At 44.3% G+C, this 57,671-nt stretch carries 53 protein-coding genes and 1 pseudogene (2 of these 54 running past the window's edge); 29 read left to right on the forward strand and 25 right to left on the reverse strand.

What is annotated here, in order from left to right:
• A protein-coding gene (locus QH73_RS03300) for a GtrA family protein (protein WP_039715219.1) crosses the window boundary here: on the reverse strand, window positions 1–309 show its start. It extends 1,572 nt beyond the left edge of the window; only the first 309 of its 1,881 coding nucleotides appear in the window; the start codon lies at window positions 307–309; the stop codon falls past the left edge of the window.
• Between the two features lie 182 nt (window positions 310–491).
• Between QH73_RS03300 and QH73_RS03305 the strand changes: the two genes are divergently transcribed.
• The gene (locus tag QH73_RS03305; protein WP_165587611.1) at window positions 492–632 is read left to right on the forward strand and encodes a hypothetical protein; all 141 of its coding nucleotides are present in this window, start codon (window positions 492–494) and stop codon (window positions 630–632) included.
• Here QH73_RS03305 and QH73_RS03310 read toward each other — a convergent pair.
• The 7 genes from QH73_RS03310 to QH73_RS03340 all read right to left on the reverse strand — a co-directional run bounded on the left by QH73_RS03310 (window position 629) and on the right by QH73_RS03340 (window position 9,656).
• Window positions 629–1,621, reverse strand: a complete 993-nt coding sequence (locus tag QH73_RS03310) for a methyltransferase domain-containing protein (protein ID WP_039715220.1) — start codon at window positions 1,619–1,621, stop codon at window positions 629–631. The two genes, QH73_RS03305 and QH73_RS03310, sit on opposite strands and share 4 nt — an antisense overlap.
• 173 nt (window positions 1,622–1,794) lie before the next feature.
• Window positions 1,795–2,952 carry a methyltransferase domain-containing protein gene (locus QH73_RS03315; protein ID WP_039715221.1) on the reverse strand — a complete coding sequence of 386 codons (1,158 nt, stop codon included), beginning with the start codon at window positions 2,950–2,952 and terminating at the stop codon, window positions 1,795–1,797.
• On the reverse strand, window positions 2,909–5,275 hold the full coding sequence (locus tag QH73_RS03320) for a glycosyltransferase family 4 protein (RefSeq protein WP_039715222.1): 2,367 nt from the start codon (window positions 5,273–5,275) through the stop codon (window positions 2,909–2,911). Before QH73_RS03320 ends, QH73_RS03315 begins: the two co-directional genes overlap by 44 nt.
• Entirely contained in the window at window positions 5,272–6,813 is a 1,542-nt protein-coding gene (locus QH73_RS03325) for a class I SAM-dependent methyltransferase (RefSeq protein WP_039715223.1), read from the reverse strand. The genes QH73_RS03320 and QH73_RS03325 overlap by 4 nt, the downstream gene beginning before the upstream one ends.
• Before the next feature lie 59 nt (window positions 6,814–6,872).
• Window positions 6,873–7,391 (reverse strand): acyltransferase, encoded by a 519-nt coding sequence (locus QH73_RS03330; RefSeq protein ID WP_236146876.1) that lies wholly within the window; start codon window positions 7,389–7,391, stop codon window positions 6,873–6,875.
• 47 nt (window positions 7,392–7,438) lie between these two features.
• Window positions 7,439–8,818: an ABC transporter ATP-binding protein gene (locus QH73_RS03335; RefSeq protein WP_039715224.1), complete on the reverse strand. Its 1,380-nt coding sequence runs from the start codon at window positions 8,816–8,818 to the stop codon at window positions 7,439–7,441.
• A gap of 19 nt (window positions 8,819–8,837) precedes the next feature.
• Complete coding sequence (locus tag QH73_RS03340) at window positions 8,838–9,656, reverse strand: ABC transporter permease (RefSeq protein WP_236146919.1); 819 nt, start codon at window positions 9,654–9,656, stop codon at window positions 8,838–8,840.
• Between the two features lie 480 nt (window positions 9,657–10,136).
• Between QH73_RS03340 and QH73_RS28595 the strand changes: the two genes are divergently transcribed.
• The 4 genes from QH73_RS28595 (at window position 10,137) to chlG (ending at window position 13,000) form a co-directional block, all read left to right on the forward strand.
• A complete protein-coding gene (locus QH73_RS28595; protein WP_286194035.1) occupies window positions 10,137–10,268 on the forward strand; it encodes a hypothetical protein in 132 nt (43 codons plus the stop codon).
• A gap of 248 nt (window positions 10,269–10,516) precedes the next feature.
• A complete protein-coding gene (gene petP / locus QH73_RS03345) occupies window positions 10,517–10,708 on the forward strand; it encodes a cytochrome b6f subunit PetP (RefSeq protein WP_039715225.1) in 192 nt (63 codons plus the stop codon).
• Window positions 10,709–10,788: 80 nt separating this feature from the next.
• Window positions 10,789–11,883, forward strand: a complete 1,095-nt coding sequence (locus QH73_RS03350; protein WP_039715226.1) for a Get3/ArsA fold putative tail anchor-mediating ATPase NosAFP — start codon at window positions 10,789–10,791, stop codon at window positions 11,881–11,883.
• Window positions 11,884–11,947: 64 nt separating this feature from the next.
• Window positions 11,948–13,000 (forward strand): chlorophyll synthase ChlG, encoded by a 1,053-nt coding sequence (chlG, locus tag QH73_RS03355; RefSeq protein ID WP_039715227.1) that lies wholly within the window; start codon window positions 11,948–11,950, stop codon window positions 12,998–13,000.
• 47 nt (window positions 13,001–13,047) lie between these two features.
• Here the strand turns inward: chlG and QH73_RS03360 are convergent, their stop codons facing one another.
• Window positions 13,048–13,593 (reverse strand): DUF4385 domain-containing protein, encoded by a 546-nt coding sequence (locus QH73_RS03360; protein WP_236146877.1) that lies wholly within the window; start codon window positions 13,591–13,593, stop codon window positions 13,048–13,050.
• Between the two features lie 177 nt (window positions 13,594–13,770).
• Here QH73_RS03360 and speB point away from each other — a divergent pair, with 177 nt between their 5' ends.
• From speB to QH73_RS03385, 5 genes are all read left to right on the forward strand, one after another.
• On the forward strand, window positions 13,771–14,688 hold the full coding sequence (speB, locus tag QH73_RS03365; RefSeq protein WP_039715229.1) for an agmatinase: 918 nt from the start codon (window positions 13,771–13,773) through the stop codon (window positions 14,686–14,688).
• Window positions 14,689–14,817: 129 nt separating this feature from the next.
• Window positions 14,818–15,363, forward strand: coding sequence for a thioredoxin family protein (locus tag QH73_RS03370; RefSeq protein WP_039715230.1), 546 nt, complete (start codon window positions 14,818–14,820; stop codon window positions 15,361–15,363).
• A gap of 63 nt (window positions 15,364–15,426) precedes the next feature.
• Window positions 15,427–16,155, forward strand: a complete 729-nt coding sequence (gene pyrH / locus QH73_RS03375) for a UMP kinase (protein WP_039717363.1) — start codon at window positions 15,427–15,429, stop codon at window positions 16,153–16,155.
• A complete protein-coding gene (gene frr / locus QH73_RS03380) occupies window positions 16,142–16,690 on the forward strand; it encodes a ribosome recycling factor (protein WP_015157164.1) in 549 nt (182 codons plus the stop codon). The genes pyrH and frr overlap by 14 nt, the downstream gene beginning before the upstream one ends.
• A 149-nt stretch (window positions 16,691–16,839) precedes the next feature.
• Window positions 16,840–17,973, forward strand: coding sequence for a geranylgeranyl reductase family protein (locus QH73_RS03385; RefSeq protein ID WP_039715231.1), 1,134 nt, complete (start codon window positions 16,840–16,842; stop codon window positions 17,971–17,973).
• A 37-nt stretch (window positions 17,974–18,010) separates the two neighbouring features.
• On the opposite strand, the gene QH73_RS03390 is transcribed toward QH73_RS03385, so the two are convergent.
• Entirely contained in the window at window positions 18,011–18,796 is a 786-nt protein-coding gene (locus QH73_RS03390; protein ID WP_039715232.1) for an RDD family protein, read from the reverse strand.
• Between the two features lie 52 nt (window positions 18,797–18,848).
• Window positions 18,849–19,688 carry a hypothetical protein gene (locus tag QH73_RS03395; RefSeq protein ID WP_039715233.1) on the reverse strand — a complete coding sequence of 280 codons (840 nt, stop codon included), beginning with the start codon at window positions 19,686–19,688 and terminating at the stop codon, window positions 18,849–18,851.
• A gap of 96 nt (window positions 19,689–19,784) precedes the next feature.
• Between QH73_RS03395 and QH73_RS03400 the strand changes: the two genes are divergently transcribed.
• The 3 genes from QH73_RS03400 (at window position 19,785) to QH73_RS03410 (ending at window position 24,302) form a co-directional block, all read left to right on the forward strand.
• A complete protein-coding gene (locus tag QH73_RS03400) occupies window positions 19,785–20,744 on the forward strand; it encodes a stage II sporulation protein M (RefSeq protein WP_039715234.1) in 960 nt (319 codons plus the stop codon).
• 135 nt (window positions 20,745–20,879) lie between these two features.
• Complete coding sequence (locus QH73_RS03405; protein ID WP_039715235.1) at window positions 20,880–22,883, forward strand: amylo-alpha-1,6-glucosidase; 2,004 nt, start codon at window positions 20,880–20,882, stop codon at window positions 22,881–22,883.
• A gap of 351 nt (window positions 22,884–23,234) precedes the next feature.
• Window positions 23,235–24,302 carry a hypothetical protein gene (locus tag QH73_RS03410; protein WP_039715236.1) on the forward strand — a complete coding sequence of 356 codons (1,068 nt, stop codon included), beginning with the start codon at window positions 23,235–23,237 and terminating at the stop codon, window positions 24,300–24,302.
• Window positions 24,303–24,311: 9 nt separating this feature from the next.
• Here the strand turns inward: QH73_RS03410 and QH73_RS03415 are convergent, their stop codons facing one another.
• Window positions 24,312–24,734 carry an EVE domain-containing protein gene (locus QH73_RS03415; RefSeq protein ID WP_039715237.1) on the reverse strand — a complete coding sequence of 141 codons (423 nt, stop codon included), beginning with the start codon at window positions 24,732–24,734 and terminating at the stop codon, window positions 24,312–24,314.
• Between the two features lie 108 nt (window positions 24,735–24,842).
• The gene (locus QH73_RS03420) at window positions 24,843–28,403 is read right to left on the reverse strand and encodes a DNA polymerase III subunit alpha (protein ID WP_039715238.1); all 3,561 of its coding nucleotides are present in this window, start codon (window positions 28,401–28,403) and stop codon (window positions 24,843–24,845) included.
• A 187-nt stretch (window positions 28,404–28,590) separates the two neighbouring features.
• Here QH73_RS03420 and QH73_RS03425 point away from each other — a divergent pair, with 187 nt between their 5' ends.
• The 3 genes from QH73_RS03425 to QH73_RS03435 all read left to right on the forward strand — a co-directional run bounded on the left by QH73_RS03425 (window position 28,591) and on the right by QH73_RS03435 (window position 30,401).
• A complete protein-coding gene (locus QH73_RS03425) occupies window positions 28,591–29,460 on the forward strand; it encodes a helix-turn-helix transcriptional regulator (RefSeq protein ID WP_132866550.1) in 870 nt (289 codons plus the stop codon).
• 99 nt (window positions 29,461–29,559) lie between these two features.
• On the forward strand, window positions 29,560–29,946 hold the full coding sequence (locus QH73_RS03430; RefSeq protein WP_132866552.1) for a DUF6463 family protein: 387 nt from the start codon (window positions 29,560–29,562) through the stop codon (window positions 29,944–29,946).
• Between the two features lie 14 nt (window positions 29,947–29,960).
• A complete protein-coding gene (locus QH73_RS03435; RefSeq protein WP_039715240.1) occupies window positions 29,961–30,401 on the forward strand; it encodes an ester cyclase in 441 nt (146 codons plus the stop codon).
• 26 nt (window positions 30,402–30,427) lie between these two features.
• Here the strand turns inward: QH73_RS03435 and QH73_RS03440 are convergent, their stop codons facing one another.
• Genes QH73_RS03440 through QH73_RS03450 form a run of 3 tightly spaced genes read right to left on the reverse strand, consistent with a single transcriptional unit; the run spans window position 30,428 to window position 34,178 of the window.
• Complete coding sequence (locus QH73_RS03440; RefSeq protein ID WP_039715241.1) at window positions 30,428–31,090, reverse strand: Uma2 family endonuclease; 663 nt, start codon at window positions 31,088–31,090, stop codon at window positions 30,428–30,430.
• Between the two features lie 43 nt (window positions 31,091–31,133).
• Window positions 31,134–32,084: an alpha/beta hydrolase gene (locus tag QH73_RS03445; protein ID WP_132866555.1), complete on the reverse strand. Its 951-nt coding sequence runs from the start codon at window positions 32,082–32,084 to the stop codon at window positions 31,134–31,136.
• A 12-nt stretch (window positions 32,085–32,096) separates the two neighbouring features.
• Window positions 32,097–34,178: a serine/threonine-protein kinase gene (locus QH73_RS03450; protein WP_039715242.1), complete on the reverse strand. Its 2,082-nt coding sequence runs from the start codon at window positions 34,176–34,178 to the stop codon at window positions 32,097–32,099.
• Window positions 34,179–34,538: 360 nt separating this feature from the next.
• Here QH73_RS03450 and QH73_RS03455 point away from each other — a divergent pair, with 360 nt between their 5' ends.
• Window positions 34,539–34,748: a hypothetical protein gene (locus tag QH73_RS03455; RefSeq protein ID WP_039715243.1), complete on the forward strand. Its 210-nt coding sequence runs from the start codon at window positions 34,539–34,541 to the stop codon at window positions 34,746–34,748.
• Window positions 34,749–34,818: 70 nt separating this feature from the next.
• On the opposite strand, the gene QH73_RS03460 is transcribed toward QH73_RS03455, so the two are convergent.
• Together QH73_RS03460 and QH73_RS03465 are read right to left on the reverse strand one after the other, a co-directional pair.
• Window positions 34,819–34,995, reverse strand: a complete 177-nt coding sequence (locus QH73_RS03460; protein WP_165587612.1) for a hypothetical protein — start codon at window positions 34,993–34,995, stop codon at window positions 34,819–34,821.
• A gap of 121 nt (window positions 34,996–35,116) precedes the next feature.
• On the reverse strand, window positions 35,117–36,994 hold the full coding sequence (locus tag QH73_RS03465) for an alpha/beta hydrolase (protein ID WP_309476439.1): 1,878 nt from the start codon (window positions 36,992–36,994) through the stop codon (window positions 35,117–35,119).
• A gap of 309 nt (window positions 36,995–37,303) precedes the next feature.
• Between QH73_RS03465 and QH73_RS03470 the strand changes: the two genes are divergently transcribed.
• The gene (locus tag QH73_RS03470; protein WP_039715245.1) at window positions 37,304–38,635 is read left to right on the forward strand and encodes a hypothetical protein; all 1,332 of its coding nucleotides are present in this window, start codon (window positions 37,304–37,306) and stop codon (window positions 38,633–38,635) included.
• 145 nt (window positions 38,636–38,780) lie between these two features.
• Here QH73_RS03470 and QH73_RS03475 read toward each other — a convergent pair whose 3' ends face one another.
• Window positions 38,781–40,892 (reverse strand): NAD(P)/FAD-dependent oxidoreductase, encoded by a 2,112-nt coding sequence (locus QH73_RS03475; RefSeq protein ID WP_039715246.1) that lies wholly within the window; start codon window positions 40,890–40,892, stop codon window positions 38,781–38,783.
• 164 nt (window positions 40,893–41,056) lie between these two features.
• Here QH73_RS03475 and QH73_RS03480 point away from each other — a divergent pair, with 164 nt between their 5' ends.
• Entirely contained in the window at window positions 41,057–41,290 is a 234-nt protein-coding gene (locus QH73_RS03480) for a hypothetical protein (RefSeq protein ID WP_015157184.1), read from the forward strand.
• A 10-nt stretch (window positions 41,291–41,300) separates the two neighbouring features.
• Here the strand turns inward: QH73_RS03480 and QH73_RS03485 are convergent, their stop codons facing one another.
• A complete protein-coding gene (locus tag QH73_RS03485; protein ID WP_039715247.1) occupies window positions 41,301–43,043 on the reverse strand; it encodes an iron uptake porin in 1,743 nt (580 codons plus the stop codon).
• A 391-nt stretch (window positions 43,044–43,434) separates the two neighbouring features.
• On the opposite strand from QH73_RS03485, the gene QH73_RS03490 reads away from it, so the two are divergent.
• The 3 genes from QH73_RS03490 to QH73_RS03500 all read left to right on the forward strand — a co-directional run bounded on the left by QH73_RS03490 (window position 43,435) and on the right by QH73_RS03500 (window position 47,773).
• On the forward strand, window positions 43,435–44,940 hold the full coding sequence (locus QH73_RS03490) for an SLC13 family permease (protein WP_039715248.1): 1,506 nt from the start codon (window positions 43,435–43,437) through the stop codon (window positions 44,938–44,940).
• A 110-nt stretch (window positions 44,941–45,050) separates the two neighbouring features.
• Entirely contained in the window at window positions 45,051–46,529 is a 1,479-nt protein-coding gene (locus QH73_RS03495; protein ID WP_039715249.1) for a sensor histidine kinase, read from the forward strand.
• Window positions 46,530–46,609: 80 nt separating this feature from the next.
• Window positions 46,610–47,773, forward strand: coding sequence for a glycerate kinase (locus QH73_RS03500; protein WP_039715250.1), 1,164 nt, complete (start codon window positions 46,610–46,612; stop codon window positions 47,771–47,773).
• Window positions 47,774–47,844: 71 nt separating this feature from the next.
• Here QH73_RS03500 and QH73_RS03505 read toward each other — a convergent pair.
• Window positions 47,845–48,054 (reverse strand): annotated as a pseudogene (locus QH73_RS03505) (hypothetical protein); the annotation flags it as partial.
• Window positions 48,055–48,336: 282 nt separating this feature from the next.
• Here QH73_RS03505 and QH73_RS03510 point away from each other — a divergent pair.
• Entirely contained in the window at window positions 48,337–48,498 is a 162-nt protein-coding gene (locus tag QH73_RS03510; RefSeq protein ID WP_165587613.1) for a hypothetical protein, read from the forward strand.
• Here QH73_RS03510 and QH73_RS03515 read toward each other — a convergent pair.
• Window positions 48,469–48,726: a hypothetical protein gene (locus QH73_RS03515; RefSeq protein WP_132866561.1), complete on the reverse strand. Its 258-nt coding sequence runs from the start codon at window positions 48,724–48,726 to the stop codon at window positions 48,469–48,471. The two genes, QH73_RS03510 and QH73_RS03515, sit on opposite strands and share 30 nt — an antisense overlap.
• 125 nt (window positions 48,727–48,851) lie before the next feature.
• On the opposite strand from QH73_RS03515, the gene QH73_RS03520 reads away from it, so the two are divergent.
• Window positions 48,852–49,460, forward strand: a complete 609-nt coding sequence (locus QH73_RS03520; RefSeq protein WP_039715251.1) for a DUF3318 domain-containing protein — start codon at window positions 48,852–48,854, stop codon at window positions 49,458–49,460.
• 355 nt (window positions 49,461–49,815) lie between these two features.
• Complete coding sequence (gene cofH, locus QH73_RS03525; RefSeq protein WP_039715252.1) at window positions 49,816–50,961, forward strand: 7,8-didemethyl-8-hydroxy-5-deazariboflavin synthase subunit CofH; 1,146 nt, start codon at window positions 49,816–49,818, stop codon at window positions 50,959–50,961.
• A 34-nt stretch (window positions 50,962–50,995) separates the two neighbouring features.
• Here cofH and ppk2 read toward each other — a convergent pair whose 3' ends face one another.
• The gene (gene ppk2, locus QH73_RS03530) at window positions 50,996–51,847 is read right to left on the reverse strand and encodes a polyphosphate kinase 2 (protein ID WP_039715253.1); all 852 of its coding nucleotides are present in this window, start codon (window positions 51,845–51,847) and stop codon (window positions 50,996–50,998) included.
• Window positions 51,848–51,968: 121 nt separating this feature from the next.
• Between ppk2 and QH73_RS03535 the strand changes: the two genes are divergently transcribed.
• From QH73_RS03535 to QH73_RS03550, 4 genes are all read left to right on the forward strand, one after another.
• Entirely contained in the window at window positions 51,969–52,475 is a 507-nt protein-coding gene (locus QH73_RS03535) for a hypothetical protein (protein WP_052289984.1), read from the forward strand.
• Window positions 52,476–52,713: 238 nt separating this feature from the next.
• The gene (locus QH73_RS03540) at window positions 52,714–53,016 is read left to right on the forward strand and encodes a DUF6464 family protein (RefSeq protein ID WP_132866563.1); all 303 of its coding nucleotides are present in this window, start codon (window positions 52,714–52,716) and stop codon (window positions 53,014–53,016) included.
• Between the two features lie 55 nt (window positions 53,017–53,071).
• Window positions 53,072–54,829, forward strand: a complete 1,758-nt coding sequence (locus QH73_RS03545) for a glycosyltransferase family 39 protein (RefSeq protein WP_039715254.1) — start codon at window positions 53,072–53,074, stop codon at window positions 54,827–54,829.
• A 193-nt stretch (window positions 54,830–55,022) separates the two neighbouring features.
• Window positions 55,023–56,129, forward strand: a complete 1,107-nt coding sequence (locus QH73_RS03550) for a hypothetical protein (protein ID WP_039715255.1) — start codon at window positions 55,023–55,025, stop codon at window positions 56,127–56,129.
• A 205-nt stretch (window positions 56,130–56,334) separates the two neighbouring features.
• Here QH73_RS03550 and QH73_RS28600 read toward each other — a convergent pair whose 3' ends face one another.
• On the reverse strand, window positions 56,335–56,460 hold the full coding sequence (locus QH73_RS28600) for a hypothetical protein (protein ID WP_286194036.1): 126 nt from the start codon (window positions 56,458–56,460) through the stop codon (window positions 56,335–56,337).
• A 120-nt stretch (window positions 56,461–56,580) separates the two neighbouring features.
• A protein-coding gene (gene aroA / locus QH73_RS03555) for a 3-phosphoshikimate 1-carboxyvinyltransferase (RefSeq protein WP_039715256.1) crosses the window boundary here: on the reverse strand, window positions 56,581–57,671 show its 3' portion. Its footprint extends 256 nt past the window's final position; only the last 1,091 of its 1,347 coding nucleotides appear in the window; the start codon falls outside the window, past its right edge; it ends in the stop codon at window positions 56,581–56,583.

The raw sequence follows: 57,671 nt of genomic DNA on the forward strand, positions 1-57,671 counted from the left end.
TTCTTTAGCTTTGAGCGGATAGCTGAAATACTTTCCCCCGTAGTAGATGCGTGTCAGGCGATTGACAGTAACTCGATCTTTTCCTAAGACTTCACTCCAAAGTTTGAGTACAGGAGCGAGTTTAGTAAAAAAGCGATGCGGACCAAAATCTAGAATAAAGCCTTGATATTCAATACTTTTTGCTAATCCGCCTACCCTAGCATCTCTTTCTACTACTACGACTGGCTGACCTTTTTGAGTTAAGGTGTAAGCCGCTGCTAGTCCTGCTGGACCTGCTCCTAGAATATAGATTGGATTAGCTTTACTCATGTCACTCCACACTACACTAGACTACATGTTTAAACTTTTATAAAGTTTCAGACAATATACATGCATCGCGATCGTCTTGACAACCGCTATTTATTGTCAATATCTACAAATATGTCGAGTCGCTGAGCGCTAGCGTTAGCAAATCCACTAACTCATAGCATGTCTATTTGAGTTGTGAGCCAATGAATCAGGATTGTCATTTATCATTTGTGCAAGCACAGTTAGCATGTCGCAGACAGATGGACGGGATTTTCACAATTGGTTTAGATACGCTATCGATAGAACGCATAAAGCATCTCGCGATCGCATCTTTGGCTGTTTAAAGATCGCAACTCCGCATACAGCACAAATAGAAACAGTAAGACTTTTCTGGCTGATCGTTCAAAGCCTCACCACTAATAGCCTCCTCACAAAAATGTTTCATATCCAAGTTATTCTCAATAGTTTTAGACAGATCGATCAGACCTTTTGTTTCAACAATCTTGAAATTGTGCCTCTCTAAAATTCGGCACAAGTCACTGTAAAAGTATTCAATTTTATGTTCGGGATGAATATAACCTTTAGGACACTGTATTTGAGTTGCAGAGCGATTTGGAGTATCCAGTGCCAGCTTACCCCCTGGTTTCAACAACTTGTATGCTTGAGCAAACACTTTTTCAGCCTCTTCTGTGGTCACGTGTTCTATCGATTGTCCTGACCAAATTAGATCGAAAGAACCTTCCTCAAACAGAGATAGGTCGCTCATGCTGGTATAGACATAATTAATGTCGCAACTTTTGTATCTAATATGCTGTGCCAGCTCAGAAGCATTTAGCATCCTTTCATCGGGAGGTAAGTCGGCAATATATATTTTTTCTGGTAAATATGGATAGCCGAAGCTTAACAAAGCACCACGAGCGTCACCAGTAGAAGCTCCTCCCAAGTCTAAAATGACTTTTGCTTCTGGAAGCACCGTTCTAATCAGTTTAAATCTAGCATGATGAAGCTTAGCATTGAGTAGATGCCAATAGTCTTTACTACTCAATGGACGTAGTTGAAATTCGATAGAATCGACTAACATCCTCAATAGAGCAGTTCGACTCAAGCCCTGATCGAGTACGTTCAACCAGTTTGCTAACCCATCTGAATCGATGTCGCGCTCAAATATAACTTTATACGCCATTCTCAAATAGTTCTCGTCAGAAATTGCCTCCATTTCATGCAAGTTTTCATTAGAGCCTTTTTGGTTTTTCAATTCGTGTTTAGTAAACTTTTTAACGATTGTTTTTACAGAAGTGGGAGCTACTTTGGCAAAAATGTTTTTGGCATTCATCTTGTTAGCTTTTAGTTTTGAAATTTCAGATGATTCTTTCAAAAAGCATCGCCTTTTTTATCTACCTTAAAGCAGATATTACATTATTCTTTATTTAGAAATACTGACCATACAAAACTCTAATAAGAGGAGCAGTTACGCTCCTCTTATTCATAGCAAGTTGCTTGTTGAACTCACAAAACTTTTGACGATCGCGAACTAATCCGATCGGCGATCGCTTCTGTTTTTTGCTGCTCGCCACGTTTAGAAAAAACAAAGTATGACTTTCTCGCGATCGATGTTTTTTCCATGTAAGCATCATATTTTTTGTGCAGCACTTTTTCAACTTCTACTTCTCGTTGAAAACCATGTTGTTCAAATTGTTTTACCCACCAGTGCCAATCAGCCCAAATTAAATGTCCGTTAATCGGATAGCCGTCTTTATCGACATGCAGCAGGGTAAAAGGCTTTTCTTGAGCAATATCTTGTTCCCACTCCTTGATATAAATAGGAAAAACCGTACCAAAGATTGGATCGTCACCAAATGCCGGAATATTGCCAAATAAGTAACCGCCATCAACTAATATTCGATCTATGCGATCGAGATAGTCGTGCAGTTTGTTGGGATTTAAGTGTTCAAATATATCCAGACCAAAAATTAAGTCGTATTTTTCCGAAAGCTCTAGTTCTAACAAATCGCCATGATGGATATTATTTTTGATGTCAGGAAAAGCTTTATCAATTGCCATCGAGCTAATTTCTATTCCTTCGCAATGGATATTCATCTCATGCAAACATTGCAGAATAGTTCCATTGGCACAGCCTATCTCTAAAGCTCTTTGGGGGTGAAAAGCTGACATGATTTCAGCCATGACTTTCTTATCTTTATCAATTCTAAAACCCCATACACCAGGTTTTTCATAATAACCATGTTTGAGAATCATGGCTTCTAGCCAATCAAAATCATCTGAAGTTTCTACAAAAAATACTAAAGCATTATTAGGTTGTAAAAGGTCTTCTACTGCATAGTAGTTGTTTGGTTTAAGTTCTCGTAAATTTTGAATTTTAATATTTTCCTTTAAAACTTTGTTAATAAACTCATCCGACTGAACTAAAGTCATGAGTACGTCGGTTCTGCTGTAGCTCGTTTGGAGGAGCTTAATGTAATGTTTTAACCCATCTTCATCGACTTCTCGTCCTAAAAGTTTGCGATAAGCATCTACTAAAAATTCTCGATCTGATAAAGTTTCTGACTCTGAATTAAAACTCTTATTTGAGAGCGAATCAGAGATTTTCCCAATTGTTTTGCTAGCTCTGCTTGAGAGATTTAAGAGTTGACTCAGATAGCTCATGACTACAATTCTCCTCCATCATTAGGACGATTTTATTTAACTTTTCAATGACTGCGGGAGGCGAAAACTTGTTTCGCTGTTGGCGCTGAGCAGCTATTACCTTTTCTCTCAGCGATATATCTTTAGCAAGAATCTTTGCCAAGGCTGCGATTTCAACAAAGTTTTCCTTATTAGTAAACATCAGCCCAGCTTTACCTAATGTCTCAGGAATCGCACTGCTTTTGTACGCCAGAATCGGTACGTCAAACCACATCGCCTCAACTAAGGGAACGCAAAATCCCTCATGTTCGCTCATCGACCAAAAGAGGTGAGCAGTACGATAAAAAGCTAAGAGTTGGGCATCGTTGACTTGTCCTGGAAACATCACGTAGTTGGTTACGTGCAACCGATGCATCAAGCTCGTGACGTGGTGATAGTATGGATCGTTGATGTCGCCGCCACCGATAAGAATCAATCTTGCCTCTCGATCCATTGTCAAGTAATGGGCAAAAGCTTCTAGAAGGTGGTCTTGGCGCTTATGAGGCGAGACGCGCCCGACAAAGAGGAGATTAGTTTTACCATCCTGTAACTGCTGCATCAATTGTGGATCTGCTGCCATGTCCCACTTTTTTGGGTCTATAGGTATGGGCAGTACACCCGGTGTGGTAAACCCAGATTCCGCGAGTTCAGAGGCATTATAGGTAGACACGCCAACTGAGAGGGGGAAGTGTTGGGCAAGTTGGTTTAATTCAGCCCGACCTTGTTCTAGTAATTGGGCAACATCGGGGCGATACGACCGAAAAAACTCGGCAGGTGTGATGTTGTGATAGATGAGGCATTTCGTCCCGGGATGAGCGATCGCGTATTCTGTGACTTCGCAACCAATCGAGTGATGATAAATCAATCCAGCCTGTTGACCGATACTTTTAGCATGAGGTCTTTTGGCTTCATGGGTGGCGCGTGGGTCTAAATGTTCGGCAAAAATTTCTGATTTGTAACCAAGGGCTTGTAAATAGTTTCTAATCCACCTAGCATGGTTAGAAATGGCATCCCCGTACGAAAAACCAGCCATCAGTTGATGAATTTCTTTCAGTTTCTGTTGTGGCTTTGGGGAAGTGGCTGGAACGGTTGTCAGCCCTAAAATAGTTTCATAGCGATCGATGACTCCATCCCAACTCGCATTTTTCCTAGCATAGTTTTGACCGTTTGCACCGTATTCTGCTAGCTGTTCCATTCCAGCGCGATCGATTTGGGCAAACATCTCTGCCCATTCAAATTCTGTTGCTGCTAGCCAACCTCCCCGCGCGCTTTTGACAGCACTTGCAGTTGCCAAGCAATCTTGATGTACGACTACGGGTCGTCCGTAGAACCAGGCTTCCATCATGACGCGAGAGTAACTTTCATTCCGACTGGGTTGAAATAAAGCCAAGCAGTTTGCTAGCAGTGCTTCTTTCTCGCTTTCTGACACCAAACCAAGATCGGTTAACCCTGGCACAGAGTCGTGAAATGATGTTTCTCCCGAACCAGCTAAAATCAATTGCAAACTAGAGTCTGGATACTTCTGCTTGAAAATAGCATAAGCTCTGACTAAGAAATCTGTATTTTTTGTTGCATCTCGGCGACCGAGATAAAGAATATAGCGTTCTTTTTTGAGTGCGAGATTGCCAATATGAGTTAGAGTCGGATCGTCTTGCTGTCCAACTTCTATTCCCTCTCCAACGACACAACTTTTGCAAATAATCCCAGGACCGTATAACTTTTTGGCAAGTTGCTCTTCACCTTCGCTATTGAATAATAAACCGCGTGCTAGGTGAAACATCTGCTCGACTTGCGGCAAATAAGCATAAGCTTCGTCATGCAAACAGGGTTGTAAAAAAGCGCGATCGGCAACAAGTGACAGTCCATTTAAAATTGGACCGTACAGATAGGGGATGAATAAAAATGCTTGATATTGATGGTGATGAGTTTTGAGAAAGTGTAGTAGTTGGGGCGCACTAATACTCTCCGCGCAAAATATTGCCGCATCATCTAAGCTGACTGGACTGACTCCTGGTTTGAACTGCGCAGTCGGTACTCTCAGCATGAGATGATTGACTTGATTGAAAGCATCGTGATCGGTGCGGACGACCTTAAACCGACGAATTGCAATCCCTTCCTCTTGACTTAATCCAGGCTTGTAATGATTTTCTGCCCAGTTGCGATCGAAAGCTTGACAGCAAGTTGTGAGAATTTCAACTTTGTGTCCTCGTCGAACCAAACGGGAGGCGATCTGCCAAGCTTGTTGTTCTGCGCCGCCTTTTAAAGCTTTACCAAACCAAGGGATTACAATCGCCAGTGGCTTCATACTTTATATCCAATAAGGGCATAATCACGGGGACCAAAAAACCAGTTATGGAGGATTCGCATTTCTGGCTCGTCGCGATCGAAAGGACTCGTTTCGACTGGGTTTAAGTGTAAGATTTGAACGTTATGCAAGCCTTGATAGGTAAACAAGAATTGCATACTTTCTGGGTAGAGGGGTCTTTGGTGAGTCGGATCGGAATAAAAGTCACAAGCCCCTACGAGTAAATTTTGCGGATTTGGCGTTTCAAAAATAGCGATTCCATTTGGTTGTAAGACTCGCAAGACTTCTGTAATCAAGGTGAGCAACTGCGCAAAAGACAAGTGTTCGATAATATGAAAGCCAGTCACGGCTCCCAAGCTATTTTCTGGTAGCGATCGCAGGTAAGTAATAACATCGGCTTCAATCGCCTCCAGTCCCCTAGACTGACATTGCTCGATCGTGACTCGGTTAATATCGAGTCCTTTTGCCGTATATCCGTTGTCACGTAACAGTTCTAGCCATTCACCCCGTCCGCATCCTACATCTAAAATTGTTGCGTCTGGCGTGCCTACGTTGGCAGCGGCAATCTTCGGCAAGTAGACTTTGAGTTTATTTGTAATGTCTTCCCGCGAGCCGCGAAATCGTTCTTCAAACGCGGCATAAAAGGCATCTAGCGAGTGCTGATTTTCATCGAAAAAGCCGATCAAATGCTCTTGACTAAAAGCTCCTGGTAGGCGTTGCCGTGCTTCTTCGAGAAACAGAGTAATCAATCGCTTTTGCTGTGCTAAGTCATTTTTGAGATAGCTATCGTTTCGGTTGTGACGGTCTTCGATCGCCAGCAAGTGAGCATCCATGCTACTAATACGAATACCAATACCATTCAATCCTTCTTCAGTCAACTTGAGGCGATCGCTGAATTGCTCTAAGTTGAATTCACTGGCATGGATGCGAGCGCTATTTTGACTAAGCCGCTCCTCGCTAGCGTTTAAGCGTTCTCGATTTTGCTTGACTTGCTCTTGAGTGGCATGAATCTGGGTCACTTGCTCTTGGGTGACGCTATTGAGCCGCTCTCTAATCCGAGCCAGCTGCGATTCGCTCGAACCGAGGCGATCGCCTAATTGAGCTATCCGAGCTTCTGTAGAACTGAGGCGATCGCTCATGCTACTCATTTGAATTTTTAACTCGGCTACCTGTTCGCTCAGCCGTTGCTCGATCGCCGCTACCTCTCTTAATCCTTGACTGAGAGAAAAATTAACGACTCGTTGCTCTTTCTGAATAAAGTTGTAAATTTTGAGACTATACTTTTTTAACCAACCGACATTAAAGGGAAAGCGATCGAACTTTTTGGGCCAATGAGTGCGGACTTGAGCCTTGAACTCAGCATTACTCGCTAATGCTTCTATGTGGCTGATATTGACCACTTCTTTCGCGATCGCCCCTGTGACATGGCGATCGTGCTGTAATACCGTCAGCAAATCTGGCTGTCGTCGAGAAACTTCCTCTGTAATTTTTTGTTTTAATTCCTCAATATTTATTTCTGGATTATTTGCTTCAATCATTGCGGACTAACTCTGAGATTAACCTACTATTTCTAGCTTAATTTTTTTCGATGCAACAACTAATCCGTAGGCACGATTGTTTTGACTATTTTTGCTGGAACCCCTGCAACAATTTGATAGCTGGGAACATCGCCTTTGACAACTGCACCTGCTGCGACTACAGAATGCTTGCCGATTTTGCAAGGACCAATGACTGTAACATTACTGGCTATCCACACTCCCTCCTCGATCGCAATATCATTTCCTTCAGTCGGAAAATCATACATTCTAGCTTTACCAAACTTGGTGTAATCGTGGGTTCCGGTAATCAAGCTGACGTTATGACCGAAAAAAACATCTTCTCCAATACATATAGTGCCAGAAGATAAGTTAAATAGAGCATTATTGACAACGCACGATGCTGATAGTTTAAGTCTTTGGGGATCGCCATAAACTAAATAATGGTTTAATTGCACTTGTTCGATGCGTTTCTCTAGATCGGCTTGAGCTAGTTTTTGGTTTAAATAACTATCGATTTGTGCTTGCCAATAACCTTGAGATAGTTTTTGACTTAAATAATTATCGACCCACCCTTGCATCCAATTTTTTAATTTAGATTTAAAAAAATTATGATTAAAAAAGGAATTTAAAAATTTATCGATTGTCCCGTACATGCGAGTTCCTCACATAGTCTGATCTGCCTACCTGCGACTTGGAATACACCATCGACGAAATCATTGACTGCTGCTTGGATGGTAATCGCATTTTGAATCCAGTCGAGCATCTCTAAATTTTCATGAGGACCATCGCCAAATGCAATATCAAAAGCATAGCTACCTCCGGCAAGGTGGGGCCAAATAAACTCGAATTCGACTGTCGCTCTACCAATTTCCGATTTTGATAACCAGTAATCGGCAAATTCTTTATCTAAAAGTTCGGTACTCCAACCGGAAAGCACGGTTCGCAGACGATCTAATAAAGCAATACCAACGTTTGGTTTTCTGACGCGATCGTGCCTAAATGTAGTAATTCTGACTTTAACAATGTCACCTGGATAAACTAATTGAATTGGGCGATCGTTTGCTCCTAATAAACAGATATCTTCTATTTCTGCTCGACCCGTACCAAATCTTTCATAGTTAGCAAATGATAGAAATGGTTTATTAGTAAAAGGATTGATTTCTTTAATTGTGATTTTCTGAATATCAATATTTTCATCATTCTGATTGTTAATCGCTATACTATGGGGAACATCTGGGCGATCGTGGAGGTGTGAAGCAGTACGTTTATTGACTTCCTCGTGTACCCAAGCTTGATAATGCTTGCAAACTTCCGCTGGTTTACCGCGATCGACAACGATCCCTTGATTCATCCAAAGCGCTTTTGTACAAAGGCGCGAGACTGCCCCCACATCGTGAGATACATATAAAATTGTCCCACCACTATCTTGAAATTCCCGAATTTTTGCCATACACCGATGTACGAACACGCCGTCTCCTACAGCTAGTGCTTCATCCACAATTAAAATTTCGGGATTGACATTAATCGCGACAGCAAAAGCTAAGCGGACAAACATACCGCTAGAATAGGTTTTAACGGGTTGTTCCATAAACTCGCCAATTTCTGCAAAAGAGGCAATTTCTTCAAACTTAGTTTCGATTTCGGCTCGGTTTAAACCTAAAATCTGTCCGTTAAAAAAGACATTTTGCCGTCCGGTAAACTCGGGATTAAACCCGCTCCCTAACTCAAGTAAAGCAGAAACTCGACCGCTAACATATACTTCCCCTGTTGTGGGTGTTAGCGTTCCTGCAATAACTTGTAATAACGTACTCTTACCAGAACCATTTTGACCGATAATTCCTACAGTTTCCCCCTTTGTTACCTCTAGGCTGATATCTTTCAACGCCCAGAATTCCTGGGCGCGGCTTTTGCCAGGTAATAAAATCTCTTTGAGTCGATCTATCGGGCGGTTGTAACACCTGTAGCACTTCGAGATTTGTTTTAAGGAAATTGCAATCTCACTCATCACACGCTGCTAGGCAAAACTAGAGGACATCGGCAAAAGCTGGGCGTAACTTCTTGTATATCCAGAAGCCGCCTGCAAACACAACCAGAGAAACTATGCCAGCAATTGCCCACTCTCCCCAATGTTTCACTTCTCCCACTAACACCAAGCCGCGATAAGTTTCTGCGATCGTTGCCATTGGATTTAACCAGAATACCCAGTCTCTAATTTGAGGTGGAATGAGAGATTCGGGATAAACAATTGGCGCTAAATATAACCAGATATTTAAAATAACTGCTAAAGTCTGAGGAATATCTCGCAAAAATACTGTTAGTCCCGCGGCAATATATGCCAGTCCTGATGTAAATAGTATTTGAGTCAGCCAAAGTAGAGGTAGCAGTAAAAGCGTGATGTGAATCGTTTTTGTGGTTACTGCTACCAGAAAAATCAATGCCATCAATCCAAACGTGCTTTCAACAAATGCAGATAGCACTGGTACTAAAGGTAGAAGAGACAAAGGAAAAACAACTTTCTTAACTAGGTTAGTATTGCCTACAACTGAGTTTGAAGACTGTAACAGTCCGTTGGTAAAAGCTATCCAAGGCAACAATCCGGCAAACAGCCACAAACCAAATGTCAAACTATTATTTTCTGGTAGCCCTTTTAAGTTAAGCCTGACCTTCATCACAATTGAAAATACATAAGTGTAAATTAATAATTGTGACAGTTGGTTTAACAAGGGCCATATATTCCCTAAAATCGACCCCTTATACCGCGCCTCTAGATCCCGCTGTACTAAAGTCCTAAGTAGGTAGAGCTTTGTCCATAATTCAGGCTTAACTAACAGCGATCGCTTCAGATTTTTAGCTAGATCTTTAACTAAATGAATAACTTCCTTTACCGAACGCCGATAGATGTTCCCTTGCAGCAAGCCTGTAGCGATTGGTAGGAGTCCCACAACAATGAGGGCAATCCTCATCTGGCGTAATAGAGGAGCATTAATTAGGTCAAAATAGCCTAACATGCCGATCGCGAGAGCAATTGCGATCGCAACTTTGCCGCTTGCCAGCAAAACATGGCTTTTTTTCCTGCTAGCGATTGGCGGGAACAGGAGCAAATAACCTCCTCTGTAGGCTAAAGTCGCCTCTAGTAAGATAGCTATTCCTAGAATCAAACCGAGCAGTGGAGTTAGCATTAAGCCCAAGCTATAGGAGTTTTAAGAACAGTAGTATAAAAAATCTGCTTGACGGCAACACTCAGCCTTTAAATTGCGTTAGTTACGCTCAAAGCAAAAGTTGCCTTCGCTGCGATCGTTTTGATGACTAACGGACAAGACCAAATGAAGCATGAATTAGTTTCCCACAAAAAGTTACAAGATACTCTTTCACACCGTCGTTTCAAAGTCAAGTCAGTTGTCAGTTGTCAGTTATTAGTGACTAGTGGCTGGTGGCTGGTGACTGGTGGTAAATAGGGTGTGGGGTGTGGGGTGTGGGGTGTAGTGAGTGGTGCGTGGTGCGTGGTGAAGCAGCGGACGGTGAAGCGTCTTCACCGGCATTAGCTGCGTCGTGGTGCGTGAGTCATTAATTCGTCCTCTGCTCCCCTGCTCCTCTGCTCTCTTATCCCCGACTCCCGACTCCCGACTCCCGACTCCCCCATATCCCAGAAAGCTCCCAATTCAGCTACACTGATTCATGGTTCGTGACGAATTGCAGTACTGGAATGGAAATCGGACAGAAAGTTAAAGTATATCGCCTGAGAGACAGAGTCTCTCCCCCCGTTGTCAAGCGACTCGGACAAGTCGGTACGGTCAAGGGTTTTAAAATGACTGACGGTAGCGGCGTTGGTGTTGTAGTCCAGTTTGATGACAACTTTAGCACTTGGTTTTTTGAAGACGAAATTAAACCTACGTGACTGGGAAGATGTCTGGAAGGGTTTTCGTGAGAGAAACTTGACCAGACATAACTTATTTGCACTCATCAGGAAAGCAAACAATGCCCCTCATTTTGACATTTTTGGGCAAGGGTGGGACTGGACGCACGACGATCGCGATCGCAGCAGCCAAGCGTCTAGCCAGCCAAGGACAGCGCGTTCTATTGGCAACGGATGACAATCAACCAGGATTGGGGTTGTTACTAGATACGTCCCTAGCAGTTGAACCCCAAGAAGTAGCGACAAATCTTCAAGTCGTCCAGTTAAAAACTTCGACTTTGTTGGAACGTAACTGGGATGAGGTGAAAAAGCTAGAGGCGCAGTATCTTCGCACGCCCATAATTAAGGATGTCTACGGACAAGAATTGGTCGTGTTGCCAGGAATGGATAAAGCATTAGTACTTAACGCTTTGCGAGAGTACGATGCTAGTGGCAAGTATGACGCGATCGTTTTCGACGGTAGCGGCGACTCGTCGATGCTGCGGTTGTTAGGAATGCCAGAAAGTCTCAGTTGGTATGCCCGTCGCTTTGGTAAGTTGTTGACAGATTCCGACTTGGGAAGAACGGTATCGCCGTTTCTCCAGCCCCTCCTAGCCAGTATCTTTAATGTCAGTTGGACTGGTGATAACTTTTCCCAACCGACGAGTAAAGTTACGAACATTCTAGAGCAGGGAAAAGCTGCCCTTGCCGATCCCAAACGCCTTGCTGCTTATTTAGTCGTGAATGACAATCCGGCAAGTATGACAACGGCACGTTATTTGTGGGGAAGTTCTCAGCTGATTGGCTTAACTATAGCAGGTGCGATCGCCAATCAATCAACTGCGATAGAAGCCCTTAAATCTGAGTTTTCGCCTTTGCCAGTCAGTAGCGTTCCGACTGCGACTCCTGGCGACTGGCAACTCCTCATAGATGCTCTACCAGATTTTACCCAACCTGCACCAGCTCCCAAACCCCTAGAAATTGACGTAGCAGCGCGTCAAGTCCGCGTCTTTTTGCCAGGATTTGATAAAAAGCAAGTCAAGCTAACTCAATCGGGCAGTGAAATTACCATAGAAGCAGGCGATCATCGTCGCAATATTATCCTTCCCCCAGGTTTGAGCGGCAAAACTGTAACTGGTGCAAAATTCCAGCAGGGCTATTTGATCGTATCTTTGTAATTATGAGTAATAAGGACGCACAGCCGTGCGCCCTTATTACCACGACTCCCTACTCCCTATTTTTATGTCAGATCCAACTCCCTCTTCTGCATTTCCAAATAGTAATTCAGAGCAGGCTGCTGAGCAAATTGGGTCTGCTACCAATCCTGTTGCTAGTTTACAAAGCGATCGCAGTGGCAAAACCAGGCAACTGCTAGGTATGAAAGGCGCGAGTCCTGGCGAAAGTTCGATTTGGAAAATTCGCCTGCAATTGATGAAGCCGATTACCTGGATTCCCTTGATGTGGGGTGTCATTTGTGGGGCGGCTTCTTCGGGACAGTATACTTGGACGCTGGAACACGTTTTGATTGCCGCTGCTGCTATGTTGCTGGCAGGACCGCTGTTGACGGGTTATACCCAAACCCTCAACGATTTCTACGATCGCGAAATCGATGCAATTAACGAACCCTATCGCCCAATCCCCTCTGGGGCAATTTCCGTTCCCCAAGTCGTAACCCAAATTCTCGTGCTGCTGGTGGCTGGCTTGGGAGTTGCTTTTGCTTTAGATCTGTGGGCGGGACATCAGTTTCTCACAATTACAGCATTAGCAATAGGCGGTTCTTTCCTAGCATATATATATTCAGCTCCACCACTCAAACTGAAACAGAATGGTTGGTTAGGTAATTATGCTTTGGGAGCAAGTTATATTGCCTTACCCTGGTGGACTGGTCATGCTTTGTTTGGCGATCTCAACTGGACGATCGCAATTTTGACGCTGATCTACAGCATGGCAGGCTTGGGAATTGCCGTGGTCAATGATTTTAAGAGTGTAGAAGGCGATCGCCAATTAGGGTTAAAGTCTCTACCAGTCATGTTTGGTATTTCTACAGCGGCTTGGATTTGCGTTTTGGCGATCGATATTTTTCAGATGGGAATTGCAGCATACTTAGTCAGTATTGGTGAAAACTTGTACGCGACTATTCTCATCTTCTTAGTCATTCCGCAGATCGTATTTCAGGACATGTATTTCTTGCGCGATCCGCTGAAAAATGATGTTAAATATCAGGCGAGCGCTCAACCATTTTTGGTATTAGGAATGCTCCTGACTGGCTTAGCACTGGGTCATGCTGGAATCTAAAAATTTCAACGTAGGGTGGGCATTGCCCACCTAACCAAAAAAGCATCCTAAATTTCGTACATTTGTTTGTGCTTTGCCATTAACTGTAAGTACTTCTCATGTGTTTTAGCTTGTACCCATTTTTCTTTGAATATTGCCGCAGATTCAGCTTTAATTGGATCGACTTCATAAGGTAAAATATCTTTTCTTGCCTGAAGCTGTGCGTCTGGAGCAGCTATTTTTTGAGGATTGGTTTTATATTTTCTGCCACTTTTATGATTTGCATAACGACGCGATCGCGTGTAGCCCATCTGTAAAAACTTTCGCGCCATATCTGCACCAACAAAATCATCTGCTGTTAAATAATTTAGAAATAATTCATATATTTTTTGGCTAGATTCTCTAGCAAGATCAGGAGTTTTGAATCGCCAGTGCGGTAAAATTTCTGACTTATATGGTTCAACTAAAAGCACTCCCTGTTCGCCTTTACCCACTCGATAAAACTCTGGATGTTGGCGAAAATCAATGGTTTTAAAATCTAGAGAATAATCGAAAGCCGTCATATTTCGATCTTTATAAATGACTTCATGTAAGTTATATCTGCCATGTGTCATTTGTCATGAGTCATTAGTAAGGAATGGCGTTACTTCAGATCTGTAGGGGCGCTTTCTCTGTGCGCCCCTACTGCAAATGTCACGTACGCTTAGATACACTTTAGCCAGTCTCTCAGATCGCTACTTTTAGCGGGAGTGTGTCAGGATTGTGATGTTGCAATTCCTCGATCGTTGTTTATGCTAACTCAAACAGATACTTCTGTCATTCCCTTTCTCGGTGCTGATGTTGCAGCAACTTACGATGCTGCTAAGGTCGTTATCCTACCAATTCCCTACGAAGCAACAACAACCTATCGCCGTGGTTGCGAAAATGGTCCCGATGCAATTCTAGAAGCTTCCCAGCAAGTGGAATACTACGATGAAGAACTCGACTGGGAGATCGGCTGCGATGCCGGTATTTATACGTACCCCTCAATTGCCGATACTCGCGATCGGCAAGTTTCACCAGAAGAGATGCTAAAAGCCACTCAGGAAACGGTTTACAAACTAGTTCGAGACAATAAGTTTGTCATTGCTTTGGGTGGCGAACATAGTATTACGACAGGTGTTGTCGAGGCATATCGTCAAGCATATCCAGATGAACCTTTTACCGTAGTACAAATTGACGCTCACGGCGATTTGCGTCATGAATATGAAGGCTCGATCCACAATCATGCTTGCATCATGCGGCGAGTGGTTGATATGGGTTTACCAACCGTCCAAATTGGGATTCGAGCAATTTGCAAAGAAGAAGCCGAACTGATTAAAGCGAAAAATCTGACTGTATTTCGCGCCAGAGAAATTGCTAACCAACCCGATTGGATTGAAAAAGCGATCGCATCTATTCCAACTCAAAAAGTCTTTCTGACCATCGATCTAGACGGTATCGATCCAACTTTGATTCCAGGGGTTGGCACTCCCGAGCCAGGCGGCTTAAATTGGTATGCTTTGCTTTCCTTCTTGAGACAAGTCATGGAAAAACATCAAGTCCTTGGCTTGGATATTATGGAATTAGCACCAGTCGCCGATTCAGTAGTTTCACAGTTCACGGCAGCGAAATTAGCGTATAAACTAATCGGGTATCAAGCATTATTTCAGGGCTGGAAAAGTACTTAATTTTTTGTCATTTGTCGTCGGTCATTGGTTAATCGATCGCGTCGATTACCAATGACTAATGACCAGCGACCGATAACGAATAACCAATAGTTTTGAGTTAAAGATAAGATATATTCCTATTCCCAATATATGACTATTCAAACTAACATTCAACCTCCTAAATTGCGCTATGCACCTGATTTTGAATTAAGAGGTATAGATGCTCAAGTTCACCACCTGGCTCGTTATTTAGAAAAATTCCGAGCTGTGGGTGTTGTATTTATGAGTCATAATTGCGATTATGTACAGTCATATATTGAAAGATTAAAAACAATCCAAGTAGAATTGCAAGACCGAGGTTTTACTTTGATTGGAATTAATGCAAATCAGGATCTCGAAGATCGTTTCGAGCAGATGAAAAACTTTGCCAACTACTATCACCTGAATTTTCCCTATCTTTGGGACTCTACCAGAGACGTAACGGAAAGTTTTGGGGCAAAAACAACACCAATGTCTTTTTTGATCGATACAGAAGGCTGCATTCGCTACCAAGGGGCGATCGACGATCGCCCCGCAGAACCAGCAGCAGTAAAACAGCCTTATTTACGCAAAGCTATTTTGGAATTGCTACAAGGACAACCCATTTCCATTGCTGCTACAGAAAGCATCGGCTGCGCTCTGCAATGGGGCAACTAGAGACAGAGTTACCCTCTACTGCTATCTTTAATGGGAGGCGAATATGAATTAAATTTCAGTTGTATGTTGAAACCTTACAAACGAGTTTTGCTCAAGCTCAGTGGCGAAGCTCTGATGGGTAACTTGGGTTATGGGATTGACCCAAGTGTAGTCGAAGGAATCGCAGGTGAAATCGCAGAAGTTGTTGCCCTCGGCGTGCAAGTCGCTGTTGTCGTAGGTGGTGGCAATATTTTTCGCGGTGTAAAAGCATCCGCATCTGGTATGGATCGAGCTACTGCTGACTATATCGGGATGATTGCTACCGTGATGAATTCCCTGACGTTGCAAGATTCATTAGAACGCAACGGGGTACAGACGCGGGTACAAACTGCGATCGCCATGCAAGAAGTTGCAGAACCATATATTCGCCGTCGCGCCATCCGCCATTTAGAAAAAGGCAGGGTGGTGATTTTTGGTGCTGGTTCGGGTAATCCTTTCTTTACTACCGATACGACTGCTGCATTGAGAGCGGCAGAGATAGATGCTGAGGTAATTTTTAAAGCAACGAAGGTAGACGGGGTTTACGATGCCGATCCTCATCTCAATCCAAATGCCAAACGCTATCAAACCTTGACATACGGTCATGTGTTGGCTCAAGATTTACGGGTAATGGATAGTACCGCGATCGCCTTGTGCAAAGAGAACAACATCCCTATTCTGGTATTTGACCTCACGGTGAGAGGTAATATTCGCCGCGCTGTGATAGGAGAATCTATAGGGACGCTTGTGGGAGGTTTCTGTGAAGTTAGCTGAAGCTGAAAGTACAATGCAAAAAACCGTTGAGGCAACTCAACGATCTTTTAACACTATCCGTACTGGTCGTGCGAATGCCAGTCTGCTCGACCGCGTGATGGTGGAATACTACGGTTCCCCTACATCTTTAAAATCGCTAGCTAGCATTAGTACACCTGATGCAACTACGATTACGATTCAACCTTTCGATCGCAGTACTCTGAATTCGATTGAAAAAGCTATTTCCATGTCAGATGTGGGGTTAACTCCTAATAATGACGGTTCGACGATCCGATTAAATATTCCGCCACTGACTAGCGAACGCCGCAAGGAATTTATCAAACTGGCGGCGAAGTACGCTGAAGAGGGTAAGGTTGCCATTCGCAATATTCGCCGCGATGCGCTGGAGACGATTCGCAAGCAAGAGAAAAGTAGCGAAGTGACTGAGGACGAAGCGCGAGATCTACAAGATCGATTGCAAAAGTTGACCAATAAGTATATCGAGCGCATTGACGAATTGCTAGCAGAGAAAGACAAAGAGATTTCGACCGTGTAGCCTCGAACAGACCAGGTACAGCCTGGTCTGGCTGCTTATTTTGATTTTTATGTGAGTTTTTGTATGGGAAGCGGGCAAAATTAGGTAAAGTTTTGTAAGGCTATCCGCCTTGATGTAGAGATAACCCATAGGAGTTAAATTGTAGTCTTATGTACGATTGCATCATCGTTGGTGCTGGTCCAGGTGGAGGATCGGCAGCCTATCATCTAGCGAAACAGGGACGTTCGGTTTTAGTGCTAGAGAAGGAATCGCTACCACGCTATAAACCTTGTGGGGGAGGCGTATCGCCAGAAGTTGCCAAATGGTTTGATTTTGATTTTTCTCCAGCGATTTCGGTAAAAGTTAATACCATTCGCTACACCTGGAAAATGGACGACCCCGTACAGGCAGAGTTACGCACGCCAGAACCGATGTGGATGGTGCGACGGGACGTATTCGACCACTTCTTAGTTCAGCAGGCACAAAAACAAGGGGCAGAACTGCGGGATAGTACAGAAGTTACCGGGATCGAATTTAAAGGCGATCGCTGGTACGTCAAAACTGCGAACCAAGTGTTTGAAGGACGTTATCTGATTGCAGCTGATGGCGCAAAAGGTCCAATGGCGAAGTGGTTGGGCTTCAAAGAACGCAAGCGCCGCTTGGGTGGTGCTTTAGAAGCAGAAGCCCCCGCCAAGGTGGATGATAGTAACATTGCCCACTTTGAATTTGGCATGGTGAAAAACGGCTATATCTGGAATTTCCCCAAAGCTGACGGCTATTCTATTGGTATTGGCACGTTTCGAGGTGGAGAAGGACAGGACTTCAAACAAATTTTGAGCGAATATGCCACTCTCTTTGGCATTGATGTCAAGACTTGCAGACAATACGGTCATCCTCTTTGTTTGTGGGATGGAACGCAAAAGCTCCATACTCAAAATGCAATTCTTGCTGGAGAAGCAGCTTGTGTCGTCGATCCATTCACTGCGGAAGGGATTCGTCCCTCAATCTTTACCGGAGTGAAAGCCGCGGCCGCGATCGATCGCGCGCTTGCAGGCGATATCAATGCCTTAGAACAATATACCGACACCATTAACGAAGAATGGGGTAGCGATATGGCTTGGGCGCAAAAACTAGCAGGTGTATTCTACCGAGTTCCTGGTATTGGCTATAAAGTCGGTGTCAAGCGCCCTTCTGCGACTCAGCGCATGGGACAAATTTTGTGTGGCGAGTTAAGTTATGGCGATGTAGCAAATCGTGCCTTAAAGCGTCTCAGTGGTAGTCTGATCCCTGGTATGGGTGGGTAATATTTCGATGCGAGTAGGGGCGCACAGCTGTGCGCCCCTACTGACGATCCTGCTGGTATGCCAAATACACCGCTTCCAAAAATGTGTCAGGCTTGACGGCTTGAGGTAATTTTTCCAGGGCGATAATTTTTTTGGTTTGTTTGGCAAGTTCTAAACTGAGTTGCTCTTGAGCTTGTTTGGACATTGCTTTGCGTCTTTGCAAATATTCGCGAATTACTGCAAAATCGTCGGGTAAAATTTGAGAAAAATCGGCTTCAGACTGCAACAATTGCGACATCAGATCGTAAGCTGAATCGCTAATAGGAAAGTTGGCAGATGTATGGGAAATTTCGGTTTGAATCACAATTGTACCTGCAACTAGATCGCCTAAGCGTTTCTCGCGCTGACCGAATATAATTAAAAATGCACCGAGAAACAAGATATCGTCAAAAGGTCGCAGTAGCGATCGCAATATTGCTTGTTGAATGCTGACAAGTCTACCGTCATCTCTGACGACGCGAATTTTAGCAAAACGTTTGCCTGGGGTTTGTCCTTGCCATAAAGTTTCAAATAGGACAAAATAACCTGTATATAAAAAGAATGTGACTAAAAAGGCGATCGCTAGCATCCATAAGCCAACATCTGCATTCCGAAATATTCTGCTCCAAGCTTCTACGACTTGATAAGCAATAAAACTCCAAATAAATAGGAATCCAACTATAAGAAAAGTTAGAATATGGTAGTCTATTAGCAATGCCCAGGCGCGGCTACCAATTCCTGCTAACGTGAATTCTAGTTCGACGCTTTCGGGGGTTTGATGGGTAATGCGGTTGAAGAAGTGCATACTTGGTAGTTGGTAGTTGGTAGTTGGTAGTTGCTATTACCCATCACTTAAATTAGACATCGCGATCGCGTAATTTCAATCCTAGTCCTTCCCGTCGTGTTCGTAAGTCGTAATACACAACAGCTTTAATAACTTGCCAAAATGGCATAATTAAAATTCCTCCGGCAAAGCTTAGAATCCAAGAAATTAGATACACAATTGTGTAGGCAGTGGAGCCTTGTTCTAGGCGTAACAAAAATATTTGAGGGATGTAGCTAAATAAAGCTAAAATTGGAAATGTCACGATAAAAGCTATTAAAACAATTCCTTGAATGCGCCATATAGATGTTTGAGTTAAATTCCAGCTCCTGTTAATACTTTGCCCACCATTAGTATTTTCTTCAACTGCTAGCGGTATCTCAGATATAAATAAACGAGAATATAGCCATACTAAACCAAAAATTAAGGCGACAATTATAATAATCGTTGCCAATATAGCAGCAATTGTTCTCCCGGTGCTGCCAAAAATCGTATTTAGTAAAAATCCAAGAACAAATCCAATTATAGTAGCGATAATAGCGCCAACAATAATAAATCCAAAATAAGCTAGAAATATTAAAAAACTAACTCGAAGCGCGACGAAAAAGAATGACCAAAGACGTGAATTAGTATAGTTGCGAGCATTGCTAATACTTTCAGGTTGGTTGACGAGTTCGCCAAAAGCCAAGCGCGAAATTAGTCCGGCGATCGCAGCAAATTTTGCCCAACCATAGATCGGCACTAAAATCCATAAATGGGCTTGCAAAGCTAACTTTAGATAAGTTTTAAGATGAGAGCTATACATCCTGGCTCCCGCAGTGACGACATTGCCAACACTTAACGGTTGCATCGAACTAGAACTAAACTGGGACATAATGTTATTTTCCCCGATATAAGGGTAGATAATTATAGTTTGCCCAAATTATTGCAGTTATCTTAAAGTAGCTAAAACCAATCTGGTTTAAAATTTATGAATGTTCAACGATGGATTGCTCGCCGAGAACCAAACTGGAAGCGTTTAGACGTTCTGTTAAATCAAGTTGAAAAAAAGGGAATAAAGGCACTTCGCTCTGGTGAAATTAAAGAATTAGCCAGTTTGTATCGCTCTGTAGCCGCAGATTTAGCCCGCGCCCGGACTCAACAAGCTAGTAATATTATTCTTCAAAATTTACAATCTTTAACAACTCGTAGCTATAACCAGATCTATCAAGGTTCGCGGCGACAGGAATGGCAAGCAGTACTAGACTTTTATCGCTGGGGTTTTCCAACCGCAATTCGGCATAACTTTGGTTCTATTGCCTTAGCTACAGTACTCTTTTTATTTGGTGGAATTGTAGCTTGGTGGTATGCGTGGCAAGACCCAACATTTCTATCATTAGTCGTCCCCGATTATTTGATTAAAAAAGTACAAGAAGATCGTCAATTGTGGATGGGTTCGATTGTTGGTGTCGAGCCACTGGCATCTACAAACATTATGACGAATAATATATCTGTCTCTTTCGCTGCTGTCTCTGGTGGAATTACTGCTGGATTATATACAACGTTTTTACTAGTTTATAACGGTTTAAGTATAGGAGCAGTTGCAACTTTAGTCGGACAGAATAATTTAGCTTATCCCTTTTGGGCGTTTGTATTTCCCCACGGTGCTTTAGAGTTGCCAGCAATATTTTTTGCTGGGGGAGCAGGGTTTTTAATTGCTAGAGCTATTATATTTCCTGGTAAATATAAACGGGGAGATGCATTAAAGGTTTATGGCGCTCAAGCCGCTCAATTAGTATTGGGAATTGTTCCAATGTTGGTTATTGCCGGAATCATTGAAGGTTTTTTTTCTCCCAGTCCAATCGTTCCCTCGCCCTTGAAATATTTGGCTGGAATTGGTTTGTTTGCGTTGTTGGTGGTGTATTGTCAGCCGCAGAAATCGCGATCTTGAAAGGCTTTTGTCCTTGTCTCAGCAATTTCTCAACAATTTCTCACCCCTATCCCCTCACCCCTAATCCCCATCGACGATATATTATGGTTGCGGTGCATACTCAAACATAGTGACGATCGCAAGCAGTAGGTTGATATGGCGATTCAATTTGGGCGGGAAATCTGCGGCAACCTGGATATCGCGGAAACGCGAGAGTGGCTGGTGACAAACGGGATTGGCGGTTATGCCTCTGGTACGGTAGCGGGATTGCTGACTCGACGCTACCACGGGTTATTAGTCGCAGCCCTCAAACCGCCTTTGGGTCGCACGTTAATGTTAGCAAAGTTGGATGAAACGATTCTGTATGGCGATCGCTTCTATCCTTTAAATACGAATCGCTGGCGAGATGGAATTGTCAGCCCTGAAGGTTATTTGTGTGTCGAGCAATTTTCTCTAGAAGGGACAGTCCCCGTCTGGCGTTTTGCCTATGCTGATGCCCTATTGGAAAAGCGGGTATGGATGCAGCAGGGAGCCAATACGACTTACATTCAGTATGCCTCCGTTCGCGCCACTGCACCGCTACAACTGGGACTGAAAGCGATGGTCAATTATCGCGATTATCACGGCATTACCCAAGGTAACAGCTGGCAAATGGCTTTAGATCCAGTCGATCTAGGAATTTGCGTCACTGCTTATCCAGGTGCTACACCCCTCTACTTGCTAAGTGATAGTGCAACAGCAACAATCGTTCACAACTGGTACTATGGCTTTGACTTAGCCGTAGAACGCTACCGAGGACTGAGCGATCGCGAAGACCACTTGCACGCAGCAACTTTTCAGGTAACGCTCAACCCTGGGGAATCCTTGACTTTTGTGGCAAGTACGGAAAGCCATCCAAATTTAGATGGCGCAGCAGCCTTGAAACTGCGTCACACCCAAGAACAAAAGCTACTCGGACAGTGGAAAGCCAGTCGTTCGATTAAAGCGAAAGAACCGCCGCAATGGATACACCAGCTGGTTCTAGCTGCCGACCAGTTTATCGTCGATCGCCCTTTGGCAGACGAACCGCAGGGTAAAACGATTATTGCTGGTTATCCTTGGTTTAGCGACTGGGGACGCGACACGGCGATTGCCTTACCAGGATTGACACTTTGCACGGGGCGATCGGAAATTGCCCGTTATATTCTCCGCACTTTTGCTAAGTACGTCGATCGCGGCACGATCCCCAACCGCTTTCCCGATGTCGGGGAAGCACCAGATTACAATACTGTTGATGCGACTTTGTGGTACTTTGAAGCAGTTCGTGCCTACTATAGTGCTACAGAAGATGATGCCCTCATCCAAGAACTATTTCCAGTCCTAGCAGATATTATTGATTGGCACTGTCGCGGTACGCGCTACAACATCCATCTCGATGCAGCTGACGGACTGCTTTATGCTGGGGAAGAGGGATGGCAGTTAACCTGGATGGATGCCAAAATTGGCGATTGGGTCGTCACACCTCGAATTGGTAAACCGATTGAGATTAACGCACTTTGGTATAATGCCGTGCGGAGTATGGCAAATTTCGCCCGTCGGTTAGGTAAGCCGCATCAAGAGTACGAGGCGATCGCCAACCGCACGCTAGCGAGGTTCTCTCGTTTCTGGAATCAAGAGTTAGGCTACTGCTACGACGTACTCGATGGTCCTGATGGCGACGATTCATCCCTACGCCCCAACCAAATTTTTGCCGTCTCTCTACCCTTGGTGGGGGCGCAAGGCATTGCACCTTTACTTAACCCGACACAGCAAAAAGGGGTTGTCGATGCTTGCGGACAGATGTTATTGACTTCTTTTGGCTTGCGATCGCTTTCTCCCGAACATCCCCAATATCGAGGACGGTATGGTGGCGATCCACTGCAACGAGATAGCGCGTATCATCAGGGGACAGCCTGGGGATGGTTAATTGGTGCATTTGTCTCTGCACATTTGCGCGTTTATAAAAATCCCGTGCAGGCGCGTCAATTTCTCGAACCAATGGCAAACCACCTTTGCGATCGCGGTATTGGGAGTTTAAGCGAAATCTTTGACGGCGATGCGCCCATGACTCCACGCGGCTGCATTGCCCAAGCTTGGACTGTTGCAGAAGTTTTGCGGGCTTGGTTTGCTACCGAAGAGTAGGGAGCAGTTATTCAGTTATCAGTTATCAGTTATCAGTGACTATATACCCCACGCACCACGCACCACGCAACAACCAACAACCAACAACCAACAACCAACTACCAACTACCAACTACCAACTACCAACTACCAATTACCAACAACAGTAGTAAATGTGTAGCTTAGCGATCGCTGCGTGATGTTAAAGTAAAGACATTGAAACAATAGCAGCAATATTCACCGATTAATGATGAAGTTCTTGTTCCGCGATCGATCTCGTTCGGCGAACGGGATCGCTTGCGGTTGAGGGCTAACGGGTGTGTTATTTGTTTACGAATTCCTCACTTTACTGATGAAATGGAGTGCCTTCATATGCTCATCAGCTCAGATATTTCACAGAACCTAACCACTCAACAGCTCGTCAAAATTTGGGCAGAGCGATATCAGCCTCAAATCCCCTTCTCTGCGCAACATCATTTTGCCTCTGAGACTCTGTTTCACGTCATTTCGCTGGAGGGCAGACAAGAAACTGTTGCAAAGTTGCATCGATCGCTGATCGAGCTGAACTGCGACTATGCTGCTACTAGAGCGAGCGAGCTGTATGAATTCACTCCATCGACAACCAGTCCAAGTGAAATTACCAACATCGTGCAGTGTACTGTTGAAATCTACTTAAATCTACTGGAGTTTTACAAGCAGCCATCATACTCTCTTAACGAGACAGTCCAAGCTGGCAAGGGCGATCGCGTACAATTAGTTGGCTTGAGCAATACAGACATCATCAAGCTAGCTAGCTTTGTAGAACCACTGCTGTTAGAGTATCAAGAGCGTCACCAAATTTCTCATGATTGGGCGAAGCTAGGCTTTCTCACGACTCACTTCAACCTTAGCAATGTAGCGCTATTAGAAAATTTGAATGCTGTCGAGCAAATTTTTGTCAAACCTTACTTCAAGTTTCTAGAAGAGCAGGTAGCGCTGCCGTGGCTGCGCGTTTGCGAGGCAGCAAGTAAGCATGATTTTAGTTCGCCTGCGTTTCAAGTCGTTCACCACATGCTACCAGAGGTCGAGGCGATCTCTCATCGGGTTTATATGAATCTCTTGCGACAGTTTCCCAAAACCAGCACACGGCGGGGAAGATTGGATCATCCTAGCGTGAAGCATTCGTGCCTCCGAGACTTAGATATGTTTCAAGCATACTTGTGGCTTTGCGTGTTGCAGGGTAGCTTGGCTCCAATTGAAGATGAGCTGGTGCGTTTGTGTACGATGGTTATGCCACGGGTAGGTGCGACTTGGGAAATGACCGCTGTGTGGAACGTTCTATTGGTAGCAGAGATAATGAATCGCACTTGGATGAGCGAGCAAAAATTTCTTAAGCCTTACACAAACGGGCTGATACGGGCATTTGAGCGATCGCAAAGTCAGTTTGTTGTCGAATCTTGACCAAAATCATTATCCTTTCAACTGATGAACTCGCTGCCATTCTTCCGGCGTGATTTTGTAGTTAATACCGGGAGCGCGAATTACAGGTAAATTGCTCAAAACGCGATCGTAAAGCAATTCCGATCGCCTTAATGGTTGTCCCAACAATTTACGAATACAGTGAATTTTGACATGAAATTTACTATCAGCTTTACTTAGATCGAGCCAATAGTCTTTATCGGGTAATTCTGTTAAAGCTTGTACGGGTTCTGCGACTTCCGCGATCGCATATATTCCTGCTTTTTCTCCTGCCATCCACACCAAAACTCCATCACCCACAGCAATCTCTTTGCTATAGCGAGTCACCCGCCACGGAATTGTTTCTAATTCCCGAATTGCATCTAAAATTCGGTAATATTTAGGGTTTCCTTGAAATAGCCAGTAATTTGTCATTTGTCATTTGTTGTTAGTTAACAGTTGATGGCTGACGGTTGACTGTTCCCTGTTCCCCGTTTCCTTTTCCCTAACAACTGATAACTGATAACTGTCAACTGTTAACTGTTAACTGTTAACTAATAATGGCTGTACGTGAGCGGGAAAATTGGCGGTTCTGAGTGCTTCTACAGCGGTTCTACTATCTTGTACCCAATAACTGCGTCCAAGGCGTACTAGTTGACGGTTATGGGTATCTTGAATAATAGCAAACACTGGAATTTTCGCTTTTTCTTTCTCTTCTACCTGCTTTTGCAAAATTTCTTGTAAGCGATGTTGTTCCTGGATGTTTCCAGCTTGTAAGGGGTCAAGTTCTACCATGACTAAACGGACGTTTTCTATTGGTTCTACATCTTCAATAATCATTTGTACTTTGTCGTCTCGTCGATCGACTTTACCCCAAACAATTAATCGCGTATCTGCTTCTAACAGATGGGAAATGCGTTCGTAGGTTCTAGGAAAAACAACTGCTTCTGTTTGTCCTGTCAAATCTTCTAACTGTAAAATTGCCATGCGATCGCCTTTTTTCGTGGTTACGGGTTTCATGCTAGTTAGCATCACTACTGAACTCACAGAGGCTTCGCTGGAAATGTTTTCTAAATTGCTTAGACTAATCGGAGATAAAATTTGTGCTGCTTGACTGACTGCTTTGAGGGGATGATCGGAGACGTAAAAACCTAATAATTCTTTTTCTTTACGTAGCTTTTCCGATTGTTGGAAATCTGCTACTGGGGGTGCTTTGGGAGCAGAATCAAAACTACTTTCCGACTGACTAGCATCTGTCAGTCCCCCTAAATCAAATAAACTAAATTGACCGATCGCTCTATCCTTAGCACGGGATTGCGCCCAATCGTGAACTAGCTCTAAATCTTTTAATAATTGCTGCCGATTTGGTTCGAGTTTGTCGAAAGCACCGCAATAAATTAGTGGTTCAATAGTTCGACGGGTGACAGCACGTAAATCGACGCGATCGCAAAAATCAGCTAAAGATTTAAATTTGCCTTCTGCGCGTGCTTTTAAAATCGAGGCGATCGCTTCTCCACCGACTCCTTTAACTGCTGATAGTCCGAATAAAATGTTGTCTTCTATTGGCGTAAAATCTACCCCAGAACGATTTACATCTGGTGGTTCGATTTGAATATTCATGTTCAAACAGGTAGCAATATATTTTTGTACCTGTTCTGTTTTGTCGCTATTGGCTGTTAATAGCGCCGCCATGTATTCTACAGGAAAATTCGCTTTGAGATAGGCAGTTTGATAAGTGACGTAACCGTAAGCTGTGGAATGGGATTTATTGAAGCAGTATTCAGCGAACTTCATCATCTTCTCAAATAACTCTTCAGCTATTTGTTTTTTTACCCCATTTCTTGCTGCACCATCAACAAAAATTTCTCTTTGCTTCTGCATTTCAGAAGTTTTCTTTTTCCCCATCGCACGTCTTAACAAATCCGCCTGTCCGAGGGAATATCCGGCTAAATCTTGAGCAATTTTCATGATTTGCTCTTGATACACCATAATTCCATAGGTTTCTTGCAAGATTGGCTCTAATATGGGATGCTCGTTTTCAATTGCTTCTTTACCGTGTTTGCGATTAATAAATTTTGGAATTAAACCAGCATCTAATGGTCCTGGTCGATATAAAGCCAGCACTGAAGAAATATCTTCGATACAAGAAGGTTTTAAATCTCGAACAATCTGACGCATTCCTGAGGATTCTAGCTGAAATACTCCTTCTAACGCGCCTGCTTCTAGCAGCTTATAAGCTTTTTCTACATCTTCAGGAATTTTATCAGTTTCACCTTTGGCTAAAATTTTCTGCACTTTTCTTTCATTTGCCGTAACTTCATACGGATCGACTTTAATGTGGCGATATTGTTGGATCAGTTGAATCGACTTCTGAATTAAAGTCAAATTCTTTAATCCTAAAAAGTCCATTTTCAACAATCCCATTGCTTCGATGTCTTCCATAAAATATTGGGTAATGACATCGCCTTCTTTATTTCTTTGTAATGGAACAACTTCATCTAACGGATCGGATGAAATCACAACTCCGGCTGCATGAACGCCGTAAGTTTTGTTCGTTCCTTCAATTCGCATCGCCATATCAACCCAGCGGCGAACATGGGGTTCGTTGTCGTATCTATCCTTAAACTCTTGTTCTGGTGTTTCGTCAGAAATCATCACCGCCAGTTTAGTTGGCTTACCCCGCACCACAGGGATTAATTTCGCCATTTTGTCTGATTCGGCGTAGGGAATATCCAACACTCGCGCCACATCTTTTAAAACAGCTTTGGATGTGAGGCGGTTAAATGTGATAATTTGCGCGACTCGATCTTCACCGTATCTCCGCGTGACATATTCAATGACTTCATCGCGTTTTTCAATGCAGAAATCGGTATCAATATCAGGCATTGATTTGCGTTCTGGATTCAAAAATCGCTCGAATAGCAAACCGTGATGTACCGGATCGATATTAGTAATTTGCAGACAATATGCAACTAAAGAACCAGCAGCCGAACCGCGTCCTGGTCCTACGGGAATGTCATTGTCTCTAGCATATTTAATGTAATCCCATACAACTAAAAAGTAAGTCGAAAAGCCCATCTGCTGAAGCATTTTCAACTCATATTCCAACCTTTCTTTATAGACTGGTTCGATTTGATTGCGAGATTTACGATTGAGGCGTTCTAGCAATCCTTCCCAAGCAACTTCTTCTACATAAGTATCAGCTGTATGTCCGGCTGGAACTGGGTAATTAGGCAGTCGCGGTTCGCCTAAAATGTGATAGGGTTCGATTTTCTCGGCAACTTCTAAAGTTGTGGCGATCGCCTCTTGGATAATATCATCTGGCAAATGATCGCGAAATAATTGCGCCATCTCCTCAGCGGACTTCAAATATTCCGTACCGCTATAGCGCATCCGATTATCTTCGGAAATTAGCTTACCCGTTTGAATACACAATAATGCGTCGTGAGCATCAACGTCAAAACAGGAAATATAATGGGAATCGTTTGTGGCAACAAATTTAATATCTAACTCTCTAGCGATTTTGATAATTTCTACATTTACCGTTCTGTCTTCAGGAGAACCGTGATCTTGAATTTCTAAATAGAAATCATCGCCAAACACATTTTTGTACCATTTAGCAGTTTCTCGCGCTATATCTGGTTTACATTGTAGGATTGCTTGGGGAATTTCTCCACCTAAGCAAGCACTAGTAACAATTAAACCTTCCCGATACTGTTCTAATAGTTCTTTATTCACGCAAGGACGGGCAAATATTCCCTTACCTTGAAATCCTTTGAGGTGAGAAATCGACGTAAGCTTAACTAAATTTTTGTAACCTTTAGTATTTTTCGCTAAGACAACCTGATGATATTTTCTGACTCTACGGCGTTCTTTGTTTTCAATATCGCCGTTAATTACATACATTTCATTGCCAATTATTGGCTTAATATTCTTACTACGACAAACTTTAATTAACTCGATCGCCCCATACATGACACCGTGATCGGTAAGCGCGATCGCAGGCATACCCAATTCTATCGCCCGATCTACTAGTTGCGGTAGCTGGCTGGCACCATCGAGCAGGCTGTAATCGCTATGGATGTGTAGACCGACGAAAGACATAGAAGCATCCCACAGTGGCTATGACAGAAGTATAGGATACCGGATTTTGGATGCACTAGGGTGGGTACGTGCATTCTCCTGAAAGTAATTTAATAATAGGTGTGTTGGTATCGTAGCGGCTATAGCGAACGCGGACGATCGCCACTTTGGGAGCGTAGAATATATGCTGCAACAGCTCAAACTGGATATGACTAAGCTAGAGGACTCTACCAAAGTCCTGCCTCATCCACCATTGCTTGACAGCCACTCAGCAGGCTGGAACGATCTTTTTCTGGCTTACTACCATCATCCAGGTTATGAGACTCCAACAGAGCATTTGATGGCGCAACACGTCCTCGATGTGAGCGATCGCCATAATTGGGTACAGCACGAAAGGCGCGTAGGCGATCGTTATCAGTCTTACTGGTTTGGTAATGGCGAGATTGCTTTTTGTCCGGCTAACACGCTGCATTGGGCAGTATGGCAGCAAGAAGTACGCTTTACTCTGATTACCTTTACTCCTCAACTTTTAGCAAGATTGGCAAATGAATGTACGGATCGCGATCGCCTGGAACTAATTCCTCGTTTTCAATTTGTCGATCCGGTAATTCAACAACTCGCCTCAGCTTTGAAAGCAGATTTACAGGCTGGGTGTCCCGCTGGACGGATTTATGGCGAGTCTGTCGGCGTTGCTTTAGCCGTACATTTGCTTACTACCTGCTCCACATTACCACCAAAAATCTCTACATATTCTGACGGGCTACCACAGTACAAGTTGCAACAGGTGACTGATTACATTCACGCTCATCTAAATCTAGAGATTAAATTATCAGATTTAGCTCGGATTGTAGGCATGAGTCAATATTATTTCTGTCGTCTATTTAAACAATCTACGGGCATGACACCCCATCAATATTTGATTCGGCTGCGGGTAGAAAGAGCAAAACAATTACTCAAACAACCAAATTTAGCGATCGCAGATGTAGCGTTTCAGTGTGGTTTTTCGCATCAAAGTCACTTGAGTTGCCATTTTCGTCGCTTAACGGGGATGTCTCCCAAAACATTTCAACAGCAATAGCAAGAATTTGCTCAAAATTGCAAGAACTTGTGCGACGTTAGCCAACAATCTCAGCTAAATTCATAACATTCATTACCGAGAGCGCTAAGGAGGCTGAGAATGTTGAGATTGAGTGGATATTGGCTATACGCTACCAGCATTATCCATGTTTTAGTTGGTTTATGGCTCTATGCCGAACCGCTATCGAATATTGCTCGGAGTGGATTTTTCAACGCAGTAGATCCATTTTGCGATCGCAATACTGCCTTTTGGTTTTTGATGGTTGTGCCATTACTTTTTGCTATGGGACAACTATGTTGCTGGGCACAAATTCAAAGTATAACTCTTCCAAATTTTCTTGGTTGGTGTCTTCTAGTAACTGCTCTAGTTGGGATATTTTTGATGCCAATTTCAGGGTTCTGGTTGCTGATACCACCGTCTGTACTAATAATCATCACCTCACATCAGTCTAAAAGTAATACCACTAGTATTTCTTATAAAGCTTAAAAGGAGAGATTCATATGTTTGTCGAACAAAACAAAGCGATCGCTCTGCGTTTTGCTACTGAAGGGTGGGGAACTAATCCTAATTGGAAAAAAGCTTGGGATGAGTTAGTCTCGTCAGAGATCGTACATTACTTTTGTAGCTGGGCTGAACCAATTCGAGGAATAGAGGCAAACAAAAAATTTGCAGTGAGTTTATTTCAAGGATTTCCCGATATTCGACAGACAATTGAAGAGACGATCGCCCAGGAAGATAAAGTGATGTATCGTTCTACTCTTCAAGGTACTCACACGGGAATATTTATGGGAATACCACCTACAGGTAAGGTTATAACTGTCAATGGGAGTTTCAATTTATTCCGCATTTCTGAAGGGAAGATTGTGGAATGGTGGTATGAATTGAACTTGCTAGAAGTCATGAAACAAATGGGAGTCATTACCGAACCTGCCTTGAAATAGCTTTTCTACATCTTTTAGTAGTTTGCTCAATTATCTCCCTTGGTTCCTAGATATTCTGCAACCCATCTCCGAAATGCCTTAATTGCGACATTTCTTCCTTCTACTTTACTCCGATCGACATACCGAGGAATGGCTTCTACAATTGGCAAATTAGGAAAAACTTGACTTTGTTCTGTAGCAACATACTGCCGTTCTTGCAGCACATATAAATTAAGCGATCGCCCATTATAAACCCACAATTCAGGAACACCTAACGCGGCGTAGCTATTCTTTTTAATCTCCGAATTGCTGGTAAAATCGATCTCAATTGCTAAATCTGGTGGAGGATCGAAGTTCAGATCGATCCTCTCCTTACCCCTAATTACTGCCTCATTTTGGATATAAAAACAAGCATCAGGTTCCACACCAGCATTTATAACTTGTCGTTTGAAAGTAGTCGAACCCAGAGACGCAAACTCAATATCGAGTTCTTCCAGCAGGACTTTCACCAAATCCCCAATATTCTCTTTACCACTTTCATGTCCTGCCAATGGAACCATAATTTCCAACATTCCTTGATAATATGCGATTCGAGAAGCACGGCGATCGCCCAACTCTGCTAATATTTGCTCAAAATCATCCCAGCTAATATTGCGTAAAGTTACCTTTTGCCCTGGTTGCACATCAATTTGACTTAATTGAAGTAGCATTTTCACACTCTCCTTTTAATACTTTTGACTCACGAAAAATCTCTTAATTAACTTTTGCGTCTTTGCTACGGACACTTTCCTCAACGGGGAAAACCCCCGCATGGAAGTGTCCTCGCCTTTGCGTGACATTTTTATTCTCTACTTGCTTAACAAACTGCTGCACCACCTGAAAATACTGACTACCAGCGACCTCAGCAGTATTATTATGCCCTGCCCCTGGAACTAAAAAAATTTGTTTTGGTTGCGGTGCAGCTTGATATAATTGTTGACTCATACTAGCAGGAACTTGCCAGTCAGCAGTACCATGAATAAACAATACTGGCATTGCTAAAGAACCCATCTTATTAATAGAATCAAAACGCTGGTGTAACAATAAATCTATCGGAAAAATTCGATAAACTTGCTGATGATTTACCATATCCGCAACTGAAGTGAAAGAACCTTCCACAATTAATCCAGCCGCATCTGGTTGTTTTACCGACAGATCGATTGCCACTGCACCACCTAAAGAATGTCCGTAAATAAAAATCCGATTGGCTGGAATCTTTCTCTCCTTAACCAAATAATCCCAAGCCACTTGTGCGTCTTGATAAACTTGCGATTCAGTCGGAAAACTCCCCTGACTCAAACCATAACCGCGATAATCGGGAAGTAATACTGAAAATCCCATGCGATGAAATCGATTTGCGTGAGCCACATTTGCGCCAATATTAATTCCATTACCGTGCAAATATAGCAGTACTCTGTCGCTTGTTGTCGAGACAGGTATCCACCAACTATGTATTTTTTCTACCTGCTTAGATGCCGTTTTTACAGGTAGCCACACCTCTTGATAAGGTAAATTAAATGCTGCTGGTGTAGTATCAATAGTAGCGCGAGGAAAGAAGATAAATCGCGTTTGTTGAAAGTAGAGAAATAAACCAGCAATGATATACATAGTACCTGCGAACGCAGTGTTATATAATAGCGATCGCCAAATAAGCTTTATTGACATGGATGCAAACTGCTATTCGCTAATAATTAGTTTAAGCTGATAATCGCTCTTACCAGACGCAGTAGATACGACAACAAACTCATAAAAACCGGATTCTGGGAGATTACCATCCCAAGTGCGATCGCGAGAATCTTCCATCAGCTTAATTTTACCTGTAGGAGAATACACTGAAATTAATACTTGCGGATCGGCTTCCAGTTCCAGTTGCATCACTTGTTCTTCTGTCAATTCGGCAACAAAAGTTTTCCCTTCGCCTGACTTCAATCTACCACTAACTTGTCGTTCGCTAGTTCCAGAATCAAACTCAATTTTCTCATAAGCGTTTCCCTTCAGGATAGCTTGCAACTTCTCCTCAGCGATCGCATACCAAACCTGATTAATCGGTTTGTTCATAAAATTTTGTCCCCTCTGTTGGGGAAACATTTGTAAAAAGGCAGCATCAGCTAAATCGTATAAAGCTCTATTACTGAGGTTTAGCCGATCCAATTGCTGTTGCCAACGCGATCGATCTTTTTGTGAATAACTACCCAAACGCTTGCGAGTTTCTGAAGGCAGAAAATGCAACCAATCTAAGCATTCCGCAGCTAAATTATCCCAGTCAGCCCTAATTTTTGCATCTGCGGGATTAGCCGTGAGACGACGACCTTTATACTGAGGATATCTTTCCCAAAAAACTTGGTCTACTAAAGCAATGTAATACCTGTTATTTATCCCCATTCGCTGACGGCGATCGCGCAATTGATTTTTACGACGTTGTTCGGCAGCAGAAAACTGAGGTTTAGCCGCAACTTTTTGCGTCTGGGGTGTTTTCTTTTCAGTCAAATTTGATTGAAATTGCAACCAACCACTTACCACTAACCAACCCATATATGCAGATATAATTCCGATTGGTAATGCAAACCAAAGTTTTTTAGTTTTGAAGAAAGTAACGCTAGGAATTTTAATAATTGATTTGGGGATATTAATAACTGGTTTAGGGAAGTTAATTACAGGCTTGGGAAACTTATGAACCAACTGAGAAAAATTAATAACTGGTTGAGGAATGTTAATAACTGGTTGGGGAATGTTAATAACTGGCTTGACAGCAACGGCATTGGGTGATTTATTAACTGCTACCGTCATAGGAGTAGGTACGAGTGTTGCGGCAGCTTTACTATGCTGTTGTAAAAGACGTAAAACGTGTTGTGCGGAATGATAGCGATCGCTAGGGCGAGGAGATAGCATTTTATCTAACATCGTCCCCAACATTGGCGTGAGATTGACTTCTCGCCGCCAGTGCCATGTAAGATCGCGATCGTCGATTAATTCTTGTGGTTCTTTACCCGTGAGTAACACCAATACTGTAGCAGCCAAGGCATACAAATCGCTGTGAGGATAAACTACCCCCTGCTGCATTTGTTCGGGTGGTGCGTAACCGACTTTTCCTAGTAGCGTAGCCGTTTGCGTTCCCCTACCAGACTTAGCAGATGAAACAGTCGCAACAACTTGTTTGACACCACCAAAATCAATCAACATTGGTAGGCGATCGCTAGCGCGTAAAATTAAATTTTCTGGGGAAATATCCCGATGAATGACTCCTACACTGTGGATGTAATCTAATACAGGAAGAATTTGCTGCAAGAGGTGAACGATCTCTGTCTCGCTAAAAAATTTTCCTTGCTGCATTCTCTCATCTAATAAACTGCGGTAGGTTTCCCCTTCTACGTAATCTTGGACGAGAAATAAATGTTCTTTACTGTCAATTTTGACGCGAAATAATTCGCGAAAGCGGGGAATTTGCGGATGCTGCAATTTGTAAAGAACTCCCGCTTCCCGTTCAAACAATTCTGCTGCTTTGCGTAAAAGAGTATTACTCTGTGCTTGCGGCGCAAATTCTTTCAAAACGCAGAGTTCGCGAAAGCGGTTACTATCCTCCGCTAGATAGGTGCGCCCAAAACCACCTTGTGCTAGTAAACGCACGATTGAGTAGCGATCGCCTAGCACCTGTCCTGAATACAAGCCATTTCCCGACGCTAGAGACAGCTTCTCGCCGCAATGCATACAAAAACGACTTTCAGGCAAGTTTTCGTGACCTTGAGTGCAGTATACGGGCATATGACAGAGAAGGAGTGATGAGGCGCTAGGGAATTCGGAATTTCTGAATTACACGCTACCCCTAGCTTTTACAGGGCATTATGAGTATATCTACAAATTTAGATAACTCACGATTTCTCCCTTAAACTCATCTCCAGTGACACTTTTTTCAGTTCTCAGTGATCAGTTATCAGTTATCAGTAAAGAGTGACTAGTGGCTGGTGGCTAGTGGCTAGAGTTTCTCCCTTGTCTCCCCGACTCCCGACTCCCGACTCCCGACTCCCGACTCTTTATCAAGAATTCTTAAGCTGATGAACGTGGGTGTGGTTATAGCCTGAGAATATTGACAAATAAATCTTGGTGCAAGAGGGATAAGCCACAATGTCGATCGCTCGAACTTCCACATCTACACCAAAAGCAAGAGATACTAAGCTGACAGAGCAGGAACTCATTCAGCAAATTCGGGCAGAATTAGTATCTACAATTAGAATTACGCCAGATGAAGCATTGGCAGACTGGCAGAGAACCTCTATCGGACAGGGATGTTTTAGCGGTACGTTAGAAAGCGAAATCTACCGTTCTTTTTTGTAACTAGCTGTTTTGTCATTTAATAGTAGTGAGTTGCGATCGCGACTCACTCATGATGGCAGCGATTGCCGAACTACGAATTACTGTCGCTTGTCTTACCACGGATTAAAATACTCACAAGCGTCCAGCCTGTCCACAAAATAGCTGAAGCTAGCAGGAAAATCATCAGTAAGGCTAAGCCAGAAAATGGCGCTACGATGAAGCTGAGTAGCAAACCCAACAGTAAAATCATCAACAAAATCCTATCCATCACCATTTAACTCCTAGTCTCGCTCTCATTCACCAAGTTAGCAAGCGCGATCGTCATCTGTCCTCTAACTAGAGTCATTCGTCATTGGTCATTGCTCTCTCCCTCAGCTCCCTCAGCCCCCTCAGCTCTCTTTTCTCCCCCGCCTGTAAGCTTGAGGACAAAAATTCTGTTGGGCTGTGACCACCGCACAGATAGAATTAGCTAGCTGAGTTAGTGGTAAGGATGAAACGAGACTCACATCTAGCGGTGCTTGGCTGACGGTTTGAATATAGGAGGAGCTGAGATAGGGACGATACTGGGGGTTTCGATCGAGATAAGTTTCCATGAATGCCACGCTCAAAATGCTAACGTAGCGGCGTGCGATCGCCGGATTGGGACCGATAACTTGTGCAGGTAGGGGGATCGGATCGGCATCTTCCGCAGCTGATTCACCAATCGTAGAAAAATGGCTGGCGCGATCGATGGAGATCAAGTATTTTCGCGCTGTTGTCAACCAAGCAAAGGGAATAATCTGTTCTGGTAAGGCAGGAGCGATTGTATCTGCACTGCTGCTAACGATCGCTACGGGAATTTGAATCTTCCTCAACCCTAATTCCCCAAAAATACTACTAGTAAATGGGTTAATGGCGATCGCGGCTTTAATTCTCCAGTCTTTCAAATTATCTTGAGTCAATGGTAAAGCCAAAGCACGACACTGAAGCAGTAGCGATAGATTCCAGACATCTTTAGGGTTATTACAGTCTCGGCGCAGTTGGCTAAAATTCAAGCCTGCACCTGCTAAAGCTAAGGCAGTATAACCGCCAAACGATTGACCAATAATCGCTGCTCGTTGTACATTCAACTGCCAACTGGGATTAGCTGCGTTCAATCGCTCTAATTCATCCAATAAGTATTTCACGTCTAAAGGACGGTTGACAAATTCGCTCGGTTCTGCAACATCCGCGGCTTGACCGGAAAACAGCGATCGTAATTGTTCTGCATTGCTACCAGGATGTTCGGGAACTGCAACAGCAAAACCATAACTTGCCAGTTGCTCGGCTAGATAAATAAAACTCGTGCGATCGCTCCCTAAACCGTGCGATATGACTATAACTGGGAATTTTTGGCGATCGGTAATTGGTAATTGGTAATTGGTAGTTGCTCCCTTGTCCTCTTGTCCCCCTTGTCCTCCCTGCTCCCTGCTCCCTGTTCCCTGCTCCCTTGGTAAATAAAGATCGGCAACAAAAGCCCGATCGCGGCGACGATCGCTTAATTTTAAGGTTTGCTTGCTCCAACTAAAACGTCCAGGCGAGCGCAAATCTGGTAACTGAGAAAAATTTATTCCTTGGACTTGAGCAGCTGCGGCTGTCGAATTTTCAGAAATTAAGGCGATCGCTCTGCGAGATTGGCTAATCAACGTTTCTAGGGCTTCAGCCATCTGAAGCATCCGCCCCATATTAACTCGTACGTTAGTCGGGAATTTGTGTAGTATGTTCAGGAGTGTTAAGCCTTTTGGATCTGCTGCTGCTAAAACGAGTGCCGAGCGCAGGGCATAAAATCCCGATTGCCGAGATTCAGTTTGGACAACCTCGCCTAGTCTTTTTAACAGGGTTGTTCCAGTTGGCGTATAAAGAAACTGGGATACTGCAACCGGACTTAGATCGATCCGTTTGAGTAAAACTCGCTGTAATTGTAACAATCGTTGGGGACTGACATATGCTGCATAGGTAGCTAGCTCGTCGTCAACTATGCCTTTTTTAGCGTAGCTTTCCAAGGAGTTTACAGAAATAGACCGTTCGATCGCTCCATAGGAAATATAAATTTTTTTTGCCGCGATCGCCGAGTTGGCAATTCCAGGTATGGGTAAAAACCACAGTCCTAAACTACTTACCACAACTCCTAGCCACGTCCGAGCAGAAAAATTAAATGACATAGAGCAAATAATGAATTGAGTGGTGCGTGATGCGTGGGGACAGGGAAGACAGGGAGACAAGGAAGCAAAGGAAGCATTTCTAGTCACCAGTCACTAGCCACTAGTCACTGATAACTGTCAACTGTCAACTAACAACTAACTTTCTTCAATTGAGGTGGTGGAGGTAAAATAGCTACAGGATAGAAACGAGAGTAACAACTCGCCTAATTATTTTATATTTCTGCATACAGAATTTGGGAAAAGTTACCAGTATAAATACCGAAAAATTCATTTATGGTAGAAGATCTATTTTTTTTAAGAAAGTCTGAATCTTTAAAAAAATCTTTTAAAAGTGGATGAATAATAGAAAGTCTGATACCGGGGCAGCTAAGAATTTTTACAGCGGGGTACAAGACCATGAGTGAAGCAGAAAAAGTCAATAGTGCGCCATTTTCTGAATGGTTTAATTTTGCTAATAGTGGGCTTGCCGATGGTGAGGCATCCCCAGCAAACCAAGACGAAACCAATTTATCTGAGTCAGCGGACGATGCTGCTGTTGCCCGCGACGTTTCTGTGGAACCAGAACCCGCAGTAGGTTCTTGGTCGTCCGTTGCTCGCTGGATGGACTCGGCAGAGAATGGTGGAGCATCCTTAACTCCTGAAGAAGTCGCGACGTTATTGAGTTTCATCCAAGAGATGCGCGGCTCCAACACCAAACTAGTAGAACGGGTAATTCAGTTAGAGAGAGCGCTAGAAAACAGCCAAAATGAATTGCATTACCTCAGAGGGCAATCGCGCGAGGCAGATTTGAAGCTTACCCAAAAAATTCAAGCTCAGGAGCAAGCGCGATCGCAAGTAGAATCTTTATCTGCCAAGCTAGAGACGGCAGAACAAGCCATCCAGCAGCAGAAAATTGTGGTTGAGACCCTTACCGATGACTTAAACGCCAGCCAAGAACGAATCGCTCAAATGGAAAGAGAATGCTCTCTCGTGCAGTCTAGATATAACGAGCAATCCTATCAGCTCATGCAAGTCGAGACATCCTGCCGCGATCTCCGCTCTCGCTTACTGCGCCAGCAACGCTACACCATGCAGTTAAAAGTAGCGCTAGAAAAGTGTGCGGAATCACCCGCTTCCACAACCGATCGACCCCCAGAAAATAATGCTAGTAGTTTGAGAACGCAATCGTTATTCCCCAACCCGCAACCGATTACTCCGTGGTCGATTCAAACCCCGAATTTTATCGATCGCGACCGACAAGAATCCTCAGATTCACCATTGAATGAGTGGACGGCGGAAAACTTGTTGAGCGATCGCCAAGCGCCTTACAGTTTCAATTCCACCCCCAGTACTGGAGCTTTCGATTTGCAAAGCGTTAATAGCTCGGCAGAGCGAAGTTTTTTCTTTTCAGAAACTAACCAAGAAGTAGACCTAGACGATTTCTTGAGTTTGTTACAAGAAGAAGCCTCAGCAGAGGCGATCGAGACTGACGATACAACGTCGCTCGACCTCGATCGTCTCGCGCCCCAACCACAGATATCAGAATCGCACCCAATCAATGAATTGCAGACGGATGAACCAGCAGGCGAAGCAGAAGCTTCACCAGCCGATGCTTCCCCATCCAGCCAGAATCAGGTTAACCTCAACTGGCCCTCACCAGTTGTTTATCCTTGGCACCCACCCAAAGGTAGAAAATCACTAGCATCAATTGAATTACCAAAATTTCCACCCAGAAACCAGAATCAGTGAGCAGTTGTCAGTTATCAGTTGACAGTTGACAGTTATCAGTTGTCAGTGACTCTTGACTTCTGAGCAGTTAACCAACAACCGTCAACACGTCCGTGTAGCGAGCGCGTTTACCGTCAACCGTCAACCGTCAACTGTCAACCAACTACTAACTACTAACTACATCTTGAGAACCAATTGCAGGCGTGCGGGGATGAGGGGCGATCGCGAGTTGGGGTCTTCCCATGCCAGTTGTCAGGGCGTAGCTTTGTGCCAGCAGCCTCAGCCACAATCTAGGATAGCGGGGTTCTAACCACGGTTGGATCTGGTGCAAAAAACTCGGCAACCAGCCGCTAAAACAAAGACTTAGCAAGGCATTCCAGCTAAAGTTAAAGTAACTCAGCAGCCATCGCAGCAGATCTTTAGCTCCAGCTAATTCCCAAATCCAGAGCAGCAAGACGGGATTTTTTCTGGCAGCTTTCAGCGCCAAACGATTAAAAGTAAACCAATCAAAGCGGTCTTTAATAAAGCGATCGGCAACTTCTAAAGGTTCGTCAGTCAACAGTCCGAAGAAATTATTCAGCATCGAGTTGACCCGTTCTGGTGGTAAAAATTTACCCGTGGGAACCATCATGCCTTTAGAAAACATCCAAGTCACGGCAACATTGCTTTGATAGGCGCGAATTTGATTCAAATCGCTAGCACTGAGCAAATCGTGCTTGAGCGCTGTATCTAATAAGGCTGTGAGACGGCTGAGATTGCGGACTAGGGAGCCAAAACCAGTAAAGACGAGGGGAGATTGCAGTGAAGCTGCATCGCCGATCGCGACTAAGCGATCGAAAGCAACCGTGCGATCGCGACTCCCAACGCTAAAATGTCCCGGAATATAACCAAACGTAGGTTTTTTCCATACGAGTTTATCGAGGTCGCAACGGCGATACTCTGGCAAAATTGTGAAAAAGTCCTCGTACATCTCCAGCAACGAACCAGGATTTTCTCGATTGACTTGATGGTAGTGGAACAAATAAACTGTGATTTCTTCGCCCGCACCAGGAAATAATTCCCAAATTAACTGTCTTCCCCGCGAAATGTCGCCGTGGCTGTTGAGAACATCGCCATATTGAGCATCCCATACCCCAGGCTCGAAGCCGCCATTAACGACCGCTCCTACCGTCGGACAGACGCTATCAAAAGCACGACCGCCATTGAGTTGCCAAGCAATCGGAGAAGCCGTTCCCATTGCATCTACTAAAACTCTGCCACTAGCTTGTTTTTGAGTTTGGCTGGGTAAATGCCGAGCTTGTAACGTAACTTGCGATCGCTCGATATCAGCGCGGAGAAACTCGGTTTCGTCCCAAATTTCACCCCCCGCAGCTTTTAACTTTTCTCCACACAGCCGCAGCAGCCTTTCTGCATCTAAGGCTATATTCAGCACCGTTGGAGTATGAAGGATCGGTGCTTTTAAATGGGGTGGATTGTTCCCATCAAAAAACTTATTAAATCCGTCTTTATATTCTCGTGCAATAACGCTTTCGCATTCTGCGGGAGTTAGCAAACCCAGGTCGATTAAACTTTGTAATTCCGTGCGAGAGATATTCCACTCCCGATTCATCCGTCCAAATGGCAAACGCTCCAACAACAACACGCGATAACCCAGTTGCGCCATCACCGCCGCATGAATCACTCCTAATGCGCCACCGATGTAAATGAGATCGTAGGATGGCTGTAGAGGCGTTACATGTAACGTCTCTACATTCTTTTTAGAAAACACAACTTGACGCGGCTGCTGCGGATTCTGCACTCCTTCGCGCCACCTTTGCTCCCACCAGTAAACTCGCTTGAGATCGTATTCGCCATTAGGTATCTGCTGAAAATACTTGACGGTGAGGGGGTAGTGGGGAGCAAGCGCCTCAAAAATAGACTGTTGGGATAAATCTATCGCTGGTGGTGCGGGATAGTGATGCGGAAACTTGGCTCTAATCTGCTTTACAAGACTTTGCAGAATTTGCCGTTCTCCTGGTAGGGGACAATCTGCCCAACGGAAAACCTTGAGATATGTAGTACGCTGTACAGACCAAACAAAAGCGGAGATCTCCCCTAGCTTTTTTGCCGTTGGATCTGAAATATTTGTCTTTATCGCTGTATCTATAGGTATCTGCAAGCGAAAACCTTCAGGAGCGATCGCTTTTTGCCCGATTCCTGGTTCAAATTCCGCTTGCAACCAGTTCCGAACGACAGATGTGTCTGGTGTGGGGATTTCAATATACAAGAGTTCTTTCATCTTGGCGCTTTTGTCTAGGGGTAAACTACCAATTTGGACAGAGGTGACAAGGGTTTAGACTAGGCTAAGCTTGCCAAAAATAAGCTTGCTTAGAACAAGTTTAAGAAAATTTACAATTGTGTTTGGATTTATTAAAACAGTTTTTCATCTTGTAAACTCCCGCCATGCATTATCCCATCCCAACCAGCCCCGAAGAAATTATTAATCTCAGACAAAAACCAATTAGCGATGAATTGGTAGCCACTGCGATCGCGGGTGTCATCCAATTCGTCCGTTCCCAAGGACAATCTTTAGAACAGCTAACTGCCCAACTGCTTGCAGATGATAGCTTATTAGACGATCGCCAGCGCCGCAGGCTGAGCGAGATTGTCACCCAGGCGTGGGAAAAATTTGCATAATCTGTTGCGATTAAAATTCAAAAGCAGTGCGGATTGTCCCAATGATAATGTCTTCGTTCTCAGTATTATGATTTGGAGCTGTCAGCCAAATCAAACCAGGGGTGATGGAGATATTATCTGTAACTTGATGTTTGTAAAAGCTTTCAATGTGGATTGACGTATTAGGGTCGCTGGATTGCCCTACCGCTCTCAAACTGCTACTCGTACCAGTTAATTTCGGTTGCATTCCAATAATAATTCCGCCGAGATTGCCTTCTTTGCCCAGATCGGGAAATCCGAAGGTGATGGCGTAATTCCAAATCGATGCATCTCCCAAACCGATCGCACGGGCAGCAGTATAGCCCACCCAGCCACCGATCGCAAAATTCTCGCTAATTCTGTAACTGGCTTCAATGCCATAGGAGTTACCGACTACAGGCAGTTCGAGATCTGGCGTGCCGATTTGAGTTAAATTAGCTGCCGTGCTACCCGTACCTGTATCTAGACCTTGACCAGCACCTCCATAAGAATGAATATAAGTCAAGCCGACAGCAAGGCGATCGCTGGGCGTTAGAGTTAATTGCGCGATCGCACCGTAATCGCCGTTAAATAGTCCCGCACCAGCTGCCGGATTGTTAGCATCTCCAGCTAGATAAGCGAAATCGAAACTCATCGCCTCAGATAACTGTAACCTCGCTCCAATTCCCGTGTTGCTATTGGGGACGCGATAAATGGGATTGCGTCGCCCAAAGCGAGAAATTGCCCCCGTATCGCTGTCTTCAAACAAGGGATTGATGACATCGGTAAAATCATCGCTGTCTGAATCGTTGAATTGGAACAACAGCGTGATTTTTTCACCCACTGGTAGTTCATATTCTAGGCTCCCCAGTTCCACGCTTCCTTCGGTGTTCGAGTCAAAACCCAAACGCCCTTCATCTGTTGGTAAGTCAAATTGCTCGAAGTTGCCAAAATCCAGCCTAGTAGTCAGCGTATCCTTTCCAGTAAAACTGGTTTCAAAAGCAAGTCTGGCTCGGCTTTGCAGCACTGTATTGTTGTCGTCGCCATTGTCCTCGCCCCCTCCGCCAAAAGCATCGCTGAGGGCAAAAATTACCGTTCCTTCTAGTTTAGTGGTGGTAGAGAATTGATTAGATTCTAAGTGAGCTGTCTGTACCTCTAAGCGATCGACTCGCCCGCGTAGAGTTGCCAGTTCGGTAGCAAAATCAGTTTGCAGTTTTTGTAGGGTGGCTAAATCTGTTTGAGTTATCGGATTGCCAGCCGCGATCTGTTCGTTGATTCTTGCTAATGCTGCATTCAACCCCGCCGCAAATTCATACCGCGTCATTGCCCGATCGCCTCTAAACGTGCTGTCGGAATAGCCAGCAATGACTCCGTAGCGCTCCACTAAAGATTGCAAGGCTTGAAAAGCCCAATCGCTAGGCTGGATATCAGATAGCTGCGAAACAGATGTGACTTGGCTCATTTGAAGATCCCCCCTTCGCCCCCCTTGATAAGGGGAGTTGGGGGGATCTTCACGATCGCGACGATCGGCGATCGAAATTAGTTTTTTATTCTGGTTAATGTTATCGATGATACTAGTCCTTAAGGGGATGTGTTTTGGATAAAAGTTATTTTTTATACTTTGACGAGCGTTGCTATTCGGGTTAATTTGTGTATCTTGCAGAATTTGTTCGGCTCTGACTGTAGGAGAAAGCAATAATTCGATTGCTAGAGGAGCGACGCTCAAAATTAGTTTTTTTATCAAAGTTTGGGTCATGTTTACTATTTTTATTTATTTTTTAAAATTAAAGCAACTATATTTGAAATTTCGTAAAATAATTAGGTTTTCAAAGGATTTCTGAAGCATCTTCGGATAATTTCGAGCGAATAACCTCTCTTTTGATTTTTACAAGTGCAAAAATAAAAGATTTCAAAAACTTCAAAATTACGTTGGCAAAAACACTATAAATCAATCTATGAAAAAAGTTAGATTGAGGTAAAAACTTCTGCCTTCCATCCCAGGGTAGATACTTAGAGAAGAAATTAAATCTACTTTAAGAAGATGTTAGTCTCTGATTAAGCACGGGCGATCGCTATCATCAGTTGAGTGAAACAATCACTCAGTACAGGTCGTCATACCGCACATTAGTTGGTGACTAGGAGGAAAGATGAGTAAAGCTGCTGCCACTCAAAAGGCAGGTGGCAAGGAGCGACTAAGCACAACTAGCATTTGGTCGCGGATTGAGAGCAAGCGCCCTCTACCTAAAACTCCCTCACGTCAGCGACGGTTTCGTTGGGTGGTTGATGCCGTACTGCCTTTGGTGCTGACTCTCATAGCAGGAATCGCCATTCTTCTACCGAGTTCGCTGCCAACAGAGGCGCGATTATCTCTATTTGCCTTCGCCCTAGCGGTAATTTTGTGGTCAACTACAACCATAAATGCAGCATACGTTGCTCTGGCAACGGTGGTGTTGCTGATATTATCTGGTGGTAGCGAACAAGAAGCATTGTTTGAGGCACTGGAATCAGACGTAATTTGGCTGATGATCGGTGCTTTCATTTTAGGTGGAGCCGTACAGCAAACTGGTTTAGCGGCAAGATTAACGCAGCTAGTCGTCAGTCGCGCCCGTAACGTCAACGGCGTGTTTTGGCTGTTGACAACTATATTAATTCCCTTGTCCTTCGTCATTCCTTCCACTTCTGGTAGAGCAGCTGTAGTCATTCCCGTATTTCGCAGCATTGCTAACGCCGCAGGCGATCGCCGCATTACCCGTGCGATGGCGCTACTGATGCCGACAATTATTTTAGTTGCCACAATTTCTACTTCGATCGGTGCTGGTTCCCATCTGATCGCGATCGACTTGTTAGACGAAATTGCTGATGTCAAGCTCTCCTACGCGCAGTGGGCGCTTTATGGCGTGCCGTTTGGAGTTGTCGCCAGTTATATCTCTTGCTGGGTAATTTTGCGCTTATTTTTAGACAAAAATCGCCGCCAGCGCCAACTTCAGATTCCTTATCAGCAAAAAAAACCCTTTTCTACAGCAGAACGAACAACGCTGCTTGTCGTTCTGGTCATGGTAGGGCTATGGCTGACGGAAAGTTGGCACGGGTTGGAAATTGCCACCGTCACGGTGATTGGGGCTTTGGTACTAACTGCGCCTAGAATTGGAGTCATTAGCTGGAAAGATGGACTGAAAGCAGTTTCTTGGAACTTAATTGTATTTGTAGGTGCAGCTTTAGTTTTAGGTGAGGCATTGATTGAGTCTGATGCAGCCCAGTGGATTATCAATCATTTATTTGCCGCAAGTGGAATTGCTGGCACAGAATCGCGCCTCTTGATCTTGCTCGTATTATCTCTAATTGCCCTGACTTCCCACATTTACATGACTTCGCATACAGCTAGAGCTGTAGCTCTAGTCCCAGCGCTGTTATATCTAGGCAACAGCTTGCAGCTCAATCCCGTAGCGGTTTTATTCCTCAGCAACGTTGGCATGGACTACTGTTTGACTTTTCCCGTCAGTTCCAAAGCACTGCTGATGTTTCAAGAATTAGAAGGCGAAACCTACAAACCAGCAGATTTGTTGCGTCTGAGTTCCGTACTCTTGCTAGTTCATTTGGGACTGATCGTGGTGTTCTACTACGGCTATTGGCAATGGATTGGGTTGAGGTTGTGACAGTTATCAGCGATCGGTGACCAGTGACCAGTGGTTTTTCCTCTGCCCCTGAAGCTCTCTCAGCTCTCTGACTCTGCTCGTGCGCTCTCTACTCCCTGCTCCCTTAAATCATGAACTTAAGAAAGAAACTATTAACAACATTTAGCGGGTTGGCGCTGCTGGCGCTGGCAACGGCAGGTGTGACTGTGTGGGCGATCGCGCAGTGGCAAAATAGCGAACGTAGATTGCAAGGGCATTACCAACGTAGTTTGTTACTTGAGAGCGTGCGAACGGCAACTTTTCGCGCTTTTAAAGAAGTTCCTGACGCGATTATTAGCAATGACATAGACGCACGACAAGAATTTGAAGCTTTTCTCAAACCAGCAGAAGCAGATTTTAAGCGCTGGGCAGAATTAGCTGATACAGAGGCAGAACGAAAACAAGTTCAGCAAGTCCGTAACGCATACCTGGCTCTGATACAGGATGCCCGCGATGCCTTTAGATTAGTAGAACAAGGTCAGCGCGATCGCGCCTTTACAGTTTTAGAAAAACAACTAGAAGACATAGACTTTATCAGGTTTGAGCAAGTCACTCAACAAGCCGTTGCTTCGGATCGCCAAAATCGCCAAATCATCACTCAACAAACACAAAATACGCGGCAAACTGCGCAATTAGTTTTAGCGATCGCGGCTTTTGGCACTATTTCATTGATATTACTTCTCGCAGCTTATTTAGCTTCTGACTTATTTGCACCATTGCGAGAAGTGGAAAATGCACTAGACGACGCAGCTAAGGGAGACTTCAAACGCCGTCTCAGTGAAGAACGTCAAGATGAGCTAGGAGCAGTCAGCCGAGCTTTCAATCGCATGATGGAGGTGATGGCAGAACGGCAGCAGGTTGCGGGTTTGGCTGCCGTTCCTAATGGTGTTGTTAAAGATGGCGTAGAAGATTCTGCTTGGCAGCATTTGCCTTCACGAGTCACTTTGCATCGATTATTGTCGCAATTGCGATCGCGAGTGACTCAGTTACAGCACCACAATGGTTTTAAGGGCAACGAAGAATTTGACGGGCAACAACAGGCGGCGATCGGACAGCTCGACTTGCTATTACAAGCCGTGTCGCGAATTACTGATTTTGGCTTTCCCTTAGATTTGAATCTTGCCCGTACCGATGTCAGAGCGCTGCTTTACGATCTGCTGCTGCGATTTCAATCCGAATTCGTCGAACGCGCCGTGAGCATCGATCTAGATATTGCTCCAGAAGTCAGTTATGCAGTTGTCGATCGCCCGAAGTTACGAGAGGTTTTGAGCGAACTCGTACGGAATGCCTTAGCAGCGTTGCCAGAACAAGGTGGACGTATTGGTTTGCGGACGCGCATCGATCCCGATGCCACGAATCTCTTAATTGAAGTCGCTGACAACGGCAAGGGAATTCAACAACCCGCGATCGAACGGGTTTTTTCTCCCACAGTCACTACCAACGGTCAGCGTGCAGGTGTGGGACTTACCTTAAGCAAAGCAGTCATCGAACAGCATGGAGGTCAACTCACTATTGATAGCGAACCCGCTCAGGGGACATACGTACAGATTTCATTGCCACTACGAGAGTAGATATCAGTGACCAGTGACCAGTGACTAGAACAAAACTCAGAATCTAGTGACTAGCCACTCATTCATCACAGGAGATAATTATGACCTTACGTATTTTGATTGCACCTTCGGGATTTAAAGAGAGTTTGGAAGCCGATGAGGTAGCAGATTGTATTGAATCGGGAATTTTGCGAGTTTTACCCGATGCTACTATCCACAAAGCTCCTTTAGTCGATGGTGGAGAAGGTTTCACCAAAGCCCTCGTAACCGCCACGGGCGGGACTTTACACCATCTGACGGTTGCTGGTCCTGTCGGACAACCTGTAGATTCGTACTTTGGGTTTCTGGGTAATACTCAGACAAAAACTGCTGTCTTAGAGATGGCAGCAGCGGCAGGACTGAGATTAGTACCGCATCACGAACGTAATCCGTTAGTGACAACAACCTATGGCGTGGGAGAACTGATTAAAGCAGCACTAGATGCTGGTGCAGAACGGATACTGGTTGGTTGTGGCGATTCGGGTACGAATGATGGTGGTGCGGGGATGGTGCAAGCTCTAGGAGTACGCCTGTTAGATGCAGATGGGAAGGAACTCGATCGCGGTGGTGGCGAACTGATAAAACTAGAACGCATCGATCTTAAAGGTCGCGATCGCCGTTTGGGATCGGTACAAATTGATGTGGCGTGTAACTGGCACAATCTGTTGTGTGGCGAAAAAGGTGTAGCGCGAGTATTTGGACCTCAAAAAGGTGCTTCACCAGAAACTGTGGAGCAGCTAGCCGCAGCACTTGATAATTATGCTGCTATCATCGAACGCGACATGGGTATAGACGTGCGAGAAATGCCTGGAAGTGGTGCTTCTGGTGGCTTGGGTACGGGCTTGTATGCTTTATTAGGGGCAAAATTGCATCCTCGCTATGACATTGTGATGCAATATCTCCACCTCGATCGCTTATTAGAAGATGCCGATCTGGTGATTACAGCGGAGGGAAGTATTGACTTTCAAACTCCACGCGGCAAAATTCCGGCAGAAGTGGCACAAAGAGCCAAGAAATATCAGTTACCAGTTATTGCCCTTGCCGGAACCATCGGGCGTGATGCTGAGGTAAATTTTGATTGCGGCATCGACTCGTTTGAAAGCATTCTCGATACACCCTGTAGTTTAGGAGATGCGATCGCCAATGCTCCAGAACTCGTTACTAAGGCTGCCGAACGGGTTGTCCGCTCTGTTTTAGTAGGACAGAAATTAGCAACTGGAAGTTAGAAAATAGCGGGAGGAACTGAGGAGGCTGAGGAAGGGTTAGGATTCCCAACTTCCTGTTTCTCTCGATGCCCCGACTTTGGTTTCAGGAACAACCAAGCGATGAAGAAAAAGGCTGCTGTAAACAGCTGGAGCGTATCTACGCTCGATAGGGAGCCATCAGAGAAAGAAGCAATGCTTCGGTCAATGATGCCAAACAACCAAAAAGATATTCCCAAGAACCAAATCCCGTTTCTGAGATAACTCAAAAAGATAGATGCTTCCGATGGTGAGCGCTCGCTCATAACTTTATTCCTATAAATTCAACGAGTCATTGATTGGGCAGCAATGTACGGACTTTTCGGTTAAATTCTCTGTCTGGCTTTGCCTCCAGATTAAGAAATATCTCTTTTAACCGCCATTGTTCTAAAGAAGTATTTCATCAGCTTGACAAGTTTACCGTTGTTTGTATCGTATTCTATCTCATCAAGACAGATTTGCCCGTTGCCAACAGGAATATTTGCTTGAATTTATGGTTTTGGTGATGATTTCTTGACCAGCGATCGGTGACTAGTGACTAGTGGCTGGTGACTAGAAAAGATTCCAGCCAAAGCGTCATCGGTTCCACCAGCCACTTCTCAATAACCGTCTTCACGGAGTGTAGCGCCAGCATTTACCATCAACCGTCAACTGTCAACTGTCAACCAACAACTAACCAATTAACGATCGCAGTCTTCTTTCGGTGTTAAATCTGAGGGGGGGCGATCGTTACTCCATGCCCACCAGACACAACCGCATTGACACTGGTAAAACTCTTGCCACTTGCGACAATTATTTTCGGTAAACACGGGCGATCGTCGATTTAGCCAGACTCTTTCTGCTTCGCGGCTACCAGAACGACAACGGGGACAACAAAATTCACTGGCATGAGTTGCCTGTTGAGTCCATTGAGGCGGAATCGGTGCAAATGCATCCATTGAAGAGATAATTTTTTAAGTCTATTAGTTTATTATCAGCGATCGGCAAACAAGGTGTAGGGTATAGGGTGTGAGGTGTAGTGAGCTTTTGACTTTTAACTTTTGACTTTTTCCAACCCCTATTCATGGAACCAACTACTGAAATTCGTCGCCTTCTGGACTTGATGCCTGCTTCTGGTCGGATGTTGACTAAGATTGTCGGCAAGCGGGAGCAAACTAAAGTTATCGATTATGCTTTTCCTCTGCCGTGGCAGCAAGAACGCCGTATTTTCATTAATTTCGATCTCTGGCGGCGGCTGCCCCAACCACAGCGAGATTTGTTGCTGTTGCGGACTGTTAGCTGGTTGACGGCAGTAAAGTGGTTTAAACCGGATGTCTATCAAGGAGTTGTCTTAGCTGGGCTTGTGGGGACGGTAGTAGAGATCGTGCAGGGGGATGTGGTGGGTACTGTGGCAGCAGGAGCATTAACCGCGATCGCAGGGACTCGGATCTGGCGCAATAACCGCAGTTCTCAGATTGAGGTAGAAGCAGATGAGGCAGCAGTGCGCGTTGCTGGAAGACGGGGTTATAGTGAGGCGGAGGCGGCTCAACATCTTTTTTCGGCAATTGAAGCGGTGGCACAGATGGAAGGACGACCGACTTTAGATTTTATGGAACTACTCCGCCGTCAAAATCTGCAAGCGATCGCTGGTCTTTCTGCTGTTGGTATTCCAGAAACTCTCAGAGAAAAATAATATGTATATGACTTACTTAATAAGCACAACGATCGGCTATAAAAAGGGGTTGTCCCGTGCTATTTTTGCTGCTACAATTTAGCATATACGCTTTATAATGGGAATATTTGAAGAATTGAAAATTGCAAATATATTTCTATTATATACAGAGTCTATCAAAACTAAATCGCAAAGTCAATATCCCTTTGTCTTTTTATTCATTACAATTCATTCCTAATAAATTTTATTAGCACCTTTTTCTGCGTAAGTTAGAATTTAAGCCTTAACTTAGCACCAAGACTCATGTATTAAACTCGGTGTCAAAAGGTGTCGAAATTATGATTTTAAAAACCCGAATAGCAGAACGCAAATAGTAATGATAACTCAAACAATTGAACCTATTCTCGATCGCGCCTTATCTGGAAACGATATATCTCCAGCCGAAGGAGTAGAGTTATTACAACAAACTGCACCGGAAGCAATTGCTCTCATCCGCGATACTGCCGATAAACTCCGCCATCAGCAAGCGGGCGATATCGTTACTTATGTCATTAACCGCAATATCAACTTTACCAATATTTGCGAACAACACTGTAGTTTCTGCGCCTTTCGTCGCGATGCGGGCGAAGCAGGTTCCTACTGGTTGGAATGGGGACAAATCTTAGAAAAAGCTACCGATGCCGTGCAAAGAGGGGCAACAGAAATTTGTATGCAAGGGGGACTTCACCCTACAGCAAAAATAGATGGCAAATCGATGCCATACTATTTGCAATTAGTCAAAACTATTAAAGCAGAATTTCCCCAATTGCATTTACATGCTTTTTCTCCCCAAGAAGTGCAATTTATTGCTAGGGAAGACGGTTTGAGCTACGCTACCGTTATCGCTGCTTTGCGGGATGCTGGTGTTGGTTCAATGCCAGGAACAGCAGCAGAAGTATTGGATGATGATGTTAGGCGAATTCTGTGTCCAGAAAAGATTAACACAGCGACATGGTTAGAAATTGTGAGTACGGCACACCGACTTGGCTTAACCACAACCAGTACGATGTTATCTGGACATATTGAAACGCCACAACAGCAGATCCGTCATCTGGAACATTTGCGATCGCTTCAACAAATTGCGATCGAGCGACAATATCCTGCGAAAATCACAGAATTTATCTTATTACCTTTTGTCGGACAAGAAGCACCTAAGCCTTTAAGAAAGCGGGTAGGAAGAGATCAACCAGTTTTAGCAGATGCTTTGCTACTCACAGCGATGGCGCGAATTTATTTAGGCAAATGGATTCCCAACCATCAACCGAGTTGGGTCAAACTCGGACTCGCAGGCGCAACAACAGCTTTAGAATGGGGTTGCAACGATATTGGTGGCACGCTGATGGAAGAACACATTACCACAATGGCAGGCGCAGTTGGCGGTACTTGCATGGAAGTAGACACACTACAAACAGCGATCGCTTCCCTCAATCGTCCCTACCGTCAAAGAGGTACACTGTATGACAAAATCTCGTTTGAATTATGAAATCTTCTTGACAGAATCGCCTACTACAAATAGCCTAGTAAACCTGCGGAACGAAAAACTGTTCGTTGAGGGGTGGACGATGATAGCCAGTTCCAGGCTTTCTAGGTGGTAGATCGAATGCATCTGGAGTCATATCTTGGTAGGGAATCTTGCTCAAAAGGTGTTGAATTAAGTTCAGTCGCGCCCGTTTTTTATCATCGGCTTCCACTGTAAACCAAGGAGCTTCTGGAATATTAGTATGAGCTAGCATGACATCCTTAGCTTTAGAATATTCCTCCCAGCGATCGCGAGCTTCAATATCCATTGGACTAAGTTTCCAGCGCTTAGCTGGATCTTTAACCCGCGCTTGAAAGCGGCGTTCCTGTTCGTCATCGCTGACGGAAAACCAATATTTCAACAAAATAATTCCCGATCGCACCAGCATTCGCTCAAATTCAGGGCAAGATTGCATAAACTCTTGATATTGCGCCTCAGTGCAAAAACCCATCACCCGTTCTACCCCCGCACGATTGTACCAACTGCGATCGAACAGCACAATTTCCCCCGCCGCAGGAAGATGGGCAACATAACGCTGAAAGTACCACTGCGTCTTTTCCACATCTGAAGGCGTACCCAAAGCCACCACGCGACAGCCACGCGGATTGAGGTATTCCGTCACGCACCCAATTGCGCCTCCCTTTCCTGCTGCATCTCGTCCTTCAAAAATCAGCGCTACCTTTAAACCTTGATGTTTAACCCAGTACTGCAATTTCACCAACTCCGTTTGCAGTCGTGCCAATTCTTTTTCGTAAAACTTACCGTTCAGCTTTTTCTTCGATTTGTTCTCTTTGGTGCTGTCAGCAGATTTGACTGCTGCATGAGTTCCATTTCGATCTGTAGCTGACATGGGTTTTTCTCCTAAACGAGTTTTTTTCAAAAAAGTTAACCTATTCTTTCCTTGTCAATATAGTTCGCTTGTACTAATATGCAGTTAAAATTTGAGCGGCGATCTCCCATCGAGAAGTAGTATGACAAAACTCAAATCCAACTTAATTCAATTTCCCATCCAGCAGCATCTGGGGCGTTCTAGAGTCGTAACACTACCAGTATCTCCCGAACGCCACCAACTGTGTGTAACGGCGATCGCAATCCCAAAGCGAGAGCATCAGGCAATACCACCCTTGCAGCCTCAAATTCCATCAGAATCGTCTCATAGCGATCGCCCCGAATGGCAGCACTTGGTAGCACAAGCAGACAAAATTAATCAATTAGCCGCAGAACTAGAAGCAGCGATCTTTGGATTAAAAGCGATCGCCAGCCAATTAGAATACACTCAACGACTATCTACAAGTGCTTGCGAGTATCGCTCAGTAGTTGTACCCCAAGTCAAGCGTCGCAATACAAATAAATTCATTTTGACAACCAAAGTCATCGATTTATTTCAAGCTGAAAGAGAAGCGCAACAGCTAGCGCAAACATTGAGACAAAAGACAAAAACCAAGCAAAAATTCCCCCTACTGAATTGGCTGTTATAGATTAGGGAAGAGTAGTGTTGTCAGTTGTTGGTTGACGGTTGACGGTTGACGGTTGACATTAGAGAGTGACTAGTGGCTGGTGGCTAGTGGCTAGTAAATGGGGTGTGGGGAAATTTTGAATGCGTGAATGCGTGAATTTTGAGTTGCTCCCTCAGCTTCCTCAGCTCTCTTCTCCCTGCTCCCCGATCGCTGACAACTGATAACTGACAACTGATAACTGACAAGAGGTAAAGCACAGGTGGGAGCAGCACTCTGGATTCTTGCTTTAGGACTAATGCCATCATTGCTATCGCTGTGGCTACTGCGCCGAAGAGAGGCGCAAATACAAGCGAGATTTAGGCAAGCGATCGACTTTACCCCTAGAGTCAGAACACAGAGAAGCGAACCTACACCACTTCATCGCGATCGCTACTATCTAGAAGGAGTAGGATATCTGGTTGGTGACATCAGCTGTCGCTACAACGCTCGTTCCGGCTATATTAGATGTGCGGTCAATCCTGAAGGACCCTGTGAGGGTTGTCGCTACTACGAACCGCGATAGCTGCTTGAATAATTTATTGGTGTAATTTATTTGGTGTAAGGGGTGTGGAGGGTTGGTGAATTTTACCCAGAGAAGTTGGCTTCAGTGGCTGACACTTTTCGGATGGATAGCGATCGGCACGATTATTAGATTTATTAATTTGGATGCGAAGCCACCTTGGTCAGATGAATTTGCCACCTTAGTATTCAGTTTAGGTAATAGTTTTCGCAGTGTCCCTTTAGATCGAGCGATCGCCCTAGACACCCTACTACAACCACTACAGCCTCATCCAGCAGCCAGCTTCGGCGATGTTTTTCACAATTTGATGACAGAGAGTACTCATCCTCCTGTCTATTTCCTCTTAAATCACCTGTGGTTGCAGCTATTTCCCTCAGACGAGGGACTAGTCTCATTATGGGCAGCAAGAGCCTTCAGTGCCATTCTGGGAGTGGCTGCAATTCCTGCTAGTTTTGGTCTGTGCTGGCTAGCTTTTCGTTCCCGCCTGGTAGGACAAATCGCCGCCGCAATGATGGCAGTCTCACCCTATGGCATCTACCAAGCCCAAGAACCGCGTCACTATACCCTAGCAATCTTAATTATTATTGCTTCTTTGGCTTGCTTAATCGTTGCTACACGCTGTTTAGAGAACCGAAAACCGATCCCAATTTGGTTAGTCTTCACTTGGGTGGGAATTAACACATTAGGAATCGCCGTTCACTACTTTTTCACCCTCACCCTCTGTGCTGAGGCAATAGTTTTGCTTGCCGTGGTGTGGAAACAATTGATGAATTGTAGGGGCGCACAGATGTGCGCCCCTACAATTTCCTACCTCTCACTCATCGCCGTTGCAGCTGGAACCATCGCTGGGGGTTTAATCTGGTTGCCTTTCTTGCAGAGTATTCCAGATAACCAAATGACAGATTGGATTTATCGCGGTAATCCTTTCGGCAGTATTTTAGAAAGCACGGCGAGGTTTTTAGCTTGGATGATTTCAATGCTGTGGCTGCTACCCGTCGAGGGCGTAAGTCAACCAATTGCCCTAGTTTGCGGTGCAATTGTCATCGTTTTTCTATTTTGGACGTTGCCTATACTCGTTAACGGTTGGAAAATTCAGTTATGGCGATCGCCATCTCGAAGTGGGATTCAAGTTGTAGGTGGATTTGTTTTGGTAGCAATTGCATTATTTTCGATTGTTACCTATGCCTTGGGTGCAGATTTGAGTATTGCCTCGCGCTATCATTTTGTTTACTTTCCAGCCTCGATTGCGATTGTCAGCGCAGCATTAGCAATTTGTTGGGATAGCGATCGATTAGTTCGACATGCAGAGTTAAACTGGACTCCTCGTCAGCAGTTGCGACTCAAATTTCTGCAAACAAGAGGTCGAGTTGCAGTCGTGCTAATTTGGCTGCTAGGTTTCTTTGGCGCTTTAACTGTCGTTTTTAACTTTGGTTATCAAAAGATTGAAAGACCCGATCGCCTCGTACCAATTATGCAACAAGGAGCGCAAAATCCAATTTTAATCGCTACAGCTCACTATACTCGCGCACAGGTGAGAGAACTCATGACACTGGGTTGGCAGTTTAAACATCTGTATGGTTCTCAAGTAAATTCTCCTTTGTTTCTTTTAGCTCAGCACGATCGTAGCTCGAATCGCTCAGTCGAAACTCTTTACAAAACAATTGCTGAACTACCAAAACCCCTAGATTTATGGGTCGTCAACTTTACTAGCGCCAGGCACGATTTAGAGAAAGGTAACCATAAAACATGTGTCCCAGATTCACAACGCCGAGCTAAAGTCAATGGCTACCGAGCCAAGCTTTTTCACTGTCAATAAGGAACAATTCCCAAATTCTATCAACGATATTCGCGAAGTTGTACGAACTACGGGTAACAAATTAATTTCTGAAAAAACGACAAACGGTTATAACTGAGGTTGTGGTAAAGATGGAAGTAGTCAAAAATGGCTAGGTAAAATTTTGATGGCAGTGAGGTAAATATTGCGCCATCACTCTGCTGGAGAATAAATTGTGCTGGAAGGCTTAGAAGTAATTAATTGGCACGCACTCGAACACGCTTACGGTATGGCTGATGATGTACCCGATCTACTCAGAAGTTTAGCCTCCGCTGATGCCCCGTTTCGTCAAGATGCTTTGTCTAAATTGTACAGTAACATTTATCATCAAGGTACTGTTTTTGAAGCTACAGTATACGCAATACCATTTTTAATAGAATTGATTCAAACTGAAGCAGTACAAGATAGAGATAAGATTTTAATTTACTTAGCACATCTAGCACGCGGTCATTCTTATTTAGAAGAACATCAAAACTTATTGTTTTATAGCGACGAATTAGATAACCCAGAGTTTCAAGTCCAAATTCAACAAGAAACAACTTGGGCAAGACATGTAAATTATGCTGTCTGTAGCGGTACGAACATTTATCTAAGTTTGCTAGAACATAACAATTCAAAACTCAGAACTGCTGCACCTTACATCCTAGCTTGCTGCCAACAGCGAGCGTCAGAAATTATTCCTCACTTTAAGCGCTGTTTAGCGCAAGAACGAAGTCCTCAAGTTAAAGCTAGCTTAATATTAAGTCTGGGCCTTTTGGAGCTGCCGCAACTAGCAAATATAGAACTGTTTATACAATTTCTGAGTTCTGAGGAAAGCGATCTCGTTCGGTTATCGGCTGCAATGACACTTGTAAGACTAGCAAAAGATAAAACTCCACCAGAAGCCATAGCAATACCGATCGAAATTATTGAAAATCCCATATCTGTGAGAGAATCGTATGCTCGATTAGCTTGGGCTAATAGCGATGTTATTAGCGATGTTTGCGCTTGCTTATGCTATCTAGGTGGAGCAGGAAATGTTGTCATTCCAGCCTTAATAAATGCTCTGAACACTGTAGATGGTTATAGTGCTTTAAGTATAGTACGAACGCTACTGTATCTAGCTTTTAACGGACACAAATTAGCAGATACGATCGAACAAAAGAACGCAGATCTACAAATATCTGTAATAGAGGCGATCGCCTCGTACGATAACGTTTGGCAGTTCAATAGTAATATGGCGCATCTGCTCGGGTCGTTTGGGTTACCACAGGAGCGAAATCAGTTGCAAGCATTTCTATAAGATAAGTAAAACAAATATTATTCAATCGTAGATTATATACAAATTCATCGCTTTTAATCTATCTATTTGATAGACAATCTATAGGTTTAACTGTTGCTACTTATACATAATCTCTGCCGCAAGTAATAGGGAGTATCTTCTTACGTCATCCCAAAATCATCTCTTACAGATCGGCAAGCCGATAGCGAAAATTAGCAGTACCTCCTCAAGAATTTTGGTTGGGATATGGCGAGACAAGGGAAGAATACTTGTCGTCTGGAGCAGAAGACACGCAGAAGATGTTGGAATTAGCCAAATCTTCAGGACTTACACTAACTGCAGGCGATCGCATTTTGGATTTTGGCTGTGGTGCATGTAGAATGACTCGTCATTTGCAAAAATACGCGCAGTCATGCGAGATCTGGGGAGTAGTCAGGTGGGTAACGCCCACCTACAGCAAAAGTAGTTAGTGCTACTGGCAAACTTGTTGCAGAGTTGGGATGAAATCTGGATAAGAAATTGCTGCGGCTTCAGCTCGACTTATAGTTGTCGTACCGCTTGCGTTCAAAGCCGCGATCGCCAAACTCATAGCAATGCGATGATCGGTATAACTATCTACCTCCGTACCCCTTAAAGCTGTTCCGCCACTAATTTCTAAACCATCGGGTAATTCCGTGACTTTCGCACCCATGCGATTTAACTCGGTTGCCATAGCTGCAAGGCGATCGCTTTCTTTAACCCGTAATTCTGCTGCATCCCGAATCACCGTCGTACCGTTAGCAAAGACTGCTGCTACTGCTAAAATCGGAATTTCGTCTATTAGACGCGGAATTAAGTCACCTGCGATCGTGCACGCTTTTAAATCGCCAGAACGCACCCGCAAATCGGCGACTGGTTCCCCTGCGACAACTCGCTGATTTTCTAGTTGAATATCTGCCCCCATCATTTCCAAAGCTGCTAAAATCCCTGTGCGCGTAGGGTTAACGCCAACATTTTCAACGACCAATTCTGAATCTGGGACGATCGCCCCAGCCACCAACCAAAAAGCAGCCGAACTAATATCACCAGGAACGACTACCTGCTGTCCTTGCAGTTGCGCTGGTCCCGTCACCGTGACACTATGGATTTGGGGATCGACGCTCAATTGCGCTCCAAAAGCTTGCAACATCCGTTCGCTGTGGTCGCGGGATAAAGCTGGTTCTGTCACCGTTGTTTTTCCCTCAGTCATCAACCCAGCTAGCAGAATACAAGATTTCACCTGTGCCGAAGCAATGGGAGATTGATAGTGGATTGGCTTGAGGTTTTGCCCTTGAATTGCCAAAGGTGCGAGAGAATTACCCTTACGTCCCCAAATTTGCGCCCCCATTTGTTGCAAAGGTTTGACGACGCGAGACATGGGACGCGATCGCAACGAACTATCTCCCGTCACTGTAAAAAATCTTTCTGAATGAGAAGCTAAAATTCCCAACATCAACCGGATCGTTGTCCCAGAGTTGCCTGCATCCAATACGTCTGCTGGTTCCTGCAACTGACCCAAACCGATCCCTTTCACCCGCACCAAAT

Origin of the sequence: Scytonema millei VB511283, from assembly GCF_000817735.3 — a bacterium.
Classification (GTDB): Bacteria; Cyanobacteriota; Cyanobacteriia; order Cyanobacteriales; family Chroococcidiopsidaceae; genus Chroococcidiopsis; species Chroococcidiopsis millei_B.

Coding starts and splice junctions, on each gene's coding strand:
- QH73_RS03520 (WP_039715251.1), top strand. CDS start 48,852: ATGGAACCAACTACTGAAATTCGTCGCCTTCTGGACTTGATGCCTGCT.
- QH73_RS03420 (WP_039715238.1), bottom strand. CDS start 28,403: ATGTCTTTCGTCGGTCTACACATCCATAGCGATTACAGCCTGCTCGAT.
- QH73_RS03325 (WP_039715223.1), bottom strand. CDS start 6,813: ATGATTGAAGCAAATAATCCAGAAATAAATATTGAGGAATTAAAACAA.
- QH73_RS03425 (WP_132866550.1), top strand. CDS start 28,591: ATGACTAAGCTAGAGGACTCTACCAAAGTCCTGCCTCATCCACCATTG.
- QH73_RS28600 (WP_286194036.1), bottom strand. CDS start 56,460: ATGCGATCGCCTGCAGTTAGTGTAAGTCCTGAAGATTTGGCTAATTCC.
- QH73_RS03310 (WP_039715220.1), bottom strand. CDS start 1,621: ATGAATGCCAAAAACATTTTTGCCAAAGTAGCTCCCACTTCTGTAAAA.
- QH73_RS03305 (WP_165587611.1), top strand. CDS start 492: ATGAATCAGGATTGTCATTTATCATTTGTGCAAGCACAGTTAGCATGT.
- speB (WP_039715229.1), top strand. CDS start 13,771: ATGCTAACTCAAACAGATACTTCTGTCATTCCCTTTCTCGGTGCTGAT.
- QH73_RS03330 (WP_236146876.1), bottom strand. CDS start 7,391: ATGCAAGGGTGGGTCGATAATTATTTAAGTCAAAAACTATCTCAAGGT.
- QH73_RS03450 (WP_039715242.1), bottom strand. CDS start 34,178: ATGCCCGTATACTGCACTCAAGGTCACGAAAACTTGCCTGAAAGTCGT.
- QH73_RS03455 (WP_039715243.1), top strand. CDS start 34,539: ATGTCGATCGCTCGAACTTCCACATCTACACCAAAAGCAAGAGATACT.
- QH73_RS03445 (WP_132866555.1), bottom strand. CDS start 32,084: ATGTCAATAAAGCTTATTTGGCGATCGCTATTATATAACACTGCGTTC.
- QH73_RS03470 (WP_039715245.1), top strand. CDS start 37,304: ATGAGTGAAGCAGAAAAAGTCAATAGTGCGCCATTTTCTGAATGGTTT.
- QH73_RS03485 (WP_039715247.1), bottom strand. CDS start 43,043: ATGACCCAAACTTTGATAAAAAAACTAATTTTGAGCGTCGCTCCTCTA.
- cofH (WP_039715252.1), top strand. CDS start 49,816: ATGATAACTCAAACAATTGAACCTATTCTCGATCGCGCCTTATCTGGA.
- chlG (WP_039715227.1), top strand. CDS start 11,948: ATGTCAGATCCAACTCCCTCTTCTGCATTTCCAAATAGTAATTCAGAG.
- QH73_RS03335 (WP_039715224.1), bottom strand. CDS start 8,818: ATGAGTGAGATTGCAATTTCCTTAAAACAAATCTCGAAGTGCTACAGG.
- QH73_RS03535 (WP_052289984.1), top strand. CDS start 51,969: ATGACAAAACTCAAATCCAACTTAATTCAATTTCCCATCCAGCAGCAT.
- QH73_RS03415 (WP_039715237.1), bottom strand. CDS start 24,734: ATGACAAATTACTGGCTATTTCAAGGAAACCCTAAATATTACCGAATT.
- QH73_RS03385 (WP_039715231.1), top strand. CDS start 16,840: ATGTACGATTGCATCATCGTTGGTGCTGGTCCAGGTGGAGGATCGGCA.
- QH73_RS03440 (WP_039715241.1), bottom strand. CDS start 31,090: ATGCTACTTCAATTAAGTCAAATTGATGTGCAACCAGGGCAAAAGGTA.
- QH73_RS03315 (WP_039715221.1), bottom strand. CDS start 2,952: ATGAGCTATCTGAGTCAACTCTTAAATCTCTCAAGCAGAGCTAGCAAA.
- QH73_RS03430 (WP_132866552.1), top strand. CDS start 29,560: ATGTTGAGATTGAGTGGATATTGGCTATACGCTACCAGCATTATCCAT.
- QH73_RS03500 (WP_039715250.1), top strand. CDS start 46,610: ATGACCTTACGTATTTTGATTGCACCTTCGGGATTTAAAGAGAGTTTG.
- QH73_RS03490 (WP_039715248.1), top strand. CDS start 43,435: ATGAGTAAAGCTGCTGCCACTCAAAAGGCAGGTGGCAAGGAGCGACTA.
- QH73_RS03480 (WP_015157184.1), top strand. CDS start 41,057: ATGCATTATCCCATCCCAACCAGCCCCGAAGAAATTATTAATCTCAGA.
- QH73_RS03515 (WP_132866561.1), bottom strand. CDS start 48,726: ATGGATGCATTTGCACCGATTCCGCCTCAATGGACTCAACAGGCAACT.
- QH73_RS03360 (WP_236146877.1), bottom strand. CDS start 13,593: ATGACACATGGCAGATATAACTTACATGAAGTCATTTATAAAGATCGA.
- QH73_RS03350 (WP_039715226.1), top strand. CDS start 10,789: ATGCCCCTCATTTTGACATTTTTGGGCAAGGGTGGGACTGGACGCACG.
- QH73_RS03390 (WP_039715232.1), bottom strand. CDS start 18,796: ATGCACTTCTTCAACCGCATTACCCATCAAACCCCCGAAAGCGTCGAA.
- QH73_RS03400 (WP_039715234.1), top strand. CDS start 19,785: ATGAATGTTCAACGATGGATTGCTCGCCGAGAACCAAACTGGAAGCGT.
- QH73_RS03410 (WP_039715236.1), top strand. CDS start 23,235: ATGCTCATCAGCTCAGATATTTCACAGAACCTAACCACTCAACAGCTC.
- QH73_RS03405 (WP_039715235.1), top strand. CDS start 20,880: ATGGCGATTCAATTTGGGCGGGAAATCTGCGGCAACCTGGATATCGCG.
- ppk2 (WP_039715253.1), bottom strand. CDS start 51,847: ATGTCAGCTACAGATCGAAATGGAACTCATGCAGCAGTCAAATCTGCT.
- QH73_RS28595 (WP_286194035.1), top strand. CDS start 10,137: ATGAAGCATGAATTAGTTTCCCACAAAAAGTTACAAGATACTCTTTCA.
- petP (WP_039715225.1), top strand. CDS start 10,517: ATGGAAATCGGACAGAAAGTTAAAGTATATCGCCTGAGAGACAGAGTC.
- QH73_RS03475 (WP_039715246.1), bottom strand. CDS start 40,892: ATGAAAGAACTCTTGTATATTGAAATCCCCACACCAGACACATCTGTC.
- QH73_RS03395 (WP_039715233.1), bottom strand. CDS start 19,688: ATGTCCCAGTTTAGTTCTAGTTCGATGCAACCGTTAAGTGTTGGCAAT.
- QH73_RS03495 (WP_039715249.1), top strand. CDS start 45,051: ATGAACTTAAGAAAGAAACTATTAACAACATTTAGCGGGTTGGCGCTG.
- QH73_RS03370 (WP_039715230.1), top strand. CDS start 14,818: ATGACTATTCAAACTAACATTCAACCTCCTAAATTGCGCTATGCACCT.
- pyrH (WP_039717363.1), top strand. CDS start 15,427: ATGTTGAAACCTTACAAACGAGTTTTGCTCAAGCTCAGTGGCGAAGCT.
- QH73_RS03435 (WP_039715240.1), top strand. CDS start 29,961: ATGTTTGTCGAACAAAACAAAGCGATCGCTCTGCGTTTTGCTACTGAA.
- QH73_RS03460 (WP_165587612.1), bottom strand. CDS start 34,995: ATGGATAGGATTTTGTTGATGATTTTACTGTTGGGTTTGCTACTCAGC.
- QH73_RS03320 (WP_039715222.1), bottom strand. CDS start 5,275: ATGAAGCCACTGGCGATTGTAATCCCTTGGTTTGGTAAAGCTTTAAAA.